54 protein-coding genes and 1 tRNA gene (2 of these 55 only partly in view) are annotated in these 57671 nt (G+C 36.3%); 16 read left to right on the forward strand and 39 right to left on the reverse strand.

Going from position 1 to position 57671, the window contains the following annotated elements; translation table 11 throughout:
• The 14 genes from ABMA70_RS07305 to ABMA70_RS07370 all read right to left on the reverse strand — a co-directional run.
• Window positions 1-537: the 5' portion of a hypothetical protein gene (locus tag ABMA70_RS07305; RefSeq protein WP_103218879.1), read on the reverse strand. Its footprint begins 156 nt before the window's first position; the window shows 537 of its 693 coding nt (coding positions 1-537); the start codon lies at window positions 535-537; its stop codon lies off the left edge, out of view.
• A gap of 74 nt (window positions 538-611) precedes the next feature.
• Window positions 612-1001 carry a hypothetical protein gene (locus ABMA70_RS07310; RefSeq protein WP_103218878.1) on the reverse strand — a complete coding sequence of 130 codons (390 nt, stop codon included), beginning with the start codon at window positions 999-1001 and terminating at the stop codon, window positions 612-614.
• A 166-nt stretch (window positions 1002-1167) separates the two neighbouring features.
• A complete protein-coding gene (locus ABMA70_RS07315; protein ID WP_103218877.1) occupies window positions 1168-1557 on the reverse strand; it encodes a hypothetical protein in 390 nt (129 codons plus the stop codon).
• Window positions 1558-1684: 127 nt separating this feature from the next.
• Window positions 1685-2524: a hypothetical protein gene (locus ABMA70_RS07320; RefSeq protein WP_392990727.1), complete on the reverse strand. Its 840-nt coding sequence runs from the start codon at window positions 2522-2524 to the stop codon at window positions 1685-1687.
• Window positions 2466-3185, reverse strand: coding sequence for a LysM peptidoglycan-binding domain-containing protein (locus ABMA70_RS07325; protein ID WP_392990725.1), 720 nt, complete (start codon window positions 3183-3185; stop codon window positions 2466-2468). Before ABMA70_RS07325 ends, ABMA70_RS07320 begins: the two co-directional genes overlap by 59 nt.
• 48 nt (window positions 3186-3233) lie before the next feature.
• On the reverse strand, window positions 3234-4283 hold the full coding sequence (locus tag ABMA70_RS07330) for a hypothetical protein (RefSeq protein ID WP_392990724.1): 1050 nt from the start codon (window positions 4281-4283) through the stop codon (window positions 3234-3236).
• Between the two features lie 371 nt (window positions 4284-4654).
• Window positions 4655-4738, reverse strand: a tRNA-Leu gene (locus ABMA70_RS07335).
• An 83-nt stretch (window positions 4739-4821) separates the two neighbouring features.
• Window positions 4822-6873, reverse strand: a complete 2052-nt coding sequence (locus ABMA70_RS07340; protein ID WP_392990723.1) for a hypothetical protein — start codon at window positions 6871-6873, stop codon at window positions 4822-4824.
• Window positions 6874-7704: a hypothetical protein gene (locus tag ABMA70_RS07345; RefSeq protein ID WP_392990721.1), complete on the reverse strand. Its 831-nt coding sequence runs from the start codon at window positions 7702-7704 to the stop codon at window positions 6874-6876.
• Between the two features lie 108 nt (window positions 7705-7812).
• Window positions 7813-8685: an ABC transporter permease gene (locus tag ABMA70_RS07350; protein ID WP_103218871.1), complete on the reverse strand. Its 873-nt coding sequence runs from the start codon at window positions 8683-8685 to the stop codon at window positions 7813-7815.
• An 8-nt stretch (window positions 8686-8693) separates the two neighbouring features.
• A complete protein-coding gene (locus ABMA70_RS07355; RefSeq protein WP_103218870.1) occupies window positions 8694-9635 on the reverse strand; it encodes an ABC transporter permease in 942 nt (313 codons plus the stop codon).
• Window positions 9636-9750: 115 nt separating this feature from the next.
• Window positions 9751-11514, reverse strand: coding sequence for an ABC transporter substrate-binding protein (locus ABMA70_RS07360; protein WP_103218869.1), 1764 nt, complete (start codon window positions 11512-11514; stop codon window positions 9751-9753).
• 106 nt (window positions 11515-11620) lie between these two features.
• The gene (locus tag ABMA70_RS07365) at window positions 11621-12331 is read right to left on the reverse strand and encodes a hypothetical protein (protein ID WP_103218868.1); all 711 of its coding nucleotides are present in this window, start codon (window positions 12329-12331) and stop codon (window positions 11621-11623) included.
• Entirely contained in the window at window positions 12250-14115 is a 1866-nt protein-coding gene (locus ABMA70_RS07370; RefSeq protein ID WP_103218867.1) for a tetratricopeptide repeat protein, read from the reverse strand. Before ABMA70_RS07370 ends, ABMA70_RS07365 begins: the two co-directional genes overlap by 82 nt.
• A gap of 491 nt (window positions 14116-14606) precedes the next feature.
• On the opposite strand from ABMA70_RS07370, the gene ABMA70_RS07375 reads away from it, so the two are divergent.
• Genes ABMA70_RS07375 through ABMA70_RS07400 form a run of 6 tightly spaced genes read left to right on the forward strand, consistent with a single transcriptional unit; the run spans window position 14607 to window position 20068 of the window.
• A complete protein-coding gene (locus ABMA70_RS07375) occupies window positions 14607-14996 on the forward strand; it encodes a polyhydroxyalkanoate synthesis regulator DNA-binding domain-containing protein (RefSeq protein ID WP_103218866.1) in 390 nt (129 codons plus the stop codon).
• A gap of 45 nt (window positions 14997-15041) precedes the next feature.
• Window positions 15042-15692, forward strand: coding sequence for an outer membrane beta-barrel protein (locus ABMA70_RS07380; RefSeq protein ID WP_103218865.1), 651 nt, complete (start codon window positions 15042-15044; stop codon window positions 15690-15692).
• Window positions 15692-16504, forward strand: coding sequence for an ArsA-related P-loop ATPase (locus ABMA70_RS07385; protein WP_392990717.1), 813 nt, complete (start codon window positions 15692-15694; stop codon window positions 16502-16504). Before ABMA70_RS07380 ends, ABMA70_RS07385 begins: the two co-directional genes overlap by 1 nt.
• 17 nt (window positions 16505-16521) lie before the next feature.
• Complete coding sequence (locus ABMA70_RS07390) at window positions 16522-17523, forward strand: ArsA family ATPase (RefSeq protein ID WP_392990715.1); 1002 nt, start codon at window positions 16522-16524, stop codon at window positions 17521-17523.
• Window positions 17520-18902, forward strand: a complete 1383-nt coding sequence (locus ABMA70_RS07395; RefSeq protein ID WP_103218862.1) for a pyridoxal-phosphate dependent enzyme — start codon at window positions 17520-17522, stop codon at window positions 18900-18902. Before ABMA70_RS07390 ends, ABMA70_RS07395 begins: the two co-directional genes overlap by 4 nt.
• Complete coding sequence (locus tag ABMA70_RS07400) at window positions 18902-20068, forward strand: trans-sulfuration enzyme family protein (RefSeq protein WP_392990713.1); 1167 nt, start codon at window positions 18902-18904, stop codon at window positions 20066-20068. The genes ABMA70_RS07395 and ABMA70_RS07400 overlap by 1 nt, the downstream gene beginning before the upstream one ends.
• Here ABMA70_RS07400 and ABMA70_RS07405 read toward each other — a convergent pair.
• Both ABMA70_RS07405 and ABMA70_RS07410 read right to left on the reverse strand, forming a co-directional pair.
• On the reverse strand, window positions 20065-20727 hold the full coding sequence (locus ABMA70_RS07405) for a hypothetical protein (RefSeq protein ID WP_392990711.1): 663 nt from the start codon (window positions 20725-20727) through the stop codon (window positions 20065-20067). The genes ABMA70_RS07400 and ABMA70_RS07405 overlap by 4 nt on opposite strands.
• The gene (locus tag ABMA70_RS07410; RefSeq protein ID WP_103218859.1) at window positions 20708-21778 is read right to left on the reverse strand and encodes a hypothetical protein; all 1071 of its coding nucleotides are present in this window, start codon (window positions 21776-21778) and stop codon (window positions 20708-20710) included. The genes ABMA70_RS07405 and ABMA70_RS07410 overlap by 20 nt, the downstream gene beginning before the upstream one ends.
• 185 nt (window positions 21779-21963) lie before the next feature.
• Here ABMA70_RS07410 and ABMA70_RS07415 point away from each other — a divergent pair, with 185 nt between their 5' ends.
• A complete protein-coding gene (locus tag ABMA70_RS07415) occupies window positions 21964-22776 on the forward strand; it encodes an HD-GYP domain-containing protein (protein WP_103218858.1) in 813 nt (270 codons plus the stop codon).
• Here the strand turns inward: ABMA70_RS07415 and ABMA70_RS07420 are convergent.
• From ABMA70_RS07420 to ABMA70_RS07435, 4 genes are all read right to left on the reverse strand, one after another.
• Window positions 22773-24263: a hypothetical protein gene (locus ABMA70_RS07420; protein WP_392990709.1), complete on the reverse strand. Its 1491-nt coding sequence runs from the start codon at window positions 24261-24263 to the stop codon at window positions 22773-22775. The two genes, ABMA70_RS07415 and ABMA70_RS07420, sit on opposite strands and share 4 nt — an antisense overlap.
• 93 nt (window positions 24264-24356) lie before the next feature.
• Window positions 24357-25247 (reverse strand): hypothetical protein, encoded by an 891-nt coding sequence (locus tag ABMA70_RS07425; RefSeq protein ID WP_392990707.1) that lies wholly within the window; start codon window positions 25245-25247, stop codon window positions 24357-24359.
• A complete protein-coding gene (locus ABMA70_RS07430; protein ID WP_103218856.1) occupies window positions 25244-26071 on the reverse strand; it encodes a DUF455 family protein in 828 nt (275 codons plus the stop codon). The genes ABMA70_RS07425 and ABMA70_RS07430 overlap by 4 nt, the downstream gene beginning before the upstream one ends.
• A gap of 6 nt (window positions 26072-26077) precedes the next feature.
• Window positions 26078-28744, reverse strand: a complete 2667-nt coding sequence (locus ABMA70_RS07435) for a helicase-related protein (protein WP_103218855.1) — start codon at window positions 28742-28744, stop codon at window positions 26078-26080.
• Between the two features lie 111 nt (window positions 28745-28855).
• Between ABMA70_RS07435 and ABMA70_RS07440 the strand changes: the two genes are divergently transcribed.
• The 3 genes from ABMA70_RS07440 to ABMA70_RS07450 are packed head-to-tail and all read left to right on the forward strand — an operon-like array spanning window position 28856 to window position 32170.
• Entirely contained in the window at window positions 28856-29842 is a 987-nt protein-coding gene (locus tag ABMA70_RS07440; protein WP_392990704.1) for an NAD(P)H-dependent flavin oxidoreductase, read from the forward strand.
• A 2-nt stretch (window positions 29843-29844) separates the two neighbouring features.
• Window positions 29845-31092: an MFS transporter gene (locus ABMA70_RS07445; RefSeq protein ID WP_103218854.1), complete on the forward strand. Its 1248-nt coding sequence runs from the start codon at window positions 29845-29847 to the stop codon at window positions 31090-31092.
• A 22-nt stretch (window positions 31093-31114) separates the two neighbouring features.
• Window positions 31115-32170 (forward strand): saccharopine dehydrogenase, encoded by a 1056-nt coding sequence (locus ABMA70_RS07450; RefSeq protein WP_103218853.1) that lies wholly within the window; start codon window positions 31115-31117, stop codon window positions 32168-32170.
• A gap of 29 nt (window positions 32171-32199) precedes the next feature.
• Here the strand turns inward: ABMA70_RS07450 and ABMA70_RS07455 are convergent, their stop codons facing one another.
• The 4 genes from ABMA70_RS07455 to ABMA70_RS07470 are packed head-to-tail and all read right to left on the reverse strand — an operon-like array spanning window position 32200 to window position 36604.
• Window positions 32200-34233, reverse strand: a complete 2034-nt coding sequence (locus ABMA70_RS07455) for a M3 family metallopeptidase (RefSeq protein WP_392990702.1) — start codon at window positions 34231-34233, stop codon at window positions 32200-32202.
• 31 nt (window positions 34234-34264) lie between these two features.
• Window positions 34265-35482, reverse strand: a complete 1218-nt coding sequence (locus tag ABMA70_RS07460) for an Npt1/Npt2 family nucleotide transporter (protein ID WP_392990700.1) — start codon at window positions 35480-35482, stop codon at window positions 34265-34267.
• On the reverse strand, window positions 35482-36069 hold the full coding sequence (locus tag ABMA70_RS07465) for a hypothetical protein (protein WP_103218850.1): 588 nt from the start codon (window positions 36067-36069) through the stop codon (window positions 35482-35484). Before ABMA70_RS07465 ends, ABMA70_RS07460 begins: the two co-directional genes overlap by 1 nt.
• Window positions 36035-36604: a metal-dependent transcriptional regulator gene (locus ABMA70_RS07470; protein ID WP_103218849.1), complete on the reverse strand. Its 570-nt coding sequence runs from the start codon at window positions 36602-36604 to the stop codon at window positions 36035-36037. The genes ABMA70_RS07465 and ABMA70_RS07470 overlap by 35 nt, the downstream gene beginning before the upstream one ends.
• A 238-nt stretch (window positions 36605-36842) precedes the next feature.
• Between ABMA70_RS07470 and ABMA70_RS07475 the strand changes: the two genes are divergently transcribed.
• Both ABMA70_RS07475 and ABMA70_RS07480 read left to right on the forward strand, forming a co-directional pair.
• Window positions 36843-38588, forward strand: a complete 1746-nt coding sequence (locus tag ABMA70_RS07475; RefSeq protein WP_103218848.1) for a hypothetical protein — start codon at window positions 36843-36845, stop codon at window positions 38586-38588.
• A gap of 16 nt (window positions 38589-38604) precedes the next feature.
• Complete coding sequence (locus tag ABMA70_RS07480; protein ID WP_103218847.1) at window positions 38605-38991, forward strand: thiol-disulfide oxidoreductase DCC family protein; 387 nt, start codon at window positions 38605-38607, stop codon at window positions 38989-38991.
• Between the two features lie 12 nt (window positions 38992-39003).
• Here the strand turns inward: ABMA70_RS07480 and ABMA70_RS07485 are convergent, their stop codons facing one another.
• The 3 genes from ABMA70_RS07485 to ahcY are packed head-to-tail and all read right to left on the reverse strand — an operon-like array spanning window position 39004 to window position 41480.
• Window positions 39004-39684, reverse strand: coding sequence for a hypothetical protein (locus tag ABMA70_RS07485; protein ID WP_146037901.1), 681 nt, complete (start codon window positions 39682-39684; stop codon window positions 39004-39006).
• A gap of 4 nt (window positions 39685-39688) precedes the next feature.
• Window positions 39689-40129, reverse strand: coding sequence for a ribose 5-phosphate isomerase B (gene rpiB, locus ABMA70_RS07490; RefSeq protein ID WP_103218845.1), 441 nt, complete (start codon window positions 40127-40129; stop codon window positions 39689-39691).
• Between the two features lie 55 nt (window positions 40130-40184).
• Complete coding sequence (gene ahcY / locus ABMA70_RS07495; protein WP_392990696.1) at window positions 40185-41480, reverse strand: adenosylhomocysteinase; 1296 nt, start codon at window positions 41478-41480, stop codon at window positions 40185-40187.
• A 183-nt stretch (window positions 41481-41663) separates the two neighbouring features.
• Here ahcY and ABMA70_RS07500 point away from each other — a divergent pair, with 183 nt between their 5' ends.
• Window positions 41664-42899: a class I SAM-dependent RNA methyltransferase gene (locus ABMA70_RS07500; RefSeq protein WP_103218843.1), complete on the forward strand. Its 1236-nt coding sequence runs from the start codon at window positions 41664-41666 to the stop codon at window positions 42897-42899.
• 2 nt (window positions 42900-42901) lie between these two features.
• Here ABMA70_RS07500 and ABMA70_RS07505 read toward each other — a convergent pair whose 3' ends face one another.
• The 3 genes from ABMA70_RS07505 to ABMA70_RS07515 all read right to left on the reverse strand — a co-directional run bounded on the left by ABMA70_RS07505 (window position 42902) and on the right by ABMA70_RS07515 (window position 46392).
• Window positions 42902-43705 (reverse strand): hypothetical protein, encoded by an 804-nt coding sequence (locus tag ABMA70_RS07505; RefSeq protein ID WP_146037900.1) that lies wholly within the window; start codon window positions 43703-43705, stop codon window positions 42902-42904.
• A gap of 39 nt (window positions 43706-43744) precedes the next feature.
• Complete coding sequence (locus ABMA70_RS07510) at window positions 43745-45469, reverse strand: acyl-CoA dehydrogenase (protein ID WP_392990694.1); 1725 nt, start codon at window positions 45467-45469, stop codon at window positions 43745-43747.
• A gap of 167 nt (window positions 45470-45636) precedes the next feature.
• Window positions 45637-46392 (reverse strand): hypothetical protein, encoded by a 756-nt coding sequence (locus tag ABMA70_RS07515; RefSeq protein ID WP_103218840.1) that lies wholly within the window; start codon window positions 46390-46392, stop codon window positions 45637-45639.
• Between the two features lie 202 nt (window positions 46393-46594).
• On the opposite strand from ABMA70_RS07515, the gene gpmI reads away from it, so the two are divergent.
• From gpmI to ABMA70_RS07530, 3 genes are read left to right on the forward strand one after another with little or no spacing between them, the layout of a single operon-like run.
• Window positions 46595-48118 carry a 2,3-bisphosphoglycerate-independent phosphoglycerate mutase gene (gene gpmI, locus ABMA70_RS07520; RefSeq protein WP_392990691.1) on the forward strand — a complete coding sequence of 508 codons (1524 nt, stop codon included), beginning with the start codon at window positions 46595-46597 and terminating at the stop codon, window positions 48116-48118.
• An 8-nt stretch (window positions 48119-48126) separates the two neighbouring features.
• The gene (gene pfkA, locus ABMA70_RS07525; protein WP_199177567.1) at window positions 48127-49134 is read left to right on the forward strand and encodes a 6-phosphofructokinase; all 1008 of its coding nucleotides are present in this window, start codon (window positions 48127-48129) and stop codon (window positions 49132-49134) included.
• A gap of 16 nt (window positions 49135-49150) precedes the next feature.
• Window positions 49151-50722, forward strand: coding sequence for an ArnT family glycosyltransferase (locus ABMA70_RS07530; protein WP_392990689.1), 1572 nt, complete (start codon window positions 49151-49153; stop codon window positions 50720-50722).
• On the opposite strand, the gene ABMA70_RS07535 is transcribed toward ABMA70_RS07530, so the two are convergent.
• The 9 genes from ABMA70_RS07535 to ABMA70_RS07575 all read right to left on the reverse strand — a co-directional run.
• Complete coding sequence (locus tag ABMA70_RS07535; protein WP_392990687.1) at window positions 50704-51456, reverse strand: alpha/beta fold hydrolase; 753 nt, start codon at window positions 51454-51456, stop codon at window positions 50704-50706. The genes ABMA70_RS07530 and ABMA70_RS07535 overlap by 19 nt on opposite strands.
• Before the next feature lie 3 nt (window positions 51457-51459).
• Window positions 51460-52416 (reverse strand): DUF2817 domain-containing protein, encoded by a 957-nt coding sequence (locus ABMA70_RS07540; protein WP_392990685.1) that lies wholly within the window; start codon window positions 52414-52416, stop codon window positions 51460-51462.
• The gene (locus ABMA70_RS07545) at window positions 52417-53097 is read right to left on the reverse strand and encodes a hypothetical protein (RefSeq protein ID WP_103218835.1); all 681 of its coding nucleotides are present in this window, start codon (window positions 53095-53097) and stop codon (window positions 52417-52419) included.
• Between the two features lie 53 nt (window positions 53098-53150).
• Window positions 53151-54422 carry a Y-family DNA polymerase gene (locus ABMA70_RS07550; RefSeq protein WP_392990683.1) on the reverse strand — a complete coding sequence of 424 codons (1272 nt, stop codon included), beginning with the start codon at window positions 54420-54422 and terminating at the stop codon, window positions 53151-53153.
• Between the two features lie 9 nt (window positions 54423-54431).
• Window positions 54432-54827, reverse strand: coding sequence for a LexA family transcriptional regulator (locus ABMA70_RS07555; RefSeq protein WP_103218833.1), 396 nt, complete (start codon window positions 54825-54827; stop codon window positions 54432-54434).
• 78 nt (window positions 54828-54905) lie between these two features.
• Window positions 54906-55421: a hypothetical protein gene (locus ABMA70_RS07560; protein WP_392990681.1), complete on the reverse strand. Its 516-nt coding sequence runs from the start codon at window positions 55419-55421 to the stop codon at window positions 54906-54908.
• 47 nt (window positions 55422-55468) lie between these two features.
• The gene (locus tag ABMA70_RS07565; protein ID WP_103218831.1) at window positions 55469-55954 is read right to left on the reverse strand and encodes a hypothetical protein; all 486 of its coding nucleotides are present in this window, start codon (window positions 55952-55954) and stop codon (window positions 55469-55471) included.
• Window positions 55955-56007: 53 nt separating this feature from the next.
• A complete protein-coding gene (locus ABMA70_RS07570) occupies window positions 56008-57270 on the reverse strand; it encodes a Glu/Leu/Phe/Val dehydrogenase (RefSeq protein ID WP_103218830.1) in 1263 nt (420 codons plus the stop codon).
• A 109-nt stretch (window positions 57271-57379) separates the two neighbouring features.
• A protein-coding gene (locus ABMA70_RS07575) for a hypothetical protein (protein WP_146037899.1) crosses the window boundary here: on the reverse strand, window positions 57380-57671 show its 3' end. Its footprint extends 455 nt past the window's final position; only the last 292 of its 747 coding nucleotides appear in the window; the start codon falls outside the window, past its right edge — the gene reads right to left on this strand; it ends in the stop codon at window positions 57380-57382.

Here is a 57671-nt window from a genome sequence, read left to right on the forward strand (position 1 = left end):
ATAAACCCCACCAGATGTTTGCATCACACTGTTATTACTAAGGGGAGACGAGATATAACTCTTTGAAAGCTTGTCATCCATCATCTCCATCGTAATTTTAAAGCCATCCATATAGCGATAAACACGTATCAAATCATTATATGTATAAAGGCCACGATTATAGGATCTACGCTTAACGACAAAGCGCTTGATTTCATTTTTATCGAGTTTTTTTATTTTGAGATCATTTACAATGACAGACTCAATTAATGAGTCACTAGAAAATGGACATTTTTTAAATTTATTTGAGAGAGTGCGTTTATCACTAAGTTCATTATTACAACGTTTATCAAAGGCCAAGACTGTGTCTAAGACAGTATTTACAGGTAGAGCTAGAACATCACTAATGGTTCCTTGATAGAAACGAATTCCATCTTTCTTTCCCGAAATCATAGCGACATCGAATTCTTTCGATTTTACACGATGATCAATATCAAATTTTTTAATATTGATGGCATATGCTGAAACCGCAAAAAATATAAGAATAAGAGTCTTCATGCCTTTTATTTACCATCATTTGAAAATTTGGGCAAAGACTAAGAGGACTTTCTATAAAAGATCAAAAATTCTAATTACTCTCTATTATCTTTATGGTCTTCATAAAAACGATCGATTACCTCTTGCCTCTCATCAGTACTTAGTTCCAAAAGAATATTCAATGTTTCTAAGACTTCTTTCTCCTCTTGTGAGGAGCTATCTTTGTAATCAAGACGATCTTCAAGTTTACTTATAACATGCTGTAATGCCGTCTCTTCTACTAAAATTTGTCTCTTTAAAAGCAGATTATTAAGGCTCTTTTGCTTTTTAAGAATAACAATATCTAGTGCCGAGCTCTCCTGCTCTTGATGATAGATCTCATTTTTAATTGTATTTAGCCTTTCCTCTAGCTCACTATCAACATTACCTGCAAAAGTACTAGCAGATAGAAGTAGGGCCGATAGAATAACCAATAGTGTTTTCATGATATTTTCCTTAAATTTAATTTTGAATTAATTCAAGTTAACATCAACAAACTGTATTTTGATTACGATTGAAAGCATTACAAGCGGTGTATGAAATATACACATGAAATATTTAGATCTTAAGGCCCATTCCCAAGAGAAGGAGCCCTAAGCTACTGATTTTATATTATAGATCGCGAAAGACTTCGTCCTCTATGAATTCATTTGTTTCAAAGTTCTTAAACCAAAGCCTAGCTGAGACTGTTTTTATAATCTCACCAGTTTTCACGTCCTCGATCCCAATAGCAAGATGTGCAATATCATCTGCTATATCGTAGCACTCTTCTTTTGTCGTATTCTCAATAATGCGCTTTTCAGTCCACTCTTGAAATACTCTACTCATTTTTATTCTAATTGGTAGATTTTCACCAAAATTTCCCTGAACCATACAAGCAGTACTTAACGGAACTGGCATTGGCTCTGTTGATGAATCAGCGTCAGTTTGATCATTGGCAAAAATACTAAGACTCGCTAGAAGTGCAAATAGACAAAGACTTCCTTTTAACATTTTAGGCATAAATTCCCCCTCTCATAGAATTCAAATATTTCGATATGGGCAAACCTATCAATAACGAGGAGCCTCGACAAACCTACTTCATACAAATTGAGAAAGATTAAGAAAAACTTAACCGCAGTTAACTGTCTTAGAAGTCTGTCATTGGTGAAATGGGGAAAATAATTTCAGACATTTTTGAATACCTAGAGCTACCGCCCCAGTAATCAAGATATTTGTAGCGAAAATAATAACGGCCATCACGCGAACTATGCCAACAAAACTCTGATCGATCGGCCCAAATCTCACGTACCATTTTCTTCTTATCAATATCACGATAAATTTCTATAAAGTACTTCTTTGCAGTTGAGTAACTAGGAAGATCCACTTTGTAACAATTTCTTTTTGAAACAAATTTCATCACATAACTACTCATACTTTTTGGATTACTATTTTCTGGCGCAGTAAGAGAAAAACTTCTTTCACCAAATGATATCAATTGCCCATTTTCGATTTGAGAAACCTTAATTTTATAGATTCCGACAGTGTTTTGTTTAAAGACAAATTGTGAGTTCACAGTCTCTTCTTTTAACACCCTTTGGTTCTCTCTATTAAGAATTTCGATTACATATTTCACGGAGGCACTTGCTTTCTTCGTTGTGCTCCAAGTGAAAGTTTCAATAATTAAATCTTTTTGTTGCTTTCGCTCTCCAGTAGTAATTTCAATTTTTTGAACTTCCAATATCTTCGGAATTATTACTGGCTCAACTTCTTCAACTTTTACTTTCTTTGCTACAACTGGCTCAGAGGGTGGAGGTGATATACTTTGAACTGTTGTAACGATAACAGATTGTTTTGATTCTATTTCTTTATTTTGAAATATAAAGATCGTAAGAGCAATGAAAGCTCCAACGATCATTATGATAGAACTTCTATTGCTTAATAATTTTTTCAGAACTGATCTCTCTTCTTTTTGGATTTGAAAAATCATACTTCGCTCTTACTGCACGATATTCTTTCTTAACCGTTGCATAATCTTTGTAATATAAAGTGAAGCCTGGAAAAATTAAATCGTAATCATCAATGATCTCTTTATTATTATCCCAAATATTAATCCAGAATCGACTATTACCTTCGTAAACTCCTTGAGAAATTTTCCCAAGGGTATCATCCTTTTTTATAAGGTATGGCTCACCTTCTGGTCTTACATAATTTAAATTTTCAGGAATTCGAGGAACCTTAATTGTTTGCCCAACATACATATCTACTGATCCATTTAAATCCCTAATCTCTTTCCATTTACGAATATCTTTATAAAGATAAAATGCAACTTTCATGGCGGTATCAAACTCTTGAACTTCATATAGGTCATAACTCAGATCAGACGAAGCAGGAGTTCTTGATCCCTTCATTGAAATTTCTTTTTCAATAAGATTACTTTTAGGAATATCTTCATAGATGGTATCAGAGCGAAAAAGATTAGTTTTTTCACTAACAGTACCTAGATTAAAAACTAGGTCATCCTGAGTAAGGACAAGGGTATCATCCTCAATAGTCGAATCCTCTTCAGAAACAAATTTGTAAACATCAATTGAACAAGATTGAAAAATAAGATTAATAAACAAAATTGAAATAAGATTGATTTTTTTCACATACACCTCAATACATATTGTCGGTATCAGTAAAAAAAAGTTTAAATTTTATAAAATATAACCAAAACCGAGACCAACCCTTAAAGTTGTAATATTAGAGGGCCCACTCATCCAATGATACTTAATCAAACTATGGGCGAAAAAGTTATTCCCGACGTTTTTAAACAGGTAAAAAAGAATCTTACTACCTGTAAAGCTTTGAGTATTTTCAGCATTTACTAAACTAGAGCTCCTCTCAGATGCTATAGACTGGGAATAACTCAATTTTGCAAAGAGCTTTTGACCAAATAAATTTACAGAGCGAGAAGCTCCAAACGTAGCATATAGGACTTGATTAGTATCAAAGCTTACAAGGTCATTCTTTTTCAGGTTTTCAAGATTGAATGTATTAAATTCTTCGTAATCAAGACCAGCATATAATGAAATAGCAGGTGAAATTAAACGATATGAAAAATAAAGATTTCCTCCAATCTCCGGATCTACATTTATCTTATCATTAGTATAATCATCTATTTCGGCCGTTGTTAGATATGAATAATAAATACTACCTGAAATATTAAAAGGTCTATCCTTTGGATAATAAGATGTACTAAGCCCCAAAGATACAGGTGAGTTCTGTAGAAAGCTCACATCAGCGTAAGCAGGATTATCTTGAGCAAACTTACCATATGAGGCCATATAGAACACAGAAGAGCGAAATGTTCTCTCGCCTAATTGCTCTTTAATCCTTTTCATACTGTTTTGATCAATCCTCCCTGCTTTATTTAACTGGCGTTGATAAACAGAGAATTTATTATAATCCAATAACTCAACTGAAATATATAATTGCAGAACACTATCTTTTTTAAGCTTCGAAAAATCCACTTCATTAGCTTTCATCGTGCGCTGAACCATTGGGTGCTTTGCACTTACAACAGCATCATCAAGAATAAACCTTTTATAAATCTCAGAGAGTCTCTCACCACTAAAGTTTATTCGATAAGGAAACTTGATAAAATCGACTTTCTTATTTTTAAGTACTTCTTGAAAATCTATTGGCTCTGCACTGACAAAGTTGATGTAAAAGAATGCTAGTAATATGACTTTAATAATTTTCACTTTAATCCAATCGCTACGACAAAATATATTTAATTATAGCAAATGATTGATTTGAAGCAACCGCCTGCAAAAAATATGATTATCAAAGCAAGTAATACGACCAATCCATCTTACGAAGTTGAGAGCAAGATAAAAATAAATTTTAATTAAAGTTGAAAAAAGGCAAAAAAAAAGACCGCGAAAGCGATCTACCACCGCCTGCGGGAAAAGATGCCCAAAGGCATGTTTTCGTGCAGAGTGGAACCTAGGATCGTAGAAAAGAGTAATACGACCAATCCATCTTACGAAGTTGAGGGCAAGCTAAAAATAAATTTGAATTAAAGTTGAAAAAAGGCAAAAAAAAAGACCGCTAAAGCGATCTACCAAAAAGATGGTGCCCAGAAGAGGACTTGAACCTCCACGCCAAAGGCACTAGATCCTAAGTCTAGCGTGTCTACCAATTTCACCATCTGGGCACAATTAAAAATTTTTCAAAAATTTCATTGGTAAGGCGTGAGAATATTTATAAGGGACTTCACTCAATATGGCAAGAAAAAAATTACGCTGCTGATTTATTTTTATTATTAAGCTTTCTCTCTAAGTCTTTAATTTTATTTGAAAGGATTTTGTTTTCCTGATTTATTTTATGATTATCTTTTTTAAGAGAAGAAATTTCTGTTTCCATCTTAGATTTAAGCTTATTTTGTTTATCCATTAGCTTTTCAAGATGGGCTATTTTCTTATTATTTGCACCACCAGCTGCAGCAGCTTTCTTCGCTTTCTCTAATGTTTGAATCTGAGACTGAGCAAACTTAAGTCTTTGCTTGTACATCTTGATCTCAATATTTGCATCTTTAAGTTTTGTCTCAAGATCTTCACCTGTACCAGAAGTATTAGAAGTGTCGCCTTTAAACTTGGCTAACTCTTTTTCTAAGTCTTCTACTTTTAAGATTTCTTCTTTAAGCTTTTGTTGTGCCAGACTAAGCTCTTGCTTATCTTCTGCGGCCGATAGGCTAGCTGCATCAACTTTCTGGCTCATGACCTCTATCGAGTCACCTTTTATTTCTAACTCTTTTGAAAGCTGTTTAACTTTCTCTTCAAGATCCTGAATTGCTCTTTGCTCACCCATTGCTCCAAGAGGAGATTGACCATCTTCTTCAACTAGCACGTCTTGAACTTCTAGAGCAGGAGTTTGCTTTGCCTTTTCTAACTCGGCTTGCATCTTATCGAATAAGTGGCTCATACGAGCAACTTTCTCTTTCATTGCATAGTATTCAGACTCTCTAATAAATTGCTCTACAGACTTTCCAGTCTTCTCTAATACTTCTTCAGCAATATTACCTTCAACACCGTCTTTTACAGTTTCAAAGTCTTCTTTAGGAACGTTATATGTTTCTTCAACATATCCTTGTACTGAATTTAAGTAATCATTATAAGTTTCAAGCTCTCTTTCATTTAAGATCTTATTTTTAACTTCTTCTTTTAAAGCATCGTTATCAATTGGCCAATTCTCTGCCTTAACAAGATCTTTTAAAGTTTGTCTATCAACCTTATTAAAAAAGTTCTCATTGAACTCTTCTCTACTTTGTTCATTAAAGCTGTTAGTCACAGTCAGTCTAATGGCTTCCTTTAGGCTCTCAGCTTTTTCCTTATTTAATACAGACTTTTTAATAAATTCAATTTCATCATCAACTAAGACCTTAAGCATTTCTTTATCTGGATATGCCTCTAGGTTATCTAGAAAGTCATCTTGAGAGACTTCTCTCTTTGAGAGAAAATCAATTATTCTCTTTAACTCTTTTAATGATGCCTTTTTTATAATTGGATCGTGATAATTGCTATGATCGACAATTCTCTCACTTGAATCTTTTACGAGCTCTTCACTAGAATTAGCTCTTGAAGAGTTTACTTCATAGTCGAAACGAGCAATATACGATTTCTTTTTTTGAAGCGAGAACCTTAGATCCATCTTCCCTTTTTTTCGATTAATTCTCAAACAAAGATAAGAGAAGTCACTAGAAATGAATCGATAAATTTCATTAATCAATTCATCATCAACAAAGATAGATGAAATCTTCATATTTATAAGAAGCTCTTCATCGCTAAAAAGCATCTCTAATTCAACAGGAGCGCATTGTCTCTTGAGAACAATAGCATTTAAAATTCCCTGTAAGCCTACAGAAAGTTTTTCAATATCAAATGAATTCTCATGGGCCTTGAGGTTTGCGAGGTCACAATAATAACCGACACTAAAACGAGAGAGAATTTTATATTGCTTAACTTTCGTAAACTGTGGGAATGTGCGATTCTTAGGGGTTTGTAGAACGCCGAAGTAGTTTTCAATTTCATTTAGAATAAATGAATTCTCAGTATAGACGGCGTCAGGAGTAAGACTTACCACACCAGATTTTATCTCTTCACTGATATAGACAACTCTTCCCATTGGGTTCGAATTCTTATAGCTAATATCATTAACTATTATATTTCTCTTATCTGAAAGCTCTTCAATACTTTCAACTTGAGTAAAATTTAAGTCTTCACACATTAGCTCACTCAGCTTCTCAAAAAGCTCTTGATCGATAAATGTATAAACCTCAATTCTATTACTCACCTACGCGCTCCTCCCAATATCTTCTTGAGAGAAGATTTCATTGAAGTAGCGATAGTCTTTTACATTATCTAAGATTGATTTAAAAATGACTTCAATATCATTGGAGTCAAATTCTAGCTCTAAGGAGAACACCTGATCGTGAACTTTATGCCATAGCTCACTAATATCATCATCTAAGTTATAATCGAGTTCAAAAAAGTCTCGACTTAGGCTCTTAAGATACTCAACATTACCGTATGACTCCTCTAAGCTTGCTAACTTATCCACAACATTTGTTCCATTACGGCAAACATAAGAGAAATAAGTCATTAGAATGGTATTGAAAACTTCTTTTAAAAAGTTGAAATCAAGATACCCCGAAATCAGGGCCAAATATACAACAGATGAAGAAATGACTTGTGCCTTTTTAAATGTAATAGCACTAGTTTTAATAAACTCTTCTTCAAGGTTAATATTGTCATGATTAAACTCGTAGAAAGTTTCATGACAAATAAAAACGAAGTCTAGTGTCGAAGACTTTTTCTCACCTTTTAAAATACGATAAAAGTCCACCAGAATAAGATTTCGATAACGAAGCTTCACTTCCTCTAATTGGGCCTTTTGTAGATCCATAAAGTGATCGACGACTTTTGAAACGCGCTCTTCATCAATGATTATTTTTTGAAAGAATTGATCATTTTGTTGCGAAAGTTTTTCAACTAACTCGAGATTAGCAAACTCTCCAGCACGGCCTATAAGAAGGCGCCTGCCACTTGGTCGTGACCAATACAACTCTCCTTTAAGTAGAGGATTGTTTTGAATCTGCTGGAAACTTAAGTTTATCTCTCTCATAATCCCGTAAGCTAATAAAATTAGGGCCTAATAATAGGCCCTCTTAACAATATTTATCGGAATGTTGAGTAAATAAATTAAGCTATTTTTTAATAGTCGAGCGTTTTCCTACGCTTTCCCTTTAAGCTTAGGATCTAGAGAGTCACGAAGAGCATCTCCAAGTAGATTTAATGCTAGAACTAGAACAAACATAGCTAGTGTAGCTGCAGAAAGTTGCCACCAAACACCACGTGCAAGTTCAAGTTTTGAGTCATCAATCATTGTTCCCCAAGAAGGCTGACCTTGTACTCCAAGACCTAAATAAGAAAGGATTACCTCAGATTTAATTGCCTGTTGGAATCTTAGTGAGAATTGAATGATAACAATGTGGAAGATATTTGGAAGAATATGCTTAAACATTCTTCTCATATTTCCTGCACCCAGAGCAGCTGCTGCCTGAACATACTCTCTTTCCTTGTGGCGTAGAACTTCACCACGAACAAGACGACATAGACCAACCCAAGAAGTTACCCCAAGAGCTAAGAATAGTGATGATGTCCCTTTTCCAAGTACCATCGTTACTGCAAAAAGAAGCATGATATAAGGAATTGAAGCTAGTGAAGTATAAAACCAAACAATGATTTCATCAACTTTACCACCAAAGTATCCGGCCATAAGCCCCAGAGTCACACCAATTACAGTTGAGATCATAGCTGTTGAGAAACCAATCCCAATCGCCATTTCTGCACCTTTAAGAGTTTTATATACTACAGAGCGACCAAAGATATCTGTTCCAAATAGTGCATCTGCACTTGGAGGCATATACGATGCTCCAATCTCTTTTGACCATTCACCTGCAATAACACCAAAGAATGTAAGTGCTGCAAGTATTACATATAATCCAATAACAACCATACTAAAGACTGCAGCTTTATCATTTTTAAGCTCCGTCCAAGCATGTCCCCATAGTGATTTTGATTCGCTTGATAAATTTGCTGACATGACAACTCCTACTTTAGCCTTACTCTTGGATCAACGATTGTATATAGAATATCTGTAATTACCGTAAAGATAATGTAGGCCATTGCCGAAAGAATCGTCATCGCCTTAATAACTGGGAAGTCATTATCAAATACAGCTTTTACAGTTAATCCACCTAGCCCTGGAATTGAGAAGAAACTCTCAAGTAATAGAGCACCTAAAATAAGGAAAGGGATTTGGATAACTACATATGTAATAATTGGAATTAAAGAGTTCTTTAATACGTGCTTTAGAAGAACAACTTTTTCACTTAGACCTTTTGCACGTGCAGTACGTACATAGTCTTGATAAATATCATCTAGAATAACTGTTCTAAAGTAACGAAGATCCGGACCAAGGTTTAAAACAACCATGATGATAACCGGAAGTATTACGTAAGGAATAAAGTATGGGAAACCATGCTCATAACCAGAAATTTCAAACCACCCTAACTCATAAGCAAAAAACTTCTGGAAGAAGAGGATATAAGCAAGAGATGGAATACTCATTAAACATACACAGATAATAACAAGTGTACGGTCAATTAGCTTTCCTCTAAAAAATGCTACGATGATCGCAAGTAAAATAGAGAAAACTGTCGAAATTAAAAACGCTGGAAAAGTTAGCGTTAGTGATGGTACTGCACCTTCTTTAATCATATCGATAATACTTTGCTTTGTTGCCCAAGAGCGACCAAAGTCAAAAGTAAAAGCTGACTTTACAATACCGATATATTGCTCAAGTAACGGACGATCAAGACCAAGCTCATGTCTAACTTCTGCAATTTGCTTTGCTGAAGCGTGCTTCCCAAGCAGTAACTGAGCAGGATCATATCCCGATAAGTTAAAGATAGCGAAAATAATTAAACAAACACCCAAAATAATTGGGATCGTATAAAGTAGTCTTCTTAAAATATATGACCAAGTATTCACAAAAACAGCTCCTTAGCTCGAACTTAACTAGCGTATCGCTTATTTAAAAAAGCAACCATTAAGATTGCTTCATTAAATAAGCGCTGAAGTAAACTCCAGCGCTAACATTTATCAATTATAATTTTGATTGCATGTCTTTTTTAATTTTTAAATCAACATCTAAGTACTGATCTTGACCAGCTTCAAAGTCTGTTGAAATGTAATTCTTTAACCAGCTGTGCTTAATTAAGTATGACTGACGGTGAACACCATATAGCCATGGAACTTCTTCAGCTGCCATTTTGTTAAGAGTTTCATAGATAGCAGTTCTCTCTGGAGAATCTTGCATAACTGAAGCCTTAGCAAATAGTTTGTTGAATTCAGCATTATCATAACCAGATCCGTTAGCACCTGGAGATTTATTTGGTCCATAAAGTAATTGTAGGAAGTTTTCTGCATCTGGGTAATCTGCACCCCATGCGATTCCGTAAAGCATTACCTGACGAGCAGTAATTTTCTTTTGTAGCTCTGGCCAAGAGTTTTGAACAACTTTGATATTTACACCAATTTCTGCCATTTGCTTTTTGAAAAGCTCACCAATCTGTCTTGAAGTTGAAGTACTTGGACAGTCATAAGTAATTTCAGGAAGACCTTTACCTTCAGGGTAACCTGCTTTTGCTAGAAGTGCTTTTGCTTTTTCTAGGTCACGGTTACGGTAAGGGTTTACATAATCTGGCATGTAACCAGCAATCCCCGGAGGAACAACTGATTGTGCTGGAAGAGCTGTATCATTATAGAAAAGCTTATTAAACTCTTTTACATCGTAAGCAAGTGCAAGCGCTCTTCTTAGATCAACGTTATTGAATAGTTTAAGGTCGTGATTAAAAGCAGTATAAGTAACATCTAGTGATGGTGATACTGATAGATCAATACCTTTCTTAGCAAATTCTTCTCCAAGACCTTTACCTGGAGTAACAGCTGATTCAAAGTTATCTTTTGGGATACCAATATAATCAACACGTCCTTTAAGGAAGTTTAGCCATCTTGGTTGATCTTCTTTAATGATGTTTACTTCAATCTTTTCTACGAAAGGAACTGGCTTACCAGCATATGCAAGCATGTGTTTGAATTCATCACTTGCTTCAGATGGGAAAAGCTTCTTTCTGAAGTTAGGGTTTCTATCGTAAGTAAACTTCTTTGAAGATTGGCTAAACTCTTTCAGCATGAAAGGACCTGTACCAACTGGGTGGTTTAGGAATTCTTTCCCATAGTGATCAACAACTTCTTTTGCAACTACAAATGTAAATGGCATTGCAAGAGAGTATAGGAATTGTGGGAATTGCTTCTTAAGTTTGAACTGAAGAGTGTACTTGTCTAGAGTCTTTAGACCCTCAACAACTTCTGTATAATCAACAGAATCTTTCTTAGAGTTCTTCTCACGCCACTCATCAAGACCAACAATCTTATCTTGAAGTAGCCACCAACCTAGACCTTGTAGTTTTGGGTCTGCAAGTCTCTTGATTGAATATACAAAGTCTTCTGCAACAAGCTCACGCCCTTTACCATCTTTGAAGGCAGCGTTGTCTTGAAATAAAACACCTTGTCTAATTTTAAAAGTATAAGTTAGACCATCTTCTGAAACTTCAGGAAGAGCTTCTGCAAGATTTGGTACAAGTGTGTATGGTCTCTTTAAGTAGTGGTACTCTAATAGACCTTCGTAAACACGACCAACTTCATTTGAAGAATACTTGTCGTTTGCATAAATTGGATCCATTCCCTTCACTTCTGAAGTAACGGCCAGGTGTAGAACTTTTTCACTAAGATCCACTTTTTTTGTACATGAAACTGTTAAAGCTAATAGCCCCATGATTAAAAATGAAACAAGATTCCTTGATTTCATAAACCATCCTTTGTTCAAAAAATTATTGCATAGAATAATACTAGAGTAATTTATACAAGAGATAAGATAAATTTACTAGAATTTATTAGGAAGCGTTGTTGCGCTGCTAGATAGATCCGCAGCTATCAACGATAAGGTCCAAGGCGAGGACTCTTTGCTTTTTATTTGTTTTTTTAGAGTTGTGAATTCCCTCTAAACGAATAAATTTATATTCGTTTTCTTGTAACTGAGAGAATGATGCGTTGAATTCATAATTGCCAATCATTGGCGTCTTATATTCAACAGTCCCATCACTGTAATGTTTAATATCACCTTCAAGACACCCTTTGTCACAATAATTGCTATCGATATTCTTTATCTCACTAAAGAAAAGTCGGTTTCTTAAGAGAAAGTCATTTAATATTTTAAGTGATGAATAACGCTTTGCCTTTACTAACTCTGTAGAAATTTTCTTATAGAGAGTTCCTGAAATATCAGCTGCTAACTCTTCACTTGCATCGAGTGGAAGAATTAAGGTTTCTTGCCCTTTGAATGGAACATCAATGGCAAGGCTAAATGTTTCTTTATTTAAAATGGCATTATAAGTGAAGCGCTCTTGATTCTTGCCAAACTTCAAACGGCCACGGCCTTTAAATTCTTGGCAAATACCACTCGTTAAAAGCTTATGGGCCTCAACTTTATTCGTTGAAGCTCCAGCCTTATCTGATAAATCTTTTGGATTTGTTGTACAAGATATTAACGTGAAGCCGGCAAACGCACAGAGTCCAGCTTTTCGATATAATTTAGAATTTCTTCGCGTTCGTTTACTTTCGTACAATTTTTAAGTGCCTCGACATAATATTGACGAGCCTTTTCTGGCTTCTTTAAAGAAGTATATATGAGCCCTAAGTGCTTTGCAATGACCACATCGTCACTTACTAAAGCAAAGGCTTTTTTAATTTCGCGGTAAGCTTTCTGATATTCTCCAGTTTTGTAATAGTACCAACCTAAAGAATCACGGATATATCCATCTTGAGGGTTAAGCTGAACAGCTCTCTTAATATAAGCATAGGCTTTATCCATATGAACACCTTGCTCTAGGTATGTATAACCTAAGAAGTTCAGAGCATGTGAGTTATTTGGATCACGCTTTAAGATATCTAACATAATCTTTTCGGCTTTTGTGAATGCCTTATCTTTTTCATATAAAGATGCAAGATAATAAGCATGTCCATCTGTATAGCTATCGTGCTCAATATGAGATTCCATTAAAGCGATAGCTCGGCTTAGATCTTTTCGATTTTCATAGTAACCTGCAAGAATTACTTCTAATTCAAAACGTAACTCTTTTGATGCTTTTGAACGCTCTTTTACAAATTCTACAAGACGCTTTTCTTGCGCAGGATCTTTTTGTGCATATGTATTCAAAATATTTGCGATCTGAATATTTGACTCATGAAAGAGTGAGCTATCTTCTTTAATTCTTGAAAAATATGTTACCGCAAGATCACCTTCGTTAGACTGCTGATAAAGACTTGCTAGGTAATAAAGAACTTTATCTGAATCTGGGATAACAGTTAGAATCTCTTTAAAGATTCCTTTTGCATCCTCAATCTTATTAGTCTCTGTATAAATAACTCCCAATCTAACCTTTAAATTTAAATTCTCAGGATCTAGAGCTAGTAACTTCTCTAAGTAAGGAACAACTTCTTTATACTCACCATCTGTAAAAAGTAGATTTACGTATTTTCCAAGTGCAGTGTAATTATTTGGATCGTATTTCAAAAACTTCTGATAAAGAACCTTTGCAGACTTAAAATCACCTTGTTGTTCGTAAATCATTCCAAGCAGAATAGTACTTTGCTGATTAGTTGGATCAAGCTTTAAAGAATTATTAAAATACTTCTTGGCCTTCTTATAATCAGATTTTTCAAAGTGGATTTTGCCAGTATGAAAGGCATAAATACTGCGATTTTCGCGATCTTTTTGTGAGCAATAACTTAGCGTTCCAACAGCTTTCTTGAATTTCTTTTCATCCACATAAGCTTTTGAAAGATAAATACAAGCTTCACTTAAAATTGGTCTCGTTTTATAGACTAGTTCACGATATAACTTGATTGACTGCTTTGATTTTCCCAATGCACCATATACGCCTGCAAGTAAGAGTCTTGCCTTAATTTTAATATCTTTGTCCGCATGTTTAATAAGGTACTTTAGCTCCCTTTTTCCATCTTCTAACTGACTCGACTTAATAAGTTCAACCGCATATTTTTTTCTTAGATAAATATCTTTAGGTTTTAAATCAACAACGTGTTTTAAGATAAGTGATGCCGAAACAGAATCACCACTCAAAGAAGCGTCTGCAGCTTTTAAGAAAAGGTCACTAGCGACATAATTTACCGTAGCGTCGCCCTTCGTTTTTGCTTCTTCTACAATCTCGCTAAGAGACTGATCAACAAACTCTTGCGCTCGCTTCGCCTTTTCAAAATCAGAAATGGTATTTGAAAGCTGTGAATCTTCATTGATATTAGACTCATCTTCAACATTATTGGTCGTTGCACAACCAATGAGTGTTACTAGCGCTATCGTATAGAGTGAATTTTGAATGAAATTTTTAAACATCTAATATCCTTGGCCTTACTGCCTCAGTCTCTCATCGACCTAAATAGATATTTCTTAAAGAAAATTAATCCTTAATTTCGTAGGGGCAACATTAGGTAGAACTTAAGTATCAATGACTTGCATTAGTTCGACCTAATGCACGATAAATAGCTGAAATCATGGCAAATAAATGGATTCTCTTTGAATTTAGATAAAATTAAGAAGCCTATCCCTTGACAGTTACTGTCATTGACTGTTACTTCTCTGATGCAAATTTCAAAACGCTTAGCAATAGACACAGCGGGAATCAATAAAATATATGAACACCAACCTGTCTTTTGTTCAAAGTTGAACTTATAAGTAATTAATTTTACTGGACATAGCTTAACGGTGAAATTTATACAAAAAGCTTAACTATTACAAAGCGTCGTGTTAATTATTAACTCGTTTTAGCTCAAGAGAATTCTAAAATTAAACTTGAGATATATTCGTAAACCAATAGGGGTAGTAGAATGAATGATGTAAGAATTATTAAAAGGTACCAAAACAGAAAACTTTATGACACACACCAAAGTTGCTATGTAACACTTGAAGAGATCGCTCAAATCATCAGAGAAGGTCACGAGATTCAAGTAATCGATAACAAAACTAAAAATGACATCACTTACATGACTCAAATCCAACTTCTTTTTGATCAAGAGAAAAAGTCAACTAAGCCAGGTGACGTTGAACTTCTTAAGAGAGTTATCCGTGGTGAAGAAGGTACTTTCACTGGATATATTAGAGGCTTAGAAGGTATTGAAGCTCCAGTTGTTGAAGAAGCACCAGCTCAAACTTTCAACTCTTTCAACAGCGCAGCAAACCTAAACTCTTCTGTTGAAACTACGACTACTTTAAACTAATATAAGGCAGTTATTACTGCATATATATTTAGTTTAGAGGGTGAAATGATTTTTCAAATTTCAAAATCTATATTAAGGCCTGCAGTTATTCTAGCAGGCCTTTTTATTTTTGGTGTTCAAACACAAGCACAAACAGTTAAGCAATTGACTTCTTCTAAGTCAGCAAAGAAGAATTCAGATGCGGCAGCAGCGGCAGCTCTTCTTAGTGGCCAAGAGCTTCACATTCACTCAGTTGGGATCGGAATTGGTCAAACACTTCTAATGAGTGATCTTAAAGATAACGGTGAAGATAAAATTACGGCTGAATTATTTTATAATTACAAGGCTTCTTACTCGTTTGATTTTTACGCCAACCTACATTATTCAAAACATGAATATGAGAATACTTATTCGAAGACTGCAGGACTTCTTTTTGGAGCGAAAGGAAAGCTATTTCATTATGATGCATTCCAACCATTCCTTGCAGCAGGTCTTGGTTTCTTTAGGCCACAAATAAAGACTGATTCGTATAAGTCAGATGCAAAGACAGTATTTGGTTATCAACTAGGTGCAGGTGCAGACTTTGATTTAAATAGAAAAATCACAGTTGGTGCTATGGCCACATTCAACGATCCGTTTGATGTAGATCAAGAGAATCGCTCAGATGTTGAGGGATACTACTTTAAAGTTCTACTTACGGTATTCTACAAATTCTAATGAAGTTTAAAGACTTATATATCGTCACGGGAAAAGGAGGCGTTGGAAAAAGCCTCACTTCCTTGGCGCTTACTAAGTCGATTTCTGAACTAAATCATAATAAGAATGTATATTATTTCTCATTTGAACAAAATGAGGACAAAGAGCTAATCAAATCACTTAATATCAAAACTGTTGAGCTAACTCACTTAAGCTCAGTTCAAGAATATATTGCTCGTAAACTAAATTCAAAAACAATTGCCAAGTGGATTGTTTCAACTTCATTCTTTAAGGCCTTATTTGATATGGTCCCAAGTTTTGGTCAACTGATCTTCCTTGGACACATTATTGACCTTGCAAAAGAAGAAGAAAATATTGTGATTGTTGATGCTCCAGCATCTGGTCACCTACTTTCAACAATACACTCTCCAAAGGTCTTTAAAGATATTTTTAAAATAGGACCGATTGCAAATGATATCGATAAGATGCATAACTTCTTAACGAATAAAGAACACACTCAATGCATTGTTGTTAGTATTCCGACAGAGCTTGCTGTTGAAGAAGGTATTGAATTAAGAACTGAACTTACTAATGAGTATAGTATTTCAACAATCGAAATCCTCAATTGTGATTTAACTCTGAACAAATTCCCAGAAGATGACACGCCTGACTTTATAAAGGTAAAGATTGAGAATCAAAGACACTTACAAGATAAGTTTCAGGTAAAATATGATCTCCACTTTCCTCAGATCATTGCACAGACGCAAGAGCAACAGGTTGAGGAATTAAGTGATATGATCATTGAAAAGATGGATATCTTTAAAACAAAATAAAAAGTAGGCTGTGACGAGTGAAGGACTTTAAGAAAATTGAGATTTTTTGTGGAACAGGAGGAGTTGGAAAAACAACGATTTCTGCATCCCGCGCTTTTTCTTTAGCGGCAATGAATAAGAAAGTTCTACTTATTACTATTGATCCAGCTAAACGCTTAAGACAACTCCTCAATCTCAAAGATCAGTCTGAGATAGTTGAGTTCAAAAACGAAGAAATCTCTTTCGACGTTCTTCTTCTTGACTGCAAATCTTCATTTGAAAAGATCTTAGGTGCAAAGGTTGATAATAAGATTTTAGAAAACTTAACGAGTTCACGCGGTGGACTTAATGAGATTCTTGCAGTCCTTGAAATTCAGTCTCAAATTAATCGCAATATCTATGATGCGATCGTAGTGGATACAGCACCAGGAAAGAACTTTTTAGACTTCCTTAATTCCTCAAAGAAGATCAATCGCTTCTTTAATAAGACATTTGCGGAAGCATTTAATTATATTACAAATCAAAATAAACCAGGGCGTTTTTTCAACCGCATTATCTCAACGGGGATTGAAAAGTTCCTTAGTTATCTTGAAAGTGTAACGGGACAAGGATTTATCAACGACTTCCTTGAGGCGATCTCAATTCTCTACGGTAATCGAGAGAAGTTTATCGATGGATTAAGTGTAGAAAAAACATTAAATGATCCTGCTCACTCGAGGTGGTATTTAGTAACTTCAGCAGAGCACATGAAAGAGGTCGAAACGAAGCAAATCTTTGACTCAATTCAAGCTCAAATGAACACCGAACGTTACCTCATTATCAATAAATCATGGTATAACAATCTCGCATCGTGGCAGCCTAAAACGACACAGATGCAAGAATTTAAAGAAACAATAATTAAACAAGAAGAAATAAAAACTTCCATTTCGAAGAAGTCCAATATCGAAACTCTTACGTTTCCAGATCTTGTGACTTTTGACCCGATAGAGCAACTAAGGGCCCTACAGGACAACTGGAAGAAAACGGAGAAAGAAGTATGATGAAAGGTGCTAAGGCAAACGTTGTTGAAGCAATTGGTAATACACCAATCGTAAAATTAAATAGTATTGGAAAAGATACAAATTGTGAATTCTACGTGAAGTTAGAATATATGAACCCAGGTGGGTCAACAAAAGATCGCATCGGTGCTTATATGCTTGATCGTGCAGTTGAAGAAGGTGTTCTAAAGCCAGGTGGAACAATTATTGAAGGAACATCTGGAAATACAGGTGTTGGACTTGCGATGTGGGCAGCAGTTCACGGTTACAAATGTATCTTCGTTCTAGCTGACAAACAATCAAAAGAGAAAATTGATAACCTAAGAGCTTTCGGTGCAAAAGTTGTTGTATGTCCAACAAATGTTGAGCCTGAAGATCCTCGTTCTTACTACTCTGTTTCTAAAAAACTTTCAGAAACAATTCCAAACTCATTTTATGTAAATCAATACGATAACCTACATAACAGAAATACTCACTATACTTGGACTGCTCCAGAAATGTATGAGCAAACTCAAGGTGATTTTGATGTATTCATGGCAGCTGTAGGTACAGGTGGAACAATTTCTGGTTGTGGACGCTACTTCAAAGAGAAAATGGATAAAGTAGAAATCATTGGTGTTGACTGTGTTGGTTCAATTATCGCGGGTTACCACAAGACTGGTGAAATGGGTCAAGCACACTCATATGTTCTTGAGGGTGTTGGTGAAGACTTTATTCCTGAAAACTATGACTTTGACTTAATTGATGACTTTGAAGTTATTAACGATAAAGAATCATTTCTTATGACAAGAAGACTTCTTAAAGAAGAAGGAATTTATGCTGGTGGTTCAGCTGGTGCCGTAATTGAAGGTGCTTTAAAGTATGCAGCAAAACAAACTGAACCAAAGAAAATTCTTATCCTACTACACGATTCAGGAAACCGTTATGCTTCAAAAATCTATAATGATGATTGGATGAGTGATGGTGGTTACCTTGATTCTTCTTTTAACGTTCAAATTTCAGAAGTACTTAACACTCTTGGAAAAAATGGAAATATCATCACTGTTGAAGACACAACAACAATTGGTGAAGCAATTACACTTATGGAAGAAAAGAATATTTCTCAGCTTCCTGTAGTTAATAAAGGTGGAGATATTCTAGGTCTTTGTACAGAGAAGAACCTAATTAAGCCTGTTATCATGGGCGAGTTCCAAAAAGACGACAATATCTCTCTTGCAATCTCTAATAACTACCGCGTAGTTGATTGTAACGAACTTCTTGAAACTGTAGCAGATGCACTTTTAAAGAAAGAAGTTGCTATCATTACTAAGAATGGAAAAGTTTCAGATGTACTTTCTGAAATCGACGTTCTTCAGTATATGTCTGAGAAAGGCTCAAAGTAATGAAAAAGGCCAAGCTTAAACAAGCGGCCAAAGCCTCGGTGTGTATTCACGCCGGGGCATATCCTGATAAAGAAACAGGTGCGGTTATTCCACCTATTTATCAAACTACGACCTATGCTCAATCTAGTCCTGGTGAGCACCAAGGTTACGAATACTCAAGATGTCACAATCCAACACGAACAAGACTTGAAGAAGCTCTAGCTGCACTTGAAAATTCAAAGTATGCATTGGCCACGTCAAGTGGGGTCTCAATAGAGATGCTTATTATGCATACGCTACCAGCAGGCTCGACAATTTTATGTGGAGATGATGTATATGGTGGCACTTACCGTCTCTTTACAACAGTCTTTAACTCAATTCACAATTTTATCTTTGTCGACACAACTGATGTGAATAAAGTTGAAGCTGCACTAAAAGAACACAAACCAAAGCTCTTGTGGGTAGAAACACCAACAAATCCACTCTTAAAAATATCCGATATTAAAAAAGTATCTGGGTTAGCTAAAAAGCATAAGGCCATAACAGTTGTCGATAATACTTTTATGAGTCCTTATTTTCAAAACCCTCTTGATTTAGGTGCTGATATTGTTATGCATTCAGTAACTAAATATATAAATGGCCACTCTGACGTTGTCGGAGGTGCTTGTATGCTTAACAATAAGAAACTCTATGAGAAATTGTGGACACTACAGAAATCACTAGGGCCAACACAATCCCCTTTTGACTCATGGCTAGTTCTTCGCGGTATAAAAACTCTTGCTATAAGAATGGAAGCTCATGCAAAGAATGCGATGAAAATTGCTAAGTATCTTGAGGGCCATCCTAAAGTCGAAAAGGTCATGTACCCAGGACTTAAGTCTCACCCACAACACTCAATTGCAAAGAAACAAATGTCAGGCTTTGGCGGAATGATTACATTCTTTTTAAAAGGTGATATCAAGCAGTCGAAGAGATTTTTACAAAAAGTTGAAATGTTTTCACTAGCAGAAAGCCTTGGTGGAGTTGAAAGCCTTATTGAACATCCAGCTATTATGACTCATGCTTCTGTTCCAAAAAATGTTCGTGAAAGTATTGGTCTGACAGATAACCTGATTAGATTATCTGTCGGTATAGAAGATGCTAACGATCTTATTGCAGATTTAGAAACAGCATTTAAATCAGTTTAAAAAGTTCCTGGACCAGCGCTTTCATCAATTTGAAAGTCACCAGATGATTCAATTGTAGGTTGCTCTTGGCCATTATCTTCTTTAACTTCAGTTTTTTCTACTACAGGTTTAAACTCTGCTCTTTTTCTTTTTAAATCTTCTGGAATTCTAGCAATTGGCTTTCTAATCATTATGTAGTCATAGTTTCCATTGCGACTAAATACTGTATTAGCATTTAAGTATTCTTCTACTAGAAGTTTTGCACAGAAAACACGTCCATGATCATCATTAAGACTATTTTTTGCACCAGAAGCAAAGATGAGACCGTCATCTTCAATTATTTTTTTAATTGTCTTATATTCGTCACAGAATTCGTTTGAAGTTGCATGACACTCACCTTCTTTACGAAAGACATCTACTGAATTTGAAGTCGACTTAACGTGAATTGGATCGCGACAAATATCAATAAGCCAATTACGATTCATATACTTATATTGATTATGGGCGATCTCAATTTCGCACTCTTTCTTACTAATAGTTATAGTCTTATTCAAAAGACCAAATGGTGCTGATTTGTGTTTTACAGAAACATCAAATGAAGACTGAAAGCACTCAGTTCCAGTAAAGGCAATTGCCTGAGCTGTGATAAAGAAAACGATACTAGATTTTAGAAATTGCATTTTTATCTACCTCTACCATTAGGATGGTTTGATCATTTGGTAAAAAATCATCTTCATTATATCCCTTTTTACTTTGAAATGTTAATTCACTAATTAACTCAACTGGAGATGACCAGTTTTTCTTAATAAAAGAAATATACTCTTCGCCATTAACAATATGGTCGTTATTCTTGAAATATCCAGGCGATAGTAAAAGAACTCCCTTCCCCTTTTCTAATTGAACACTCTGCTTCTTAACTTCATATGAGTTTGGAAAGCTATATTCATTTGATGAAATTAGAATATCATTTTGAGAAAGAATCTCATGGGCACCAATATTAATACTCTCGAGAGTAAGATCAGCTAGTGTTAATTTAGCGACTAGAATAGATGCCTCTCCGAACTCCGAGAAATCCTCAGTACGCTCTTCAAGTTGGCCAAGAATCTTATCCATTGTAAGGCTGCCTTCAGCTTTCCATCCTTCAATCATCGTTAAGAAACTCCCAATGAGCATATATGATGTAGCGTGCAGGGAGATAATCCAAACATCACCACCTACTTTAAAAAAATCGAAGAATTCACCACCATTAGATGTTCCCGCACAAAAACGTGACGTAATCCCAACTCCTCGAATCTTTTCACTTCTAAAAGGGGCCATATTCTTATGCATTTCTCTAATGCTTTCAACTTGTCCAACAAGTCCTTCCATGACGCTATTCATTTTATAAAGCAGCTTTTTTTGAAGCTCCATTGCTTTTAGGCCTTCAATTGCATTCTTCATATTTAGTAAGTTCTCTTCAACTGATTTATCAGCAAAGAAAACACCTAGACACATTTCATTTTCAAGAATTGATTTATCAATCTGATCTCCATCATGAAAAACAATGATAAAGTACTCATCATTAGCAATATCATTTTGTGATTTTGTAAAGGCCACTTGACTTGCAGCTGATTCGTTATTTTCTTCTGAAACATCTTGATTAAAATCTGAAAGCTCTAGCAATTTTAGTAGATTATTGAGCTTATCTACGGCAATTTTGTCGATATTAGACTCGACGATACGAATACGCATAACTCTTCCTAAGTATTTAAAATTAAATAGTGATGACACGATTTTTTGGCATCTTGAAAATCCATTTTAGCATATTAAGCGACCAATATCATATAAATGAGCCGATTAAATTAAAGATTCCTTAAGAATGACCCGAAGAATTATTAGAATATGGGTATAACCCGACTGTAACACTAGGTCTTATAATGAAGAAGAGTAAAATCGTAAATTTGGGAGAGAGGCGTAAGAAAGCAAGTACTCGTAAAAGTACTGCGACAAAGAAGTCTCAATCCGCAGTCATCTCTGAAAAAACCGTTGTTAATTCAAGGGGTACAACTGATGATCCAACAAAAAGGCTAGAAGCTGAGAATAAAGCACTTAAGCTTGAGCAAAAGAAGATTTGCGAAATGGCCGCGAGAACAATTCTTCATGCACTAGATTGCAAAGACCACTACACTTACGGACATAGTACACGTGTTGCTTATTTTAGTTTAACACTTGGAAAAGAAATCGGACTTAATGAAGACGAATTATATGACTTAGAACTTTCTGCACTTTTCCACGACATTGGAAAAATTGGTGTACCAGATGAGGTTTTAAATAAGCCTTCAAGACTTACTGAAGACGAATTTCTTCAGATGAAAAGTCATCCAGAAAAATCATTTGAAATCCTCCAAGGATTTACTCATTTTGAAAAAGTCGCTACATTTGCAAAATATCACCATGAAAGATGGGATGGACGAGGATACCCTGAAGGACTTAAGGGTGAAGATATTCCATTATTCTCTAGAATTATTCTAATTGCAGATACTTTCGATGCAATGACTTCAACGCGTGTTTATCGTAAGGGACTAGACTACGAAGTTGCTTATGCTGAGCTTGAAGAATTCTCTGGATCACAATTTGACCCAGAGTTAGCACGAGCATTTGTAAGAGCGATGAAAAAAGAAGAAGCGAAACAAGAAAAAACGTTCACGCTTACAATCATCGACGGCCTCTTTAAGAAAGACGCCGCCTAATTACAATTTGGCGTTTCAGCAACAGTATTAATATAATACATCTGTAAAGTTCTACAGTCGTACTCTGATGCTAAAACCTTAGAGGTTGCACATTCGTTAGGTTTCCCTTCTTGTAGTGCCCATTTCATATTAGCTTCACACTTAAGATAGGCTTTGCGATCAACACATGCCCAGTGTTTTCCTTTACAATTATATACTAGACCTTGGCCAAACTCTGTATACTTAGGAGGCTCAACATACTCTAGTCTTTCAACAACCTCTTTCTTTTCCTCTTCCAACTTATCAACAATTTTATCAAGTTGATTATCAAGAGAATCTGACTTCACATCATCTTCATCTTTTTCTCCAAAACTACCTGTAGTATCGACCTGCGTTTGAGGAACGACAATGGGCTCAGGATTAACTTCTGTATTCTTCTCTCCCACATCTAATACTGTCTCTTCAACTTTTTCCTCAACTTGAGGTTCCGTTATTGTTTCAACTGGTGCTACTGCAGGTTCTTCAACTTGCGGCTCAGGCTGTACCTGTGGCACTGGCTCTGGTTGAGGCGCTGGTTCAGGTTGAGTCTCTGGTTGAACAGAAGGCTGAGTTTCAGCTTGTTGTGATTGAGCATTTTGAGTCTCTTGTACTTGTTGAGACTGTTCCGTCGTTTGCTCTTGAGCCTTCTTTGGCTTCTTCTTACGAGGCTTTTTCTGTCTCTTTACTGGTGGGACTTCCGGAACTTCATTGTCACTCTCATCTGTTAAAACAAATTGATCTATGGCAAGGAGAACAACTGCAACAATTAAGACAAGCTTAATTAACTTACTCTTATCAGAGTCCTTTTTCTTATTTTCATCTTCATCTTCATCATCCTCGTCTTCGTCTTCATCTTCGTCATCTTCGTCGGCATCATCTTCTTCACCGTTATCTTTTTTTGAAGACTTTTTCTTAAGCATTTTAGCCAGGAATGGAAGTTGCTTTTCTAAAAACGACTTTTCTTCTTCATCGTCTTCATCTTCATCCTCATCTTCGTCATCACGATCTTCTTCCTCATCTTCTTCCTCATCTTCATCAGAAGATTTTTTCTTAAAGAGCTTTGCTATTGACGGAAAGTTTTTGGATAGAAATGATTCCTCGTCGTCTTCATCTTCATCATCTTTATCTTCATCATCTTCATCATCTTCATCTTCGTCGTCATCTTCGTCGTCATCTTCGTCGTCATCATCATCTTCTTCATCCTCATCAACATTTTGAGGCTCAGACATAACGACTTCATCATCTGATCCAGAATCATACTCATCTTCTTCTAATTCAGTATCGACCAACTCTTTTGCGCCAGGAATTTTAACATCTGTTGATGTTGCATCATCAAAATCCGAATCATCCTCATCCTCATCTTCATCAGATTCGAATTCATCTTCTTCAAATTCTTCAAGTAGCTCTTCGTCTTCCTCCGACTTTTTAAGCTTACCTTTCATCTTGTCAAAAAATCCCTTCTTGGCCACAAGTACTCCTAATCTAAACCAAAGAACTCTTCCATTTTACTGTATAATTGAAGATCTACGAAGGAATATTATCTATTTAGCATTCTTGCCCAACTACTTAAGTCGGTTATAGTAGCAAATATTTTTTACGAATGAAGGAGAAAGGATAAGTGAATCTTTATTCAAATACTGTTTATCACCAAAATGAAGAGTTCCCTCTCCAAGTATTTTAGTAACATTGAATATTACTTCACCCATCGTGCGACGATAATTTAATTCAACAAGGGGGCAAAGTTTTAACGTCCCCTCTTCATCTTCATAAATCATATTGTCGAATTGGATCTTAGAAATCTCTGAATTTGGTAGATTAGACTGAATTAAGTCTATCGTTGAATTTAGGTTGAACTTAACATCTAAATCAGAAAGAGATATTAAACGTCCACCTTTGAATTGACCTTTTGAATTCGTAAAATTTTCTACGATGTAATACTCTCTAGTTTTTAGATTATAGGTAACGCCAAAAGTTTTTTTTACATCAACATATTTAGACAATACACCAGGATAACTTACACGCGAAAGATCTTCTTTATTCTGGATTAACCTATTACCTATCCCTGAAAATGTTTGATCCGGCCGATAAAATTTAATCTCATTTAAAACCACATCATCTTTTGACCTAATGATCATATCCTCAAGAGGCCTATGCCAACTGGCAAGCCAACATTTTGAATTTAGAGTTTTTGCTAAATCAAAGTCAGTAAGATCTCCCCACCAATTTTGGTATTCTTTAAGATCATTCGTTGTTTCCGATCTAATAAATCCTAGTGTCGATAAATGACTAAGATATTCAGTAGAATAGGCCAGTTTTGTACATAAAATATTTTCACCGGAATCATTAACGAGAAAAAAAATATATTCTAATTCACTTAGGTATTTATCATTTTTTAGATTAGGATTATTGGCAGCGAGAGCAGCATCAAAGTCGAGATTAACACGATATTTCACTTCCATTCCTTGCGGTTTGTTACAATGAATTCGTCTTTAAAATTTTCAATACGAGAAATGAAGTCATTATCCATTCCTGTTCTCACACGCCCTTCTCTATCAAAGATCATTCCTTTAGCTCGGGCTGGAGATAAAAGATCAGGAAGAGACTGGACGTAAAATTCCCAAAGATTACTTTGATCACGCCATTTGTTTAGCCAATGAACTCCAAAACCAACATGTGAAATCTCATCTTCGTAAACTACATTAAGAATAGCTGCTGATTTCTTATCATCAACACCTTGAAAAATATCTCGATAAAACTTAGCAAAGTCTAAATTGGCCGCTTCAAATGTCAGGGCCATTACCGCAAAGTATTCTTCAAAGCTTGTAATCTTTTGCATCTGTCGCCAAAAGAAGTCATTTACGGGTAGATCGCCAAAGTCGATACCAAAGTCATTCATTCTCTTGCGATAGAGATTGAAATGTTTAATTTCGTCATCAATTGTTTGAAGTAAGCCTGAAGCAATTCTTTTATATTGAGATTTATCTTCGATAGGGATGTACATTAGTGCTGTCGCCATCATTTCAATGGCCAATAGTTCATGATTAGCAAAGAAGTGCAACGCCATGGCCTTCTTTTCATCCAAGTGAAAGCTTCCTCTTTTTGGAAACTTAATCTGCTCAGCAGAAAATGAGATCTTCCCCTCTCTAGATGGATGAAGATCTTTTATACCATCTTTAGTTTTAAAATAATTGAGATCCGTAACAACATCAGAAGTTGTTAACTTATCTTCAAGAAATGGAGATTCTAGCAATAACTTTGCGTATTCGTAAGTATTCATTAAACTCTAACGTTTAGGACTAGTATTTTTTCTCTTACGACTTACATTTCTTTTTCGACTCTGTCCAGGACGCCCATTTCCTTTGAAATTTCTTCCTGTAGACCCCTTAGAAGCTCCTTGCTTACTGCCAGGTTTACCTTTGAATCGCCCACCACCTGGTTTGCGACGGTTAGTCTTGCGTTTCTCAAAGCATTCTTCACAAATTGGAAAGCGTGAGTCTTCAGGTAACTTAACACTACAAGAAGAACATCTAGCAATAATCTTTTGTGAAAGAAGTTCATTTAGTTGGTCGATTGCAAGTTGCTTATTATTAAGAAGTTCAACTTCTGAATAAACGAAGTTCTTATTGTTGAAGTGCCTTGATAACCATTGATAAAGCTCAACACACTTGATTGATGTCTCTAGATAATCAATATCATTAGAGCCATATTCAATTGGCTCACATGGAATTCCTTCCATATTAACGTACTTATGAAGAATCCAGTTGTAGAATTGAACATGATCCATTAACCCAAGGTTTACTGGAGCACAAGCAAATCCGAAGATTTCAGCATCCGTAAGTATTCCATTCGAATCAGCGTCTTCTACCATTTCAGCAAGCTCAATCATCTCCTTCATATCTACGCAGTAGAAAGGAGCCTGGAAAGTCATCGTGTTAAACAGACGAAGAAATTCCGAAAGCTTAAGCTTTGGTAAGTTATTATCGATTAGGGCCTTATTAACCTGATTAAAGATATCAAGGTCAGGTCCAACCATACACTGATCACTTTGTTCAAGAGTCGCACTCAAGGCTTCATTGATTGACTCAATTCCATCTTCTACTTTCCTCAGACAAGTAACTGTTCCGCGTGGGAACCTTTGAAAACGTCCTGCTCGTCCACCAATTTGTTTAATCTCACTAATCGAAATATCATGTTGGTGACCATCAAAGAACTTAGAAAGTGTTGAGAACACTACCCTTTTAATTGGAAGGTTCATTCCCATTGCAATTGCATCAGTTGACACGATTACATCAGTTTCACCTTGATCAAACTTACGTGCTTGTTCACGACGAACTTCTGGAGAAAGCCTTCCATAAACAATCGAAACCTTATAACCTAAGCGTTCAAGATCTCTTTTATGTCTTAGAGCATTCTTTCTAGAAAATACAATAAGAGCGTCATTTTTTTGCATATCAGCTAAAACAATTGGATGTCTTTCTACTGATAACTCAGTCATACGAGTATATTCATTGATGATTAGTTCATCACCACATAGATCAACAATCACTTTTACAAGATCAAGTGCTGAAGCATCACCACAAAGGTGTACCTCATCGGCCATAATATTAACAAGTGCTCTTGTCCATGCCCAACCACGTGAAGGATCAGTGATCATTTGAATTTCATCAATTACACAACAATCGAAAACCTCTTGTAATCGTGCCATTTCAATTGTCGAAGAGTAATGTGTCGCACCCTCTCTCTCAATAACCTCTTCACCAGTAAGAAGTGTTGTTACAGCACCTTTTGCATTAAGTGTATCGTAAAGTTCTGCAGCTAGAAGTCTAAGAGGTGCTAGATAGCAACCTTTAGGAACTGTCGATAGCTTTTCAATTGCGTGATAAGTTTTCCCCGAGTTAGTCGGCCCCATATGATAGACAATCTTTCTCTTCATCTGTCTTGCTGAAGAGTGAACCCAGAATTCCCCAAGATACTCTTGAAGAATTGTCGAAGAAACGTCTTTCTTTTTTAAAATGATAATTGATTTAACAAATTTCTTAAATTCTCGTTCTAGATATCTTTCATTTCTCCAGTAGTGAGTTGAAAGAGAACGATAAAATTTATCATATTCCGCATTAGTAATAAGATCAGTACTAAGCTCATTGGCTTCTAGGTATTGATCGAATAGCATGCTTACATTTCGACGATGTAATGAAGCGAGCTCTGACGGATAAGCAAATTCCGATTTAAAGTATTGTTTAACCTGATTCTCTAAACGATTTAGAGAAGATCTTTTGATTGTATTTCTTAGTTTATAGAAATTCTTATCTAGTGTTTTTTGTAGATTAAAGACTAGATCTGAAACAACATGGATTCCATTATCAATCTCTTCTTTAATTTGTTCTTTAGTTGATTCAATCAACTCAACACAGCTTTCATAAACTGAGTCTCGTAATAGTGCTCTAAAATCATTAACACATTTAATACACTGACACTTAAGCTCACTGATTTTGTGTTTTGTTAAATCAATATCTGAGCGAATGAAAGTTTGCGTTGCCTCGTGATGATTTAATACTTTCTGTCCCCACTCATAAAATGTCTTTTCATGAAGTGAAAGAATATTTTGCGAGAGTCCACCATCTTGACCAAAAAAGATTGCTTCATTCTCAGGAATCATACAGTCGTCAATAAAAATAAGATCGAGGATATTATCTTGCTTGATTAATAAATTAAAATTAGTGAAGTCTTTGTTAAAGAAATAAACTAAAGATGGATTCTCATCAAAAATAGTCCATAATTTTGTTAACGTTGACTCTAAAAAGCCAAGAACGACGAGTGCATCTTCACTGGCCCTTACATAACTATCGTCATCGGAAAAATTATTGACCTTAATAATTGTTTTACGTTCTGTTTCTATGTTTTCTCGAATTGCTGAGAAGTCAGGTAGCTTATTTATTTCTTGTGAGCTCATTCTCTAAGAGTACGTTGAGGGAAGAAATTGTGCAAGTAATCTTAGGTGTTAAATACAAAAAAATGCATTATAATTGAGCTATAAAAATATATACAGAAAAATGGATTGCATATGATGAAAACATGGCTAACAGAAACTTTTAATATCAAATACCCAATTATTATGGCCCCAATGTTCCTTGTAACTAGTATCGATATGCTGGTTGAGGCTTCTAAGGCAGGTATTATGGGTTGTATCCCTGCTCTTAACTGGCGTACTCCAGAAGAGTTTGAAGAAGGACTAAAAGAATTAAAAGAAAGATGTGAAGGTCCTTTTGGAATCAATATCATTGTAAATCAGTCAAACATCCATATGCACAAGCAAATTGAGCTTTGCGCGCAGTATGCTCCAGACTTCATTATCACATCACTTGGAAATCCAAAAGAGGTTATCGAAAAGTGTCGTCCAAAAGGAACTAAGATAATTTGTGATGTCGTTGATCTTAAATATGCACAAAAAGTTCAAGACCAAGGAGCTGATGCAGTAATTGCAGTAAACTCTGGTGCCGGGGGACACGCGGGACCAACACCAGCAAGTATTCTCGTTCCACTACTTAAAAAGAACTTAAATATACCAGTTATTTCAGCTGGAGGTATTGCAACAGGATCGGGCCTCTTTAGTATTATGGCCCTAGGATGCGAAGGTGTTTCAATCGGTTCTCCATTCATTGCGACGAAAGAATCAATCGTATCTGATGCTTATAAAGAAGCAGTCGTTCAATATGGTGCTAAAGATATTGTCATGTCCAATAAAATTTCAGGGACGCCTTGTACAGTTATCAACACTCCTTACGTGCAAAAGATTGGAACTGAACAAAATGTTATTGAAAAGGCCATGAGCAAAAATAAGAAGCTTAAAAAGTATGCGAAAATGCTTACTGGTTACAAAGGAATGAAAGCTGTTGAAAATGCGGCTTTTGGTGCCACATACAAAACAGTTTGGGTTGCCGGACCTTCAATTGAATTCATTACAAAGATTGAAACTGTTAAAGAAATTGTTGATCGAATTGTTTCTGAATTTGAAACATCTGTTGAAGAATTTTTAGCTAAAAGATCCTAATTATGTTCAAGCTTCCTAAGGTTTTACGCTATCAAAATTTTAGAAGGCTTTATATTGCAGGACTAACATCCGAGCTAGGCTCGTTTGTGTCAGAGACTGCACTAATGCTTTTAGTATTTGAGTTATCAAATCATAACAAAAGTTATCTTGGTGCAGCTCGAGCAGTATTTCTCTTCTTTTTAACAATCGGAAATTTAATTGGTGGTGTTATTGGAGAAAAATACAATCGAAAGAATGTTCTCCTTTTCACAAACTACATTAGAATTCCAATAATTTTTACGATCATCTTCGCTAAGACTCCAGAAGTTGTCATCCTTTGCGATGGCCTCATTGCTCTCTTCACTGGAATGTATAATCCAACAAGACAAGCTATGGTTAACGACATTGTCCCTCAAAAAGACATGAATCGAGCGAATGCCCTATTCGGTTCTGCCTTTGCAGTACTTCACATGATTGGCCCATTTCTTGGTGCCACTATGTTTACGGCCTTTGGTGGAATCAAGGAAGTTATTGCTCTAGATTTCCTAACATATATTGTTGGTATTTATTTTATTATGAGCCTTACCTATAACCCTCCAAGACAGGAAGGAAATAGTGAAAACTTTCTGTCTGAAATAAAAAATGGAATTAAATATGCCAGAACGCAAAAGGAACTTTTTGCTGTCATTTCAAATGTCATCATCGAAGGACTTGTTCTTGGTTTTATGTTTCCACTAATACTACCTTACCTAACAGAAACACTTGGAGCTACGAAACAAGACTATGGGATAGGGCTTGCTCTCTTTGGTCTAGGCGGACTATTTGGGGGATGGGCAAGCTCGACTATTCTAAAAGAGAAACCAGTTGGAAAGATAATTATTGCGGCCCTATACATTGAACCACTTCTCATGGCGCTTTGGTTATATGCTGCTTCATATACAGCAACACTGGCAATTTTCTTTGTTTGGGGATTTGTTGTCTTTGTACGTATTACAAATCAACTAAATTATGTTTCATTAAAAGTAGAAACAAAATATCTTGCAAGAATTTTTGCCTTACTAGATTTAGGTTTTGTTGTTCCAAATATTTTAGGAGGGATTATCCTAACATTTATTGGAAATCAATTTGCAACTGAAGAGATTTTAATCGTCGTTTGTATCGCTTTCTGTGCTCTCATTTTTCCTCGAATGCTATTTTCTGATATGAAAGCACTATTTAACTTAAATAACGAAACTGTCGATAGGGATACATCAATACAAGATCAAATCTAATTTAAAGACAAGGTTATATAGTATGACAACAATATGGTTAAGAGATGAGGATAAAGCATTTGAAAAAAGAACTCCTCTAACACCAGAAAATGCAAAAAAGCTGATCGATGCCGGCTATAAAGTTATCGTTGAGAAATCACAGGATAGAATCTTTCCAATAGAAGAATATGAAAAGCTAGGTTGTGAAATTAAAGAAAGTCACGCATGGATAACAGATGCTCCAATAAGCGATGACGTCTTTATTCTAGGTTTAAAAGAATTGAAAGAAACGGATGAGTTTCCACTAAAGCACAATCATATCTACTTTGCCCATATCTATAAAGGTCAGCATGGAGCTGAGCAAGTTTTTGATCGCTACAGTAAAGGCGGTGGAACATTATTTGATCTTGAATTCTTGCTTAATGAAGACAATAGACGTGTTGCGGCCTTCGGTTACTGGGCCGGATATGTAGGAGCAGCACTTAGTGTTGAAAACTTTTTTTCAGACTCACCAGCACCCTTAAAGCACTATTCCTCTAAAGAAGAGTGGCTTAAAATTATTAACAATAAAAGACAGGGTAAGCGCAACCCTTGTACTTTTATTATTGGCGCCCAAGGGCGTTGTGGAAGCGGAGCAAGAGAGCTACTTTCAGATCTTGAACTAGAGTCAATTAATTGGGACGTAGAAGAAACTAAAGTAGGTGGACCATTCGATGAAATCATTAACGCTGATATTTTCATCAACACAGTTCTTATGACAAAGAAGATTGCTCCTTTTCTTGATAAAGCGATTATGGAGAGGAATGAGAAGCTTTCACTTATTTGTGATGTTAGTTGTGATCCAAATAGTGATCTAAATCCAATCCCAGTTTATAATGTCCATACAACTTGGGATAAACCACTTCACCGTATAGAAAGTTCAATTGATCACGAGTGTAATATTATTGCAATTGATAACCTTCCTTCGGCCTTACCTAAAGAGAGTTCAATTGACTATTCAGATCAATTGATTCCTCACCTCTTAGAGCTTAAGAATGCGAAGGATTACTATACTTGGTATCATGCTAAAGAAATTTTCGAAAATAAAAAAGGCTCCTAAAAAGGAGCCTTTGCTTTATTCGTTAAGGGCTAGATAAGACCACCACGTCTAAGTAGTGCATCAACCTCTGGCTCACGTCCACGGAATCTCTTATAAAGATCCATTGGGTGCTCTGAACCACCTTTTTCTAGGATATTTTCTCTAAAGCGATCAGCAATCGTTGTGTTAAAGATCCCTTCTTCAAGGAATAATTCAAACGCATCTGCATCAAGAACTTCTGCCCATTTGTACGAGTAGTAACCTGCAGAATATCCACCAGCAAAGATGTGCCCAAATGATGTTGAAGTCATCACACCTGGTACTCTTGGAAGAAGATCAACATCTTGAGTTGCAAGTTTTTCAAATTCCTCAACACTTGTAATCGTTGATGGATCACCTGAGTGCCATGCCATATCAAGTAGTCCAAGACTTAATTGACGAACAGTGTGACGTCCTTCTCCAAAGTTTGAACTATCTTTTAGTTTTTGTACTAATTCTGCTGGAATTAACTCTCCAGTTTCATAGTGCTTAGCAAATAGATCAAGACATTCTTTTTCAAATGCCCAGTTTTCCATAATTTGAGATGGAAGCTCAACGAAGTCCCAGAATACGTTTGGACCAGAAAGCATACGGTACTGACACTTAGTTAGAATACCGTGAAGTGCGTGACCAAATTCGTGGAATAGAGTTGTTACTTCATTAAATGTTAGAAGTGATGGCTTCGTTGTTGTTGGCTTTGTAAAGTTACATACGTTTGCAATATGTGGACGTACATCTTCTCCATTTTGAACATATTGTTCTCTAAAGGCTGTCATCCATGCTCCACCACGCTTTGAAGCACGTGGGAAGTAGTCACCATAAAATAGAGAAATGAAGTTTCCATCACGATCAGTGATTTCATAAGTCATTACATCTTGGTGATACTTTGGAATATTAGAAACTTCTTTAAAGTTAAGTCCATAAAGTTTTGTTGCAACTTCAAAAACACCATTTAAAACATTTTCTAATTTAAAGTATGGCTTAAGCATTTCATCATCAATACTATATCTTTCTTTCTTAAGCTTCTCGTAATAGTACATATAGTCCCAAGAAGCGAAATCTTCGATACCATCTTGTTCTTTTGCATAAGCTTTAATTTCATCCATATGCTCAATCGCTGCAGGCATTGCTTTATCTTTAAGCTGATTTAGAAGATCAAAAACGTTTTGTGCACTCATGGCCATACGTTCTTCAAGAATATAATCGGCGTGGCTTTTATATCCAAGAATTCCAGCTCTTTCATAACGAAGCTGTGCAATTCTTTTTACATTTTCTTGGTTATCAAGCTCGTCACCCTTGGCACATTTTGTACCAGAAGCGATTGTCATTTTCTTACGTAGCTCACGATTTTGTGAGTAAGTAATGAAGGGACCAAAGCTTGGGTAATCAAGAGTAAATACCCATTTACCCTCATGACCTTTTTCAGTTGCTGTCATCGCAGCAGCTTCAATAAGTCCTTCAGGAAGACCAGCAAGATCTTCTTTATTATCAAGTATCATTTCAAACTTATTAGTTTCTTTTAAAAGGTTATCTGAGAACTCAAGTCCTAATTTTGAAAGTTCTTCATCGATCTTTCTAACTTTGTTCTTATCTTCTTCACTTAATAAAGCACCGTTTCTAACGAAGCCCTTATAAATCTTTGAAAGAAGTGTCATTTGCTCAGCATTTAAGTCTTCATTTTCTTTGTTATCGAAAACAACTTTTACTTTTGCGAATAGATCAGCGTCAAGATTAACGTCATTTCCGTGAGCTGTTAAAAGAGGAGAGAATTCTTTTGCAATTTCATTCATCTCATCATCTGTGTTTGCAGACTTTAGGTTAAAGAAGATCATTGAAATATCTTCAATTGCACTCCCTGAATTTGCATACGGCTCAATGATATTTGCAAATGTAAGTTCTCCATCAAAGCTTTTAATCGCTTCGATTTCTTCTTTGTGCATTTTAATTGCTTCACGAATTGCCGGCATGTAATGCTCATTCTTGATTGTATCAAATGGTCTTGCACCATGTGGATTTGTGAATTTTTCTAATAATGGATTAGACATATAAACTCCTAAATGAATTTTATTAAAGACATTACTCTGAACGAAACTTAATGGCCATAAAGGCCGCTAGAACTAGCCAAAGTAACACTGATATTATTAGCATATTTTGGGTAAAAGCCAAACTCGTAAACACTAAGAGTAGAGCTGAAATACCCATTTTTGACGCACGATACACAACCATATCCACGATATACTTGGCCCCGTACTTTTGTTCTTTACTCAAAGGGAAGTAAAGCATCTCCTTGGCGGCCGAAAAGATTGAATAATCAAGTCCTTTAAAGCCTACAAATAATATTGCTGTCCCCAGTAAACCCAAGTACTCCAATCGATCAAGTAAGATTAATACAAGATAAACAAATGGTATGAAAATATGTACAGTAGAAACTTTAAAGTATTTAAAAGCGATTGGAATAATAACGATTTGGACAATTAAGGATATCGCATTAATCGATGAATATATATTTCCAAGATATGCACCTTTTTCGTTAGCATCCTTAAATATCTCTAGACCTAGATTGAACTTATAATTTGCAAGATTAATTACCACTTGAGAAAGAATAATTAGTCCACAAATGAAGAACACATAGAGCTTCTTATCGGCAAGTGATGTTATTGGAGACTTTTCTTTAAGTGCTAAATATTGTTTTTGTGTAAGACTAAATATAACAATAACTAAAGACAAAACTAATAAACCACTTGAAGCCGCATAGTAAACCCCCACGCCCTTCATAAGTTTAGTAGTAAGTAGCCCTCCTAAAATTCCCCCTAAGGAGCCGAGAGCACCAAGTGGCCCATAGACAAGTTTGGCAACTTTGACGTCAATGACAGAATTTAAATAACCAAGTGATAAATGAACGACAAGAATAATATAGACTTCTTTCCAAACAGCGAAAACACCACTTCCAATATGATGGCCACTACCATGAACAATTAAGGCTCCTCCCATTAGAACGAGTGAGACTGCCACAATAGAATTAAAAATTTTTGCTATTGAAAAATGCTTTTGAAGTTCATTAATGATACTGACACTAAATCCTAAGAACAACACAGAAGACAGCCAAATCCAAGGCGTACTCTTTGCTCCATAGCTTTGAATAAATAAAGCTGTTGAGCTAGAGCGAATCATTGGATATGAAAAAAACGCTATAAATAAAGTGAATGTTACTAAGAGAATATTTTTCTTCTCAGATGTTGAAAGACCAAAAAGACCCGCATTTATCTCTTTAACGGCCGTTATAATATTTTTCATTATTCAATCACCATAAGAGAATATTCTTTATTCTCAAGCTTTGTAAGTGAAGTTAAATCAACCCATTTACCCAAATTAAAAGTAAGTGAAGTTAGTTGATCTTTATTAGATTTACTTCTTAGATCAAGAAGGTACACACTACCTTTTTTTGAACAAGTAGCGTAATAGTGCTCACCACCAAAATCAATTTCAAAGCGATTCCCTTCGGAACTGATAATATCAGAAATTTGCTCATTAACTTTATCCTTAAGTTTTGTGACCTCTTTCAATCGAAATTTGCACATATCTTGGGTGTATAGGGATAAAGAGCTTTTCTCTAGCTGCTTAGGAAAATACTTATTCACAAGCTTACGAAATAATTCCTGACGGTAAGATTTAACTTCAAGATTTAAGCAATTCTTATGAGAATCAATTTTTATCTTTTCACCATCAATCACATATTTCATAAGATCCATACGAATCGTATGAATTGGTCGACTTCTGTTAAAGCAGTATTCAGTGGCGGATGCTGAAGATAGTTCTAAAATAAAAAGAACTAAAAGAACAAAGAATTTATGCGTCTTTTTCTTCTTGTAAGTACGTATCACCCTTTTGACCTTCCATGAATTCTTCAGCCGTCTTGTAGTCACAAAGACTTAAAGTTGTCTGAAAATTAAACCCTTTAGGAAGTTTACCACTTTTTGCAAGATCGTCACATGAGCAAGAAAGTGTCTTCATGAATTCAAAGAATTTTGTACTAGTTTCCTCACTTAAAAGGTGTTCGATCATGCATGAATCTTTTTCTGCAATCTCTTCTGAAACACCAACAAAGTCTTTAAGGAAATAATAAAGAAGTGTACGAGAAGTTAAAGTCTTGTGAACTTCATCGTGTCCGTTATCTGTTAAAAGAAGAAACTTTGTATCATCTTCTTCTTTTACAAGATTACGTTTTTTAAGATTATTAAGAGCTGTAGAAACAGAACCCTTTGTTAAACCTAAATCTTTGGCAATATCAGTAACTCGAGCATAACCTTTTTCTTCTTTTAGCTTATGAATTGCTAAAAGGTAGTGAACCATAGAGTGAGATAGCTCAGCTTCACGTGGTTTTTTGTCAGTTGTAGTATCTTTTGATGTATTGGCCATGATATTTCTCACTAATTAGGTTATGCCTTTAATCTAGCAATTTCAGGTATTTTTGGCAACCAAAGCTCAATCGAAGATGCCCCAAATAATGTGCATCACTTTTCTCACATTCCCAACTAAGGCAAGCACGTAACCTACTGATTTCACATATTTTTTCATGAGGCATATATTACAGACCTCCCGACTATCACCACAGCGTGTTAAAATCATAAAGAATCTAAATAATTGGGGTTAGCTAATGTTGAGGCCAAAATCAAAAATATTCACAACTCTCGTGGTGCTATTATTAGTAACGTGTTCATTTACGTCATATGGACAAGATTCTAATTACGAAGCGCCATCTGAAGCTGATGTAGCAGCTGGGAATGTCACGGACAGAGAAAAGTATACAATGGATAATTACACTCATGCAGGCTATCAGCAAAGAGAAGCCGACGAGAAGTGGGCCGAAGAATGTGGTAGCTCTCAAGAGTGTGAAAATATAAGAAAGGGTGGCGATGCAACTGATGGTGAGAAATTCATGGGAATGTCACCATCAATGTTTAAGGCCGTTGGTCAAGCCTACTCGATTATTATGCCGGCCATGTCACAAGCTGGTGGTGGCGGAAAGTTTAACGAAATAGATGTTGTCACAAAGAAGGATGTTGCCTCTAAATATAAAGAAAAAGGAATTTCATTCAACGAAAATGGCAAGGCCGAAGCAATGGCCGACTCCAAAGCATCACCAGATGATGTAAAAGCTGCACAATCAGAACATGACAAAGCGAGAGAAGAAGAAGGTACTGATTACTGCCAATATATTCCTATGGGGGCTGAAGTTATTGCACGAGTTACTCAACAAAAGAGTGATGAGTTTGCACTAGCAACAGAGCCAGATGTTGAGAATGCTCAAAGCCAGGCCCTTTATAAACAGGCACGCTCTCACCGCGATCGTCAAAAGTCTGTTGATATTCAAAGAAAAGGATGGGGAGCGACGACAGTATGCTATGTTACCTCAATGGCCACAATGGGTGGATTCACAAGTGGTTGGAGTAACTGGGTTAAGCTTGGAGCTTCGACACTTATGACTAGTTACTATATGTGGGAACACAAAATGCACGGCGATGCTGCTGATAAATTAAATAATGTAGCTAATAAACTAAGTGGTAAAGGAAAGTGTAACCCTGTTTCAGATCGTGACTGTTACTGTAGTCAACCAGAGACAATGAATGACGTTAAGTACTGTTATCCGCAAATTAGACAAAGAACTGCTCAAAATAATAACTGGCAAGTTACTTGTGTTGATAATAATGTAAAAGAAGACCTGAACTGTACTTGTCGCCAAACAAATACATGTCTCGATTCTAGAATTTCTGCAAAGATCAATGGAATGCACATTCCAGGTGGCCTAGGAACTAGTCTTGATGATTTCTACAAAATGACAAATGGTATTTCGACTCCAGGAGATAGTTCAAACAACTTTAATGCTACTGCTGGAAAGATCTTTGCTATCGCTAATGACAAGCTTAAAGATGGACTTAGCAAGGTTACTCTTCCAGATAGCTACAAGAAAAAAGACCCGAAGATTGCTGAAGGACTTAGACAACTTGGTTTTGACGGAGCAGTAGCAAATGCGATGTCAGCAACACCAGAAACTAACGAAAGTAAGTCAGCAGAGGCAAAACTTAAATCTCGAGCTTCGGGACTAAGAGGAAAAGTAGGCAAGTATACTGCTTCTTATAAACCAAAAGATAATGGCCTTTACTTTAGAGGCGGAAGCGGTCTCGATAATAAAAAGAAGAAAAAGAAGACTGCGACTAATCCATATGCTCACCTACTTAAGAAGAAAGTGAAAGACAATGCTAATACAAGTGCAGAGATATTAGATTTCTCTCAAAGAGCACAAAAAAATGCAGGTATCACTAAAGATAAATCTAGTAATATTTTTGAGATCATATCAAGAAGATATCGTTACTCAGCAACTAAGAAATTAGGAGCACAATAAATAAAAGGTTGTTTTCATGGAAGAAAATTACAAATTACCACTTCTCATTTTCGATGATGAATGCCCACTATGTGTTAGGTTCAAGGACTCCCTTGCTCGCTTAGAAGACGCAAAATCAGTTAACTTTGTCAGTGTTAACGATGATAAACTCTATCAAGTACACCCTCAACTCAACAAAGAAGAGTGCCAAGAAGTAGTCCACTATATAACAAGTGATAGTAAGATTCTAAAAGGTGATGAAGTGATCACTCACCTAGCCAAACTCTATCCTCTTGTTAATAAATTTAGCTGGCTAATCGAAAGCAATATGGGACAAAAGGCAACAAGCTACTTTCATAAGACAACAAATGCATATAGAAGAATGCTTAAAAGAAAATGTCCAAGTTGCGTAAAGCACGCTTAGCTAATAGAAAGACTAGCGAACTAAACTTCGACGAGAAAACATACTGCGGTTAAATGGCTCTAATGTTAGGGCCGTTAAAACCCAAGTCAAACAAAACTCAGCAAATTGCACCTTATTCTCGCTTGGAATATAAAGTGTAATCACTAATAGAATCATAAAACTTAAAATATGAGTGGCCTTCGGTACCGGTAGAGCAAATTTATCGATAAATTGCTTGGCCTTCTCAACTTTACAATATGAAAAAGGAACAGCAAAAAGATAGATAAACAGGATTACTCTTAACGATAAGTTCCAAGACTCATGTGAAACTCCACGGGCAATAAGCCAATTTTGAAAGTTAGTTTCAAGAAGGACACTATTAATATCTCTAAACATCTCAGGTGAGTGCCAACCAAAAACACGTTGCCCCCAACTAACCTCTTCTAGTGCACAGATCACATAGAAGACACCTTGAGTACTTAACATAATAAGAAATTTACGATCTCTAAACTTTGCTAGAACTTTTCTGCGATAGAAGTAGCCAAATGAAATGAGACAAAGCCCTACGAAAGTAAACCACTCGAGTAGTCCATTTTGAGCACTTAGTACTTTATCAAAATAAGCTAAATCAGTTCTTGATATATATAAGCTATAAATACCAACAACTAAGATAACAAAGAATGAGATATATTCAGTCCATTTAACTTTAAACATAAGATTAATTTTCACCGAGGTCAGTGAACATGTCAATGCGGGTTTGATGTCTGCCGCCTTCAAACTCAGTAGCAAGCCATACTTTTGTCATGGCCAGAACTTCTTCACTTGATGAAATACGGCCACCAAAACAAATCACATTTGCATTATTATGCTCACGTGAAAGCCTAGCTAAATCGACACTGTGACAAAGGGCCGCTCGAATTCCTTTAAATTTATTAGCAACCATGCAAACACCAATACCAGATCCACAAAGAAGAATTCCTCTTCCCTCTTTCTGAACTGCTTTTGCCAAAGCAATAGCATATTCTGGATAGTGGCATGAGTCAGTTGAGTGAGTCCCTAGGTCCTCGACCTCATAACCTTCATCGATTAAGAATTTCTTAACTGCTTCCTTTTGTTCGAAAGCACCATGATCAGTAGCTAGAAAAATCTTTTTGCTCATAGTTTTACCTTAAATAAGAAAGCCTCCTTTCGGAGGCTTCATATATAGCAGTTGCTTAGTATCTGTAGTGTTCTGGCTTATATGGACCTTGAACTGGGATGTCTAGGTACTCAGCTTGCTCAGCAGTTAATGTATCGATTTCAACATTAATTCTTTCAAGGTGAAGCATAGCAACTTTTTCATCCAGGTGCTTTGGTAGCATATAAACTTTGTTCTCATACTTACCAGCATTGTCCCAAAGTTCCATTTGAGCAATTACTTGGTTACAGAATGAGTTAGACATTACGAATGATGGGTGACCAGTAGCACATCCAAGGTTAACTAGACGACCTTGAGCAAGAAGGATAATTCTTCTTCCATCTTTTGAAGTATACATATCTACCTGTGGCTTGATGTTATCTTCTTCGTAGTTATTGTGTAGGTGAGAAATTTCGATTTCTGAATCGAAGTGACCAATGTTACATACGATTGCACCGTCTCTCATCTTATCAAGGTGTGAAGCATTGATAACTTTTAGACAACCAGTAGTTGTTACGAAGATATCACCTTCAGAAGCTGCTTTATCCATTTTCATTACTTCGAAACCTTCCATTGCTGCTTGAAGAGCACAGATTGGATCGATTTCAGTAACGATAACTCTTGCTCCTAGACCTTTGAAAGACTGAGCAGAACCCTTACCAACATCACCGTAACCAACAACAACACAAGTTTTACCTGCGATCATTACGTCAGTTGCACGCTTGATACCGTCTACTAGAGACTCTCTACACCCGTAAAGGTTATCAAATTTAGACTTTGTTACAGAGTCATTGATGTTGATTGCTGGCATCTTAAGAGTACCTTTTCTAACTCTTTCATATAGCCTGTGAACACCAGTAGTTGTTTCTTCAGAAAGACCTTTGATTCCTTCGATTAATTCAGGATATTTGTCGTGAACCATATTTGTAAGGTCACCACCATCATCAAGGATCATGTTAAGAGTTGATCCATCTGCCCACTTAAGAGTTTGCTCGATACACCAGTCGAATTCCTCTTCGTTCATACCTTTCCAAGCAAAAACAGGAATTCCAGCAGCAGCGATTGCAGCAGCAGCTTGATCTTGAGTTGAATAAATATTACATGAAGACCATCTTACTTCAGCACCTAGCTCAACTAGAGTCTCAATAAGTACAGCTGTTTGAATAGTCATGTGAAGACAACCAGCGATTTTTGCACCTTTAAGTGGCTTTGCCGCTCCAAACTCTTTTCTTAGAGACATTAGTCCCGGCATTTCAGTTTCAGCGATCTTAATTTCTTTTCTTCCCCAGTCAGCTAGAGAGATGTCTGCTACTTTGTAATCTGTAAAGCTCATGTTTCCTCACTTTATGTATGAATAAATCTTTATATATTTATGTTCGAAACTATATCAGCATATGCTCCAAGTTTGAACCCTATACAAAGGAAATTAGCCTATTTTATTGAGGAAAATGAACGAATTTTTACCAACTTAAGCCTTTTTCTTTGACACATACCTAAATAAATCATAAATCGAGTCATGGAAAAATATCAGAAGTCGAACAAAGTCATTAATGACAAGAGTTTTTATTTTGCCTCTTGCCCAAGAGGTTGCGAACAATATCTAGTAAATGAGCTACGTGCTAACGGTATCGAGGCCAAGGCCGGCCGTGGTGGAGCTTCATTTAAGGCAAGAAATAAGGCCACAGTTGAATATATCTTCAACGCTAGAATTGCTTCTCGTGTCTTTAAAGAAGTTGGCTTCTTCTATATTCGTGACGAAAAACAAATCTATAAAAGAGCAAGTGAGCTTCCATGGGAAGACTATATTACTCCAGAGCAAACTTTTAAAATCAACACTCTTCTAGATGGTGAGAGTAAGGAGCTTTTTAGAAGTTCTATCTTCCTTTCACAAACTCTAAAAGATTCACTTGTTGATTATATGAGAGATAAATTTAACAAGCGTCCAAATGTAGAGACAAATGAACCTAACGTTAGCTTTCTTCAACGTGTTGAAAAAGTTAAAGAAGGCTGTAAGGTAATTGTTTACGCTGACATGGTTGGAACTTCTCTTGATAAGCGTGGCTATCGTGAAAGCGGACACCGTGCGCCACTTCGTGAAAACTTAGCGGCTTCTCTTATTGCAGAAACAAAATGGGACTGCCAAGGTCCATTCTATGATCCAATGGCAGGTTCAGGAACAATTTTAATTGAAGCAATTTTCTACTTCTTGAAATTATCGCCAGCATTTTTAAGACTTAAACAAAATACGACTCCGTATTCTTTTACAGGTCAGCCGTGGTTTCATGATTCGAATCTAGTTGATTGGTACTTTGATAAAGTTCACGAGATCATGAAAGATTCACAGGAAAGAATAGATTCAATTCCAAATGATAAGTTCTATTGCAATGATGCTGATGTTGAAAACTTTAAACTCATGAGAACTCACCTTCTCAACTGTTTTGGCCGTGTTGATTTCGTAAACTTCAACTGCGAAAACTTCATTAATTCACAAGCACCTGCGGGATTTGAAAGAGGTTTAATCCTATTTAACCCTCCTTATGGAGAGCGTATTCAAGCGATTGGTGGTCTTGATATTAACGACTTCTATTTCGAGATGGGTGAAACTCTTAAAAATAACTTCAAGGGTTCTACAGCATTTATTCTTACAGCTCACGGGCCACTAAGAAAAAATATTCGTTTAAAAACAAGTAAGAAAACAGAGTTTTTAAATGGCGACATTGAATGCCGCCTTTTAAAATATGAATTACTATAATCTTAGCTTTCTAAGAATTCTGTTAAATTCATCGCAAGCTTAGGTAAAGCGTATTTAAGAAGAGCATTCTTATTTACGACTTTATCTTTATGCTTCGTTGACTTTGAAAAGAAGTAACCACTAATTTCAGAATCTTTTAGAAAAAGAGTATGTCCCTTTCCTGCAAATTTTCTTAAAACATAATCTGAATCGAGAAGACAGATATCTCGAATCATAAAGTTACGAGCTAGATAAATGATAATAACGCTTGCTGAAAGATCACATAGAGACTTTCTAACTTTTACACCTTTTGGAGATGTTTGATCTCCCCAGTGCACGACAACTTCAACTCTCTTATCACCAACGTAAAAATCAAAACCTCGTTGTGATGTCGACTTTTGTTGCATTAGACCGAAGATACATTTTGCGTACCACTCCCCCAACTGAACAGGAAGCTTCTTACCATTAAAAATAATTCGCTCATCGCGAAGAATATCATAAACCTTATTAACTGTTTCAATAGCGTCAAAGATTCTTTTGTTATCCGGTAAGTGAATAATTAGAACCTGCTTAGCATGAGATCTTTTCATCTTTCGAGAAAATTGTTTCTCATACCATTCAGAAAATTCTTTATCACCTACGAGCTCAAGTGAGTCGTAGATAAATCCACGACTAAGTAAGCTTTCCTCATCAAAGCCTTCAACTTTCTTTTTCATGAAACTTAAAGGAGCATACTCTCCTTTCTTTTTCATGATATAAACATTGTCTTTATAGTAGTCTGTACTACCACGAGTCGCCTCATTAAATAGATCGACTCCTTTTTCCATTTCTTGCATCTCTCACATACCCTTGTGCTTAATCTTTAATTAAACATTAATCGAAGTTAAATCTTCCTCGAAGTTTAAAACACTATGTGCGAGTCCAATATTTCTCGTTAATTGGTACTGACAAAAAACTTTAAAATCATCGATTTTAGACTGATAATATTTCTTCTCTTCTTCACCTGTTGCCGTCTTTAATTCATTTTGAGCAATACAAGCATGCTCAAGAAGAAGCCATGAAACGACAAGGTTTCCACAATAACTTAAAAAATCAGTTGCGTGAGCTAGAACTGCGCTTTGATTCTTTGCCGCCATAAACGATCCGAATTTCTTCACAACTTCTTCACTCATCTCCATTGATTTCCCAATCATTGAAACTTCATGAGGGTACGCCTTGGCTTCTTCTCTATTCATTGTCGCTTGAATCTTCTTACCTACATTAAAGAATGTTTCGCCTTTATCCATAAGAATTTTTCTCATAACAAAGTCGATCGCCTGGATACCATTTGTACCTTCATAAATTGTTGCAATCTTTGTATCACGCATAAATTGCTCAATTCCATACTCAGTACAGTATCCGTAACCGCCGTGAACTTGAACACCTTCACTTGCGATATTTACACCCTCATCTGTACAAAATCCCTTACAGATCGGAGTAAATAATGCGATTTCTTTTTCAGCTTCATCATCACCTTTTTCAGCTTTATCAAAAAGGTTTGCTGTATAAAGAGAAAGAGCTCTCAGTCCACGTCCCGTAGATCTCATTTTAAGAAGCATTCTCTTAACATCTGGCATATTGATAATTTCGGTACCAAATTGAGAGCGCTCTCTTGCATATTGCTCAGTAAGCTCAAAGCAAAGATTTGATTGAGCTTCACCTTGAAGGCCACAAAGAAGCCTTGCCTCATTCATCATGATGAACATATTTGCCATTCCATCAAACTCTTTCCCAATCAGTTCTCCAACACACTCACCATCTTGGCCAAATGTTAATTCGCATGTTGCCTGTGCGTGAATCCCCATTTTATGTTCTAGCTTTGTGCACTTAACATTATTTGTCTCACCAGTTTCAACGTTAAAGCGTGGAACGATAAAAAGGGAAAGTCCCTTCGTACCTTCTGGAGCACCAGGAGTTCTTGCTAGAACAAGGTGGATGTTATTTTCGTAAAGATCACTTTCTCCAGAAGAGATAAAAATCTTCACACCATTGATTGCGTATTTCCCGTTATCAAGAGGTTTTGCCGTCGTCTTTGCGTTCCCAACATCAGATCCAGCACCAGGCTCAGTAAGACACATTGTGCCTCCCCACTCTCCTGTCATCATCTTTGTCACAAATAGATCTTTCTGTTCTTGAGAACCAACCTTAAGAATTACATTCATGGCACCTTGAGACAGTCCGTAGTACATTGACCACGCAACATTTGAACCAATTGCCATTGAAGTACATGCAACTTTCATTGCGTGAGGAGCTGGCATTCCACCAACCTCTTCAGGATAACCAAGTGCATACCAACCATTCTCATAGAAGGCTTTATTTGTTTGGTGAAAAACTTCTGGAACAATAACTTTTCCATCAACGTGCTTTACGCCAATCTCATCACTAATTTGACGAGTTGGATAAATTTCATTTTCAACGAATTTATCGAATTGAGTTAGGATATCTTTTAATTCAGCTTCACCATATCCAAGCTCGCTTGCTTCGTCTTGAATTTTGCACGCTTTAAATAGATTGAAATTCACATCCATTAAATCTGTACGATACTTTGCCATATAATAGTCCTTTTTTAATACTAAAACAGTTCTATTATAAATGATGTTCAGATTTCATGCACGTGTAGACACAATTTAGCCGGAGTAAATTAGGTTAAATTTAATAAAAAAGCGCGAACAATGCCGCGCTTTTTAGTCAGGTATAAATTTAAAATCGTTTTTATTTATTAGTGAGCCGAAACTCCTACACTTGTTGCTCTTAAAACTGGTTGTAAAGCAAGTGGTGCATTCATATTAATAAGGGCCCTTTTTCCGTTAATTGTCACAATCCACTCCACTGCATATGTTTGTGCAACTTGAGTACAAAATTGTATCGATCCATTGTAGTAGCTTCTTACCCAATTATAGTCATTACACATTCCATCTTTATATGGAGCATATCCATAACCATAACGTTTAAAAAGTGTACCATTTGCATCAGACTCTTGTACTTTATTGGCCAAGAAAGTAGCTAATTGTGAAATAGTAGATCCAAATGCGCCATCAAGAGACTCATTACTACGTGCAATTCTTCCATCTCTATAGAGACCACGATATCCACCGACAGTATAGCCAGATGAAGACGAAGAAGATGATGAAGTACATATAGTTCCTAAACTCATTCCAAATACTTCAAAATCATCACAATTACCTGAATTATTTGATCCTGATAAATTATCAAAGCTAGAAATTGTATAAATAGGATATTCAGAATCGCCAATACTTCTATTTGCAAAATTATTATTCACAATTGCTTGAGATAATTCATCCGCAGTGCTTAAGCTATTTGGTAAGCCTCTTGCTGTATCAACATACTCACTAGCAGAGCCAGCAGCGTAATTTCCATAAGTGCTTCCATTTCCAGACCCACCGTCAGATCCACACCCGACAAGCGAAGCTAGAACAATAACTGAAAGTAATGTGTTCTTAAGGTTAAGTTTCATAGTATTCTCCAAAATTCTCTGTGTTTGCGTGTGTTTAAACTATTTGCCTATATATATACAAGTTGTGTGCCAAGTTTTAAGATGAGATTACAGTCCTTTACAAAGACCTAGTGTTTAAAAAATGAACACGATAGAGTATTTTGTCTAATCTTTGGGTAGTATTAGAATAAGGATTGAATAAGCTTTTAACGGGAATCAATTTATGTCGATTAAAAATATTAGCCAAAAGGCCCTTCTTGTCATCCTAGATGGCTTTGGGATTAGTGAAAACACTGAAAAGAATGCGATTCGAGATGCAAAAACTCCAGTTTTGGATGAATTGTTTAAAAGTTATCCATTTACAACGATCCAAGCAGGTGGTGTTTTAGTAGGTCTTCCAAAAGGTGTTGTTGGAAATTCGGAAGTTGGCCATATGAACTTAGGTGCGGGACGTGCCATTCGCCAGGATTTAGTTCGTATTAATGAAGCAATTAAAAATCATACTTTTGGTGAACTTCCTAAACTGAAGGAACTCATTGAAGTAGCAAAGAAAAATAATAATCGCATTCACCTCATGGGACTTCTTTCGGACGGTGGAATTCACTCACATATTGAACACACAAAAGAAATCATCAAATGTCTTAAGAAAGAAGGTATTGAAGTTTTCTTACATGCTTTCATGGATGGTAGAGATACACCGCCAGCATGTGGTGAAATGTATTTAAAAGAGATCGTTGATTTTGAAGGATCACACTTTGCTTCAATGCAAGGCCGCTCAATTGGAATGGATCGTGATCGCCGTTGGGAAAAAATCAAATTAGCATATGATATGTTCCTAGGTCATGGTGATGTGACTGACTTATCACCTATTGAATATCTCAATAGTGAGTATGAAGCTGGTCGCACTGATGAGTTCGTATCGCCGACACTCTTTAATAAAGACTACGCTATTAAAGAAGGAGACTGCGTCTTCTTTACAAATTTTAGACCCGATCGCGCAATTCAGTTAACAATGGCATTTAACTATCCAGAGTTTACTGAGTTTGAAAGGCCATTCTTTCCAGCAATGTTTCTATGTATGACGCCATTTATTCCGGATGAAATGGAACTTCCAATTTTATTTGATAAAGAGAAGCTTCAAGGAACAATGACTGAGTACTTAAGTAGTATTGGAAAGAAGCAATTAAAGATTGCTGAGACTGAAAAGTATGCACACGTAACATTCTTTTTTAATGGTGGAGAAAAGAAGCCTTTTCCAAATGAAGAACATTTTCTAATTCCTTCGCCAAAAGAAGTTTCAACTTATGATGAAAAGCCACAAATGAGTGCGCCAGAAGTAACAGAGAATTTAATTTCTAAATTAAGTGACTTTGACTTTAGTGTCGTAAACTTTGCAAACTCAGATATGGTTGGACACACAGGTAAATATGAAGCTGCAGTTCATGCTATTGAAACACTTGATGAGTGCGTAGGAAAACTAGTACAAAAATGTCTTGATGAAAATATAACTATTATTATCACTGCCGATCATGGCAATAGTGACCAAATGGTACATAAGGATGGAACACCACATACAGCTCATACAGGAGCACCGGTACCGTTTTGTGTTATCAATAGCGCATTAAAGGATAAAGCTTTTACTATAGCACCGGGGGATCATTCGCTAATGGATGTCTCACCTACTTGTCTTTATATTATGGGGATTGATCGTCCAGCAAGTTTTACTGGCCATCATATTTTTGAATAGGAAATTTTATGAGTGAAGTTGAAAAAGATGTAAAGTCGATTAAAACAATTGCTGTTCTTTGTAGCGGTGGCGATAGCCCAGGAATGAACTGTGCGATTAGAGCAGTCGTTCGTACTTGTATTGCAAATGATATTGAGATTTATGGAATTCGTCGTGGTTTTGCAGGTCTACTCGAAGGATCGCAACACAAAATGGATGCCGCAAGTGTTGGTAACATTCTTCAAAAAGGTGGAACAATTCTTCAAACTTCTCGTTGTCCTGAATTTATGCAACCAGAGATAAGAAGAGAAGCGGCACATATTCTTAAGAGAAAGAATATTGATGCCTTAATTGTTATTGGTGGTAATGGTTCATTTAATGGTGCTTGGGAGCTTCACAAGGAACACGGTGTTCCAGTAGTTGGAATTCCTGGAACAATTGATAATGATATTGAAGGAACTGATTATTCAATCGGTTTTGATACTGCCGTTCAAACTGCTATTGAAGCCGTGGATAAAATTCGTGACACTGCACACTCACACGATCGTACATTCATTGTTGAAGTAATGGGGCGAAAGTCTCCTGCTATCGCTCTTCACGTAGGACTTTGTACTGGAGCAGAAAATATTATCTTCCCTATTCAAGATGAAAGTAATGTTGATGTTGACACAATTGCGACAGATATTAAACGTGGACTTCAGCGTGGAAAAGGTTCTTCAATCATCATTGCTGCTGAAGGGGAAACTGAAGGTCTGTCTCACTACGTTCACAACAAACTTCTTGAAGATCACAAGATTGATTCACGTGTTTGTATCCTAGGACATATTCAACGCGGAGGAAACCCTACTGGTCGTGATCGCTTTATTGCAACCCAAATGGGACATCTTGCTGTTAAATCACTTCTTGAAGGAAAAACTGCAATTGTTACAGCAGAACAAAATGGTCAAATTGTTGTCGAAAACTTAGAGAAGTGTCTTGGCAAAAAATTTGAAGTTGAAGAGAAATACGTAGATATGGTTAAAACCTTATCAAAATAAAACGAAGTTTATAAATATGACAAAAGTTTCAGATAAGAATTTATTTATTATTTTTACATTCCTATTTTCAATTTTCTACTTTTGGGACATTGGAAATATTAGTGCCCCAAGACAAGGGACAGAATCATTATATGTGCAAATATCACAAGATATGTATGACACAAATAATATTATGACACCCCACTACCGCGGAGAGAGACATTGGTCAAAACCACCAGTTCATTTCTGGCTGCCGTTTCCTATTTATGTACTAATGGGAGAATCTTCTTTAACAGGTGCACGAGCGTCGATGGCATTTCTTACAATCGCTCTCGGTATCTTGACTGCAGTTTGGTTAAAAAGAAGATTTAATATTGAACCACTATTATCTCTGGCCTTCTTTTTAGGAGGTTATGGTGCTATTAAATTTGGTCGAACATTTATGATGGAAACATCTCTATCTCTTCTTCCATTTATTAGCTCACTCTTTCTTTTTGACTACTTAAAGACAAAGGCTAAAAAGTATTTTATTTGGGCGATTCTTTTTGGAGCGGCTGGAGCTCTAATCAAAGGCCCTGTTTCAATTGTTATGAGCTTTCTTGCAATGTCTCTTTATCAAGCTTTCTTATTCAAGAAAGAAAAGCGCTTTATTATTAAAGAGTGCTTTTTCTATTTTCTATCGATTACTATTTTGAGTTGTCTTTGGTACTTCATTAGTTATCTAAACTATGGTGAAGAGTTTTTCAATTACTTCTTCGTAAGAGAAAATGTAGGAAAATTTGATCAAAAGCCAATGCCAATGATTAAGGTATTCCAAGGACTCATTCTCTATTCTCTTCCATGGTTATTAATTCTTCCATTTGCTTGGAAGAAAGTAAGAGAAAACTTTAAGAACTTAAATAATGAAACATATTTTTTCTTTGCACATTTTTTATGTTTCTTTATCACATGGTTAATTCCATCTCAGAGATCACACCACTATGCAATACCATCAATTCCATTCCTAATGGTTTTCATGCTCTTGCAAATTGATATTGAAACTATTCGAGAAAAGGCAAAAGGTATCCTTTTTATCTTCTTGCCAATTAATATCCTATTTTTGGCCATTGGATGCCTACTCCTTTATTTTTCTGATGGAGTAACGATCGTTGCCAATTTACTATTTGTTGCTCTAATTATTGTGACAAATATTTTCATTCTTAAAAGAAAGATGCTCATTGCTTTCAACACGATGGGACTATATTTAATTTTCTTATGGTCAGTTGTTGCATCTCAATTTTACATCTTACCTGTTCCACAAGCCGCTCAAGGTCTTTTCAAAGATAAAAATGTAGCACTAGTTGATCGTCGTTCTTACTTTTACGAGCAAACTCTTGAGATGAATGTTGAGCCAATTAGCTACGCAAATATCTCTTCATTTCTAGAGAAAGAAAACACTGTGGTTATTACTGCAGAATCAAAAACTCCTTTAGAGTATCGTAAGAATTTAAGAATTTTAGCAAAATGGCAAAAATGGAAGAGAAGAGTTAAATGGCCACATATAAAAGCGGCCCTTAATGCACGCTCTTATGGGCCATTAAAAGAAGATGTTTATTTACTATCTAAGTAATGCTCTTCAATCTTTTTAATGATCCATTCAGGATCGTCTAGAGGTAAATCGTGTCCCGCTTGTTCATGTAGTTCAAGCGCGGCACCAAGCCTTTTAGAAATTTCAACACTGCATTTATAATTTGCAAGCTTATCTTGCTTACCTGCAAGCAACAAGACATCAGTTTTCAATTTCTTAGGTAAACGGTAGTGTGATGCCGCAATTAACTGCCTTACAAAGTTAGCGCGATTAAGAGGTCTTTCCTCAAAATATGCAGCATATGCATCAAGTAAATCATCAGACAACTCTTTCATCTTAACAGTTAAAGATAAGGCCTTTTCTTCTCGTTCGCGGTGATTGTTATTAAAGGCCAGTTTTGAAAAGGTCGTTACTGCTTCAAGAGACATACGATGATAAATTTTCCCTGAGTCACTCGTTGAAGTGTTAAGAAGAACAGCATGTTCAAAGTCATCGTTATGTCGCTCACACCAATCAAGGGCCATCATTCCCCCCATTGAAATTCCGATAACACTCCACGGGCCATCATTTTCTTCTTTAAGTTTTAGCCAATCACTTCTCATATCTTCAACATAATCAGATATCTTTAATGGAGACTTCTCTTCATTCTTGCTACCAACACCCAAGTAATCAATTGCAAAGACATGATTTGTGCCTTTCATTTTTTTTACATAGTCAGGGAATTCATACCAATGTCGACTATCTCTTGCTAAACCCCTAAGAAGCAACCAATTCATAACTTACCTTTTCACCCATGCTTTAGAACTTCCAACAGCTCGAAAGAGAAATTTAATTAGCATAATATGTCTTCTCATCGTTCGATCATATCGATGAGACTTAAGAGGATTAAATAATCCTCCTCTTCTAAATATTTGTAATGGATTCTTTTTAACCCAAATCCAACTTCCCATCTCAAGAGTTAAAGGTAGATAGACTCCCTCTGGATTTTTTTCTAAATACTCATCATATAGATAATCCCAGGCATCACCTTGGATTGTATAACTTTCAGATGTCGGCTCTATTCGATAAATATGATGAGGATGGGTTTCATTTAATAAGTGCTCTAGGTTTTCCATTTCTGTTATATGCTTAAAAGGTGTAAGCGTTCTGGCATAAGGATACCAAAGTCGATCTCTTAGGCCAAAGCCAGAATGGAAGTCGACAGAGATAGCACGCTGAGATTCAAATATATGTTCTTTCACATAGTCTACTAGAGTTTGAAGTTCATGCTCCATTTGATCACTATTTCCCTGATACCATGGAAGCTTATCTGATAACTTATGTCCTGATAGTAGAAATTTTGTTTTCTCATGAGTTCGCGATGGTGAGTTTCTCATAAGATCAATATTGTTTGGATTAGAGCGGCGATGATGATACATGCCCCATGGATTGATAAGAGGAATCGATACGATTCTAAACTTCTCTAGGCTTCGTCTTAACTCTTCATCCCAAGATAGTTGTTTAAATAATGAAGAAAGATAAGTAACAACGACTTGTGTCCCTACTTTTTCTAGTCCGTGAATACCACCAAATAAACCTAGAACCGGAGCGCTTGGATCTGAGCTACCAATTTCAAAACTATGAATTGGATAGCTCTCACCTTCATGATTAATACGTGTAATTTCACGACAACGAATGAGTGGGTCTTCGATACAAGTTAATTCGCTTATGGCATTTAACTCATCGAAGTCTTTCATTTATGACCTCTGGAAAGTCTTGTCGTTATAAGGAAATAAGAAAATAACGAAGAACATTGCACACCCAACAAGTTCTACAACTTCTCCTTTTTTACCGTGATCAATTAAGCTTACTAGAATAAACATTAAAAGATAAAAAAGAGAGTGCATTAACTTTGGAACAGGAACTGCAAAGTCATCAACAAGATACTGAATAAAACCAATTGCTCTATAGAGAAATGGAAGAATTAATACATAAACACCAACAATAATTCCGACAATAAGACCAAAGATAATTTTATTAACTTTGAAATCACCGAATTTTAAGTTGTGGAGTGTAATATCATTTTGTGTATTGTATTGCTGAAAAAACTCAGGCGCAGTCACGTTGAAAATTCTTTGGCCCCACGCAATCTCTTCTCCAAATCCAAAAAAGAAAAGTGCTGCAAAACCAAGAAGCGCAAATGAGAATAATTTTGGCTTTGTACCTTTTAACTTAAAGTAGCGCCACAGACAGACAAATGAAACGAGTAGTAGATAGATGGCCTGTTGTATTTCTAAGAATCCATCTTCAACTGTGTAAACATCGCTAAACCATTGAGGATTCGCTTTCGCAAAATACATTCCAAAGAATACCATATGGGCGATTGATGTTAATATTACTGCTTCAAATATATTAATCTTGTCTTTAAATATGCTCATTTCGTCATTATAGTCACGTCATCAACTAATGGCAATATATGTCATCGCTGACACTACGAACATTTTGGCAATTCGCTCCAACCTGTGACATAGCGCAAAGAAACTTTCTCCCTTCGCATTTTCCATGCCTGATTATCGACCCCACAGGCCATTGACCTAACCATGCCACTTCCCTCTCGTCGATTAATTTTATCAATGATTTCCATTAGCTTCACACTTCGTGGATCATCTAATTCTTCAAATAGGCTTTGTTGGATAATCTCTGAATCTGAAAAGTCTCCAAGCTTTACTCCGGCCTTTTTAAAACAAACCCCCATGCGAAAGAGATCATCAAGGGCCGCCCATGCATACTTGATAATTTTTCTGGTATCACTTGTTGGACCAAGAAGCTTAACTTTGTCTTTACCATAATATGGCGTTTGATCGATCTTATGTGGATCACTTAAACAAAAAACTTCAATAGTTGAACACAAGCTCTGCTGATTTCTCATTTTCTCACTGGCATTTGTTACATAATTGGCCACTGATTCTCGCAAGCTTTTTAGATCCACAACACTTGTACTAAAGCTTCGTGAACATAGAATTTCTTTCTTTTTAGGCTGAGCTTCTTCTAACTCAAAACAGGTAATTCCTCGTAACTCATCTTGAGTCATGCGACCTAGCTTAGTTAAAAGTCTTTGTATGACATGAGTATTTTTGAACTTCTTAAAATCATACGCCGTTTTAATTCCAATGCTTTTTAACTTTACGCTATTCTTCCTTCCAATTCCCCACACGTCTTCAATAGGAGTTCTCTGAAGTGCAATATCTTGCAACCTCTCTTCTAGAATACAGACGACTCCTTGCGCCTTTTGTGACTTCTTCCCAATATGATTGGCCACTTTTGCGAGAGTCTTTGTTGGAGCAATACCAATACTTACGGGAATCCCCGTCCATTGCAGCACAGTTTTTCGAATATGCTGACAGTACTCATTTAAATCTCCGCTAACACCAGTTAAATCAATAAAGGCTTCATCAACGGAGTAGATCTCTATTGATGGAGCGAAGGTAGCAAGAACATGCATTACCCGATCACTGATATTTGTATACAAAGAAAAATTAGAAGAAAAAACATGAACATCGTGTGACTCACAAAGCCTCCTTACTTTAAAGTACGGGTCCCCCATTTTTACTCCCAAGGCCTTAAGCTCAGGAGTTCGAGAGACAAAGCACCCATCATTATTTGATAAGACACCAACAGGTTTATTTCTTAACTCAGGTCGAAATAGTCTTTCACAAGAACAGAAGAAGGAATTACAATCCACCAACGCATACACTTTCTCCATCGTAAAACCTCATAACTCTTTCATGTCACGGGCCACGGCCACAATTGGCCCCCACACCAAGAAGTCCATTTCTTCTGAAATGATAATGTCTCGATGCAGGGGATTGTGTGAGCGCAAAATGGACTTTCCATCTTGTCTAATGAATCTCTTGCACAAGAACTCTCCGTCCAGATAAACCACGGCAACTCGACCGCTCTTTACTTCTAAAGATCGATCGATAACCAGGACGTCACCGGGCATAATCAATGGTTCCATCGAGTCACCTTGTGCTTCAAAGAAAAATGTCGCAGAACGATTCTGTACAAAACGATCATCTAGAGATTGATAATTCTGTATGTGATCCTCGCTGATTCCAAAGAGTCCACAATTTGCAATCGGTAGTTTTGCTCTAATTTTCTTTTCCATGAAAGTTAGTATAACTTACGCATAACTTACGCACAAGAAAAAGAATTACTTTCCCACCTTAATAGTAATTACAGTAACTTACGATGCGTCGGGGAATTTAATAATCTCATCAAGGGGAATAAAGTACGTAAGTCCTCGAAGATCTTGGGTGTAGCTTGCAATCACTTTCAAGTTCATAGCATCCAATCTCTCTAAAAAAGCATGGGATGTTTCATCAAATCGAAAGGGCTCAATCTTTCCTCGTGTTGAGATTCTTCCTGCGCAAAGACAATCATTTAAGTTTTGAATGGGAAGAACCCCGGCCATTGACCAATAGAGAATCAAAAGTGGTAACTCAAGCCAGCGATAACGTTCTTCTTTAGAACTTAGAGAGCCTAAAACCATATTGTCATCAATGCACAGAACATAGCGCTTTGGTGAGATTTTCAAGTTGTACTTCTTTGAGAGAAAAATAAACTTCTCTTTTATCGACTTTCCTTTTGTACCAAGACCAACAATTTCAAGTCCGGGAACTCCCTTTGAAGCATAACCATAAATTTCTGTTAAATGTCCCTTCCCCCCAAGAGGTAGAAGACCTAGCATTTGCTTGTGCATAATCCCTCCTATTACTAAGAGTGCAAGAGTCATGAATTTTTTTTTAATTATAAATTACTAGAATTAGGGATCTTAGCTTTTGACTGATAAAAACATTTTAAATGAGGAGGATAAATTTCTAGAATCATCGCAGATGAAACTTCAAGAGAGTGAGCGAAGTCTCCCTTTAAACTTTGACAAGAGCCTTTTGCGTCCTTACAAAATTTTTCGTACTTATCTTTACATGTAAGTTCAAGAATAACAGTATCAGAGAAATGACAAGAGACCTTTCCATCAACAAGGTCAAAGCGAGCTTTTGTGTAATTTAGTTTTTTTGAAAACTTAGATTCACAAAATTTTGCAATCTCAAACTCTTTTCCCATGCAATCGATCTTCGTTGTCGAAGACTTACTCATTAACATTGCATCTTTTACACCAAAAAATTCACACACCTTTGCGTAGCTGAAAATCTTGCGATCAGCGCCAGTAACAAGTTCACTAGTAACACTAGCGAAAATGCAGAATGTAAAAAGAAGTGTTGCAATATATTTCATAATAAAAAAAAAGCGCGCCCATTAAGGACGCGCCTATGATTGTAATATAAATCTTAACCTGGGAAAAGACCTCTAAGTCTCATTGCTCTCTCTAGTCTTCTTAGAGCGGCAACGAAAGCAGCCTTTTTCATATCAATATCATATTTCTGGTGAGCTTCATAAACATTCTCGAAAGCATCTTTTAGGATGTCGTGAAGTTTTTTGTTGATCTCAGAAAGATCCCAGAAGAAGTTCTGAAGACCTTGTACCCACTCAAAGTAAGAAACGATAACACCACCAGCGTTACAAAGAATATCTGGAACTAGGAATGAACCATTCTTAGTTACGATATCAATCGCAGCTTTATTAAGTGGACCGTTTGCACCTTCTGCAATGATCTTAGCTTTAACATTGTGAGCATTCTTTTCAGTGATAACACCATCGATTGCTGCAGGGATTAAGATATCAACTTCAAGAGCGAAAAGTTCTTCGTTAGAAATTTTCTCTACTCCATCCATATCAGCAAGAAGGCGTCCACCTTTTGCCCAAGCAACAGCTTTTTCAATATCAAGGCCATTTGGATCATAAATAGCACCTGAAACATCAGATACAGCAACGATCTTTGCACCTTGTGCTTGAAGGTCTTCAGCAGCAGGAACAGCTACCTTACCAAAACCGTGAATTGCAACTGTTGTATTTGTATCAATTGTCATTCCAAGTTTCTTTGCAGCAAAGTTAACACAGAATGCAACACCTTTACCTGTAGCTTCACTACGACCTAGTGAACCACCAACAGTAATTGGCTTTCCTGTTACTACACCTGGAACAGTGTAACCTTTTAATTGAGAATATGTATCAAGCATCCACGCCATTGTTTGACCGTCAGTACCAATATCTGGTGCTGGAATATCAATCGTTGGACCGATAATCATGTTGATCTCAGTAGTGTATCTTCTAGTTAGAGACTGAAGCTCTTGACGAGAAAGTTTTGTTGGATCAACACAAATACCACCTTTTGCTCCACCTAGAGGCAGACCAACAAGGGCACATTTAAAAGTCATAAGCATAGCAAGACCAGCTGTTTCAGCTAAATCTACGCCTGGGTGAAAACGTACTCCACCTTTTCCAGGCCCAAGAGTCATATTGTGCTGAACTCTGAATCCTTGAAAAGTTTTAACAGTACCATCGTCAAGACGAATAGGAACTGCTACTTGAAGTGCTCTTTTTGGGTGTTTAAGTCTGTCGGCAACGTTTGGATCAAGTCCCATAATTGCTGCAGATTCTTCTAATTGCGCAATGGCATCCTGGTATAGTGGATTATCTAGAAGATTGCTCATTTTTTTAACTCCGTTATACGTAAAATAAGGACTAATTTACTCCTATTGTAACGGAAGCGCTAGCTTTTGCTTAGGGCAAAAGCTGACTTTTTTTGGCGAATTCGGTTAATTAGAAATTGAATGGTGCATGATAATTAATGCGCAGCACATGGTCAGCATTACTTCCCCCTACCATATCAATTGAAGACGCTCTTGCTCTCAAGTTATTTGTGATGGCCTGTTCAACATAGAATTCAACAGTCGTCCCTGCCGGATTGTAATCAACAGAGGCAATAGTACGGTTATCATTAAATTTCTTTTGTAGCTGCATTGTCACGCCATCAGATAAAGAAAGGTGTGTGTTTGCATCGATATAAGGATTGATAAACTTAATTGTTGCAAGACCTTTTAGAACCTTCGCT

It is taken from the genome of Halobacteriovorax sp. XZX-3 (genome assembly GCF_043196495.1).
Lineage (GTDB): Bacteria > Bdellovibrionota > Bacteriovoracia > Bacteriovoracales > Bacteriovoracaceae > Halobacteriovorax_A.

Bases quoted from the DNA above. Each gene is read 5' to 3' on its own strand.
- ABMA70_RS07555 (WP_103218833.1), bottom strand. From the start codon at position 54,827: ATGGAAAAGAAAATTAGAGCAAAACTACCGATTGCAAATTGTGGACTC.
- ABMA70_RS07435 (WP_103218855.1), bottom strand. From the start codon at position 28,744: ATGAGCTCACAAGAAATAAATAAGCTACCTGACTTCTCAGCAATTCGA.
- rpiB (WP_103218845.1), bottom strand. From the start codon at position 40,129: ATGAGCAAAAAGATTTTTCTAGCTACTGATCATGGTGCTTTCGAACAA.
- ABMA70_RS07455 (WP_392990702.1), bottom strand. From the start codon at position 34,233: ATGTCTAATCCATTATTAGAAAAATTCACAAATCCACATGGTGCAAGA.
- ABMA70_RS07515 (WP_103218840.1), bottom strand. From the start codon at position 46,392: ATGAAACTTAACCTTAAGAACACATTACTTTCAGTTATTGTTCTAGCT.
- ABMA70_RS07470 (WP_103218849.1), bottom strand. From the start codon at position 36,604: ATGGCCAATACATCAAAAGATACTACAACTGACAAAAAACCACGTGAA.
- pfkA (WP_199177567.1), top strand. From the start codon at position 48,127: ATGAGTGAAGTTGAAAAAGATGTAAAGTCGATTAAAACAATTGCTGTT.
- ABMA70_RS07400 (WP_392990713.1), top strand. From the start codon at position 18,902: ATGAAAAAGGCCAAGCTTAAACAAGCGGCCAAAGCCTCGGTGTGTATT.
- ahcY (WP_392990696.1), bottom strand. From the start codon at position 41,480: ATGAGCTTTACAGATTACAAAGTAGCAGACATCTCTCTAGCTGACTGG.
- ABMA70_RS07345 (WP_392990721.1), bottom strand. From the start codon at position 7,704: ATGAGAGAGATAAACTTAAGTTTCCAGCAGATTCAAAACAATCCTCTA.
- ABMA70_RS07500 (WP_103218843.1), top strand. From the start codon at position 41,664: ATGGAAAAATATCAGAAGTCGAACAAAGTCATTAATGACAAGAGTTTT.
- ABMA70_RS07445 (WP_103218854.1), top strand. From the start codon at position 29,845: ATGTTCAAGCTTCCTAAGGTTTTACGCTATCAAAATTTTAGAAGGCTT.
- ABMA70_RS07440 (WP_392990704.1), top strand. From the start codon at position 28,856: ATGATGAAAACATGGCTAACAGAAACTTTTAATATCAAATACCCAATT.
- ABMA70_RS07505 (WP_146037900.1), bottom strand. From the start codon at position 43,705: ATGGAAAAAGGAGTCGATCTATTTAATGAGGCGACTCGTGGTAGTACA.
- ABMA70_RS07380 (WP_103218865.1), top strand. From the start codon at position 15,042: ATGATTTTTCAAATTTCAAAATCTATATTAAGGCCTGCAGTTATTCTA.
- ABMA70_RS07375 (WP_103218866.1), top strand. From the start codon at position 14,607: ATGAATGATGTAAGAATTATTAAAAGGTACCAAAACAGAAAACTTTAT.
- ABMA70_RS07320 (WP_392990727.1), bottom strand. From the start codon at position 2,524: ATGATTTTTCAAATCCAAAAAGAAGAGAGATCAGTTCTGAAAAAATTA.
- ABMA70_RS07310 (WP_103218878.1), bottom strand. From the start codon at position 1,001: ATGAAAACACTATTGGTTATTCTATCGGCCCTACTTCTATCTGCTAGT.
- ABMA70_RS07510 (WP_392990694.1), bottom strand. From the start codon at position 45,469: ATGGCAAAGTATCGTACAGATTTAATGGATGTGAATTTCAATCTATTT.
- ABMA70_RS07545 (WP_103218835.1), bottom strand. From the start codon at position 53,097: ATGAGCATATTTAAAGACAAGATTAATATATTTGAAGCAGTAATATTA.
- ABMA70_RS07565 (WP_103218831.1), bottom strand. From the start codon at position 55,954: ATGAAATATATTGCAACACTTCTTTTTACATTCTGCATTTTCGCTAGT.
- ABMA70_RS07315 (WP_103218877.1), bottom strand. From the start codon at position 1,557: ATGCCTAAAATGTTAAAAGGAAGTCTTTGTCTATTTGCACTTCTAGCG.
- ABMA70_RS07475 (WP_103218848.1), top strand. From the start codon at position 36,843: ATGTTGAGGCCAAAATCAAAAATATTCACAACTCTCGTGGTGCTATTA.
- ABMA70_RS07385 (WP_392990717.1), top strand. From the start codon at position 15,692: ATGAAGTTTAAAGACTTATATATCGTCACGGGAAAAGGAGGCGTTGGA.
- ABMA70_RS07360 (WP_103218869.1), bottom strand. From the start codon at position 11,514: ATGAAATCAAGGAATCTTGTTTCATTTTTAATCATGGGGCTATTAGCT.
- ABMA70_RS07530 (WP_392990689.1), top strand. From the start codon at position 49,151: ATGACAAAAGTTTCAGATAAGAATTTATTTATTATTTTTACATTCCTA.
- ABMA70_RS07540 (WP_392990685.1), bottom strand. From the start codon at position 52,416: ATGAAAGACTTCGATGAGTTAAATGCCATAAGCGAATTAACTTGTATC.
- ABMA70_RS07450 (WP_103218853.1), top strand. From the start codon at position 31,115: ATGACAACAATATGGTTAAGAGATGAGGATAAAGCATTTGAAAAAAGA.
- ABMA70_RS07460 (WP_392990700.1), bottom strand. From the start codon at position 35,482: ATGAAAAATATTATAACGGCCGTTAAAGAGATAAATGCGGGTCTTTTT.
- ABMA70_RS07370 (WP_103218867.1), bottom strand. From the start codon at position 14,115: ATGTTTAAAAATTTCATTCAAAATTCACTCTATACGATAGCGCTAGTA.
- gpmI (WP_392990691.1), top strand. From the start codon at position 46,595: ATGTCGATTAAAAATATTAGCCAAAAGGCCCTTCTTGTCATCCTAGAT.
- ABMA70_RS07480 (WP_103218847.1), top strand. From the start codon at position 38,605: ATGGAAGAAAATTACAAATTACCACTTCTCATTTTCGATGATGAATGC.
- ABMA70_RS07430 (WP_103218856.1), bottom strand. From the start codon at position 26,071: ATGAATACTTACGAATACGCAAAGTTATTGCTAGAATCTCCATTTCTT.
- ABMA70_RS07535 (WP_392990687.1), bottom strand. From the start codon at position 51,456: ATGAATTGGTTGCTTCTTAGGGGTTTAGCAAGAGATAGTCGACATTGG.
- ABMA70_RS07570 (WP_103218830.1), bottom strand. From the start codon at position 57,270: ATGAGCAATCTTCTAGATAATCCACTATACCAGGATGCCATTGCGCAA.
- ABMA70_RS07410 (WP_103218859.1), bottom strand. From the start codon at position 21,778: ATGCGTATTCGTATCGTCGAGTCTAATATCGACAAAATTGCCGTAGAT.
- ABMA70_RS07485 (WP_146037901.1), bottom strand. From the start codon at position 39,684: ATGTTTAAAGTTAAATGGACTGAATATATCTCATTCTTTGTTATCTTA.
- ABMA70_RS07550 (WP_392990683.1), bottom strand. From the start codon at position 54,422: ATGGAGAAAGTGTATGCGTTGGTGGATTGTAATTCCTTCTTCTGTTCT.
- ABMA70_RS07395 (WP_103218862.1), top strand. From the start codon at position 17,520: ATGATGAAAGGTGCTAAGGCAAACGTTGTTGAAGCAATTGGTAATACA.
- ABMA70_RS07350 (WP_103218871.1), bottom strand. From the start codon at position 8,685: ATGTCAGCAAATTTATCAAGCGAATCAAAATCACTATGGGGACATGCT.
- ABMA70_RS07415 (WP_103218858.1), top strand. From the start codon at position 21,964: ATGAAGAAGAGTAAAATCGTAAATTTGGGAGAGAGGCGTAAGAAAGCA.
- ABMA70_RS07405 (WP_392990711.1), bottom strand. From the start codon at position 20,727: ATGCAATTTCTAAAATCTAGTATCGTTTTCTTTATCACAGCTCAGGCA.
- ABMA70_RS07560 (WP_392990681.1), bottom strand. From the start codon at position 55,421: ATGCACAAGCAAATGCTAGGTCTTCTACCTCTTGGGGGGAAGGGACAT.